Origin of the sequence: Mucilaginibacter lappiensis, assembly GCF_050433765.1 — a bacterium.
GTDB lineage: Bacteria > Bacteroidota > Bacteroidia > Sphingobacteriales > Sphingobacteriaceae > Mucilaginibacter > Mucilaginibacter lappiensis_A.
The window spans coordinates 115,344-173,014 of sequence record NZ_JBNPWP010000011.1; the positions used below are offsets into that span (position 1 = coordinate 115,344).

Annotated in this window: 55 protein-coding genes, 1 tRNA gene and 1 pseudogene (2 of these 57 cut by a window edge); 31 read left to right on the forward strand and 26 right to left on the reverse strand. The window is 41.2% G+C overall.

The window, feature by feature from the left end:
• On the reverse strand, positions 1-22 hold the start of the coding sequence (rsfS, locus tag M2273_RS25800; RefSeq protein ID WP_429400658.1) for a ribosome silencing factor. It extends 353 nt beyond the left edge of the window; the window shows 22 of its 375 coding nt (coding positions 1-22); its start codon is at positions 20-22; the stop codon falls past the left edge of the window.
• 47 nt (positions 23-69) lie between these two features.
• Between rsfS and M2273_RS25805 the strand changes: the two genes are divergently transcribed.
• The 4 genes from M2273_RS25805 (at position 70) to pfkA (ending at position 4,186) form a co-directional block, all read left to right on the forward strand.
• A complete protein-coding gene (locus tag M2273_RS25805; protein WP_429400659.1) occupies positions 70-840 on the forward strand; it encodes a biotin--[acetyl-CoA-carboxylase] ligase in 771 nt (256 codons plus the stop codon).
• A gap of 4 nt (positions 841-844) precedes the next feature.
• On the forward strand, positions 845-1,297 hold the full coding sequence (locus M2273_RS25810; RefSeq protein WP_429400660.1) for a protein-disulfide reductase DsbD domain-containing protein: 453 nt from the start codon (positions 845-847) through the stop codon (positions 1,295-1,297).
• 15 nt (positions 1,298-1,312) lie between these two features.
• Positions 1,313-3,064: a protein-disulfide reductase DsbD family protein gene (locus tag M2273_RS25815; protein ID WP_429400661.1), complete on the forward strand. Its 1,752-nt coding sequence runs from the start codon at positions 1,313-1,315 to the stop codon at positions 3,062-3,064.
• Positions 3,065-3,208: 144 nt separating this feature from the next.
• The gene (gene pfkA, locus M2273_RS25820) at positions 3,209-4,186 is read left to right on the forward strand and encodes a 6-phosphofructokinase (protein ID WP_429400662.1); all 978 of its coding nucleotides are present in this window, start codon (positions 3,209-3,211) and stop codon (positions 4,184-4,186) included.
• A 3-nt stretch (positions 4,187-4,189) separates the two neighbouring features.
• On the opposite strand, the gene M2273_RS25825 is transcribed toward pfkA, so the two are convergent.
• Complete coding sequence (locus M2273_RS25825) at positions 4,190-5,908, reverse strand: PAS domain S-box protein (protein WP_429400663.1); 1,719 nt, start codon at positions 5,906-5,908, stop codon at positions 4,190-4,192.
• 62 nt (positions 5,909-5,970) lie between these two features.
• On the reverse strand, positions 5,971-6,513 hold the full coding sequence (locus M2273_RS25830) for a 5' nucleotidase, NT5C type (protein WP_429400664.1): 543 nt from the start codon (positions 6,511-6,513) through the stop codon (positions 5,971-5,973).
• A 155-nt stretch (positions 6,514-6,668) separates the two neighbouring features.
• Between M2273_RS25830 and M2273_RS25835 the strand changes: the two genes are divergently transcribed.
• The 9 genes from M2273_RS25835 (at position 6,669) to trmD (ending at position 11,600) form a co-directional block, all read left to right on the forward strand.
• Positions 6,669-7,211 (forward strand): 30S ribosomal protein S16, encoded by a 543-nt coding sequence (locus tag M2273_RS25835; protein WP_429400665.1) that lies wholly within the window; start codon positions 6,669-6,671, stop codon positions 7,209-7,211.
• Positions 7,212-7,290: 79 nt separating this feature from the next.
• Positions 7,291-7,818 (forward strand): ribosome maturation factor RimM, encoded by a 528-nt coding sequence (gene rimM / locus M2273_RS25840; RefSeq protein WP_429400666.1) that lies wholly within the window; start codon positions 7,291-7,293, stop codon positions 7,816-7,818.
• 576 nt (positions 7,819-8,394) lie between these two features.
• Positions 8,395-8,571, forward strand: a complete 177-nt coding sequence (locus M2273_RS25845) for a hypothetical protein (protein WP_429400667.1) — start codon at positions 8,395-8,397, stop codon at positions 8,569-8,571.
• 237 nt (positions 8,572-8,808) lie between these two features.
• Complete coding sequence (locus tag M2273_RS25850) at positions 8,809-9,261, forward strand: hypothetical protein (protein WP_429400668.1); 453 nt, start codon at positions 8,809-8,811, stop codon at positions 9,259-9,261.
• Positions 9,262-9,278: 17 nt separating this feature from the next.
• Entirely contained in the window at positions 9,279-9,701 is a 423-nt protein-coding gene (locus tag M2273_RS25855; RefSeq protein ID WP_429400669.1) for a hypothetical protein, read from the forward strand.
• A gap of 8 nt (positions 9,702-9,709) precedes the next feature.
• On the forward strand, positions 9,710-9,910 hold the full coding sequence (locus tag M2273_RS25860) for a helix-turn-helix transcriptional regulator (RefSeq protein ID WP_429400670.1): 201 nt from the start codon (positions 9,710-9,712) through the stop codon (positions 9,908-9,910).
• Between the two features lie 16 nt (positions 9,911-9,926).
• Positions 9,927-10,316: a VOC family protein gene (locus M2273_RS25865; protein WP_429400671.1), complete on the forward strand. Its 390-nt coding sequence runs from the start codon at positions 9,927-9,929 to the stop codon at positions 10,314-10,316.
• 92 nt (positions 10,317-10,408) lie between these two features.
• A complete protein-coding gene (locus M2273_RS25870) occupies positions 10,409-10,780 on the forward strand; it encodes a VOC family protein (protein ID WP_429400672.1) in 372 nt (123 codons plus the stop codon).
• Positions 10,781-10,925: 145 nt separating this feature from the next.
• Complete coding sequence (gene trmD, locus M2273_RS25875) at positions 10,926-11,600, forward strand: tRNA (guanosine(37)-N1)-methyltransferase TrmD (protein WP_429400673.1); 675 nt, start codon at positions 10,926-10,928, stop codon at positions 11,598-11,600.
• Positions 11,601-11,707: 107 nt separating this feature from the next.
• Here trmD and M2273_RS25880 read toward each other — a convergent pair whose 3' ends face one another.
• Positions 11,708-12,481, reverse strand: a complete 774-nt coding sequence (locus M2273_RS25880) for a MerR family transcriptional regulator (protein ID WP_429400674.1) — start codon at positions 12,479-12,481, stop codon at positions 11,708-11,710.
• 141 nt (positions 12,482-12,622) lie between these two features.
• Here M2273_RS25880 and M2273_RS25885 point away from each other — a divergent pair, with 141 nt between their 5' ends.
• The 4 genes from M2273_RS25885 (at position 12,623) to rplS (ending at position 14,452) form a co-directional block, all read left to right on the forward strand.
• Positions 12,623-13,186, forward strand: a complete 564-nt coding sequence (locus tag M2273_RS25885; RefSeq protein WP_429400675.1) for an RNA polymerase sigma factor — start codon at positions 12,623-12,625, stop codon at positions 13,184-13,186.
• A 42-nt stretch (positions 13,187-13,228) separates the two neighbouring features.
• Positions 13,229-13,723, forward strand: coding sequence for a hypothetical protein (locus tag M2273_RS25890; protein ID WP_429400676.1), 495 nt, complete (start codon positions 13,229-13,231; stop codon positions 13,721-13,723).
• 4 nt (positions 13,724-13,727) lie between these two features.
• Positions 13,728-13,973: a hypothetical protein gene (locus M2273_RS25895; RefSeq protein WP_429400677.1), complete on the forward strand. Its 246-nt coding sequence runs from the start codon at positions 13,728-13,730 to the stop codon at positions 13,971-13,973.
• Positions 13,974-14,104: 131 nt separating this feature from the next.
• Positions 14,105-14,452: a 50S ribosomal protein L19 gene (gene rplS / locus M2273_RS25900; protein WP_429400678.1), complete on the forward strand. Its 348-nt coding sequence runs from the start codon at positions 14,105-14,107 to the stop codon at positions 14,450-14,452.
• Between the two features lie 647 nt (positions 14,453-15,099).
• Here the strand turns inward: rplS and M2273_RS25905 are convergent.
• From M2273_RS25905 to M2273_RS25920, 4 genes and pseudogenes are all read right to left on the reverse strand, one after another.
• A pseudogene (locus M2273_RS25905) lies at positions 15,100-15,753 on the reverse strand (phosphatidylserine decarboxylase family protein); the annotation flags it as partial.
• 26 nt (positions 15,754-15,779) lie between these two features.
• On the reverse strand, positions 15,780-16,616 hold the full coding sequence (locus M2273_RS25910) for a phosphatidate cytidylyltransferase (protein ID WP_429400679.1): 837 nt from the start codon (positions 16,614-16,616) through the stop codon (positions 15,780-15,782).
• A complete protein-coding gene (locus M2273_RS25915; RefSeq protein WP_321563579.1) occupies positions 16,613-16,825 on the reverse strand; it encodes a DUF2007 domain-containing protein in 213 nt (70 codons plus the stop codon). Before M2273_RS25915 ends, M2273_RS25910 begins: the two co-directional genes overlap by 4 nt.
• Positions 16,825-17,769, reverse strand: a complete 945-nt coding sequence (locus M2273_RS25920; protein ID WP_429400680.1) for a CPBP family intramembrane glutamic endopeptidase — start codon at positions 17,767-17,769, stop codon at positions 16,825-16,827. Before M2273_RS25920 ends, M2273_RS25915 begins: the two co-directional genes overlap by 1 nt.
• 40 nt (positions 17,770-17,809) lie before the next feature.
• Here M2273_RS25920 and dusB point away from each other — a divergent pair, with 40 nt between their 5' ends.
• Together dusB and apaG are read left to right on the forward strand one after the other, a co-directional pair.
• Entirely contained in the window at positions 17,810-18,802 is a 993-nt protein-coding gene (dusB, locus tag M2273_RS25925; RefSeq protein ID WP_429400681.1) for a tRNA dihydrouridine synthase DusB, read from the forward strand.
• Between the two features lie 47 nt (positions 18,803-18,849).
• The gene (apaG, locus tag M2273_RS25930; protein ID WP_429400682.1) at positions 18,850-19,236 is read left to right on the forward strand and encodes a Co2+/Mg2+ efflux protein ApaG; all 387 of its coding nucleotides are present in this window, start codon (positions 18,850-18,852) and stop codon (positions 19,234-19,236) included.
• A 102-nt stretch (positions 19,237-19,338) separates the two neighbouring features.
• Here the strand turns inward: apaG and M2273_RS25935 are convergent, their stop codons facing one another.
• Together M2273_RS25935 and M2273_RS25940 are read right to left on the reverse strand one after the other, a co-directional pair.
• Positions 19,339-20,379 carry a YXWGXW repeat-containing protein gene (locus M2273_RS25935; RefSeq protein ID WP_429400683.1) on the reverse strand — a complete coding sequence of 347 codons (1,041 nt, stop codon included), beginning with the start codon at positions 20,377-20,379 and terminating at the stop codon, positions 19,339-19,341.
• A gap of 216 nt (positions 20,380-20,595) precedes the next feature.
• Positions 20,596-21,324: a zinc metallopeptidase gene (locus M2273_RS25940; RefSeq protein ID WP_429400684.1), complete on the reverse strand. Its 729-nt coding sequence runs from the start codon at positions 21,322-21,324 to the stop codon at positions 20,596-20,598.
• 193 nt (positions 21,325-21,517) lie between these two features.
• Between M2273_RS25940 and M2273_RS25945 the strand changes: the two genes are divergently transcribed.
• Positions 21,518-22,654, forward strand: a complete 1,137-nt coding sequence (locus tag M2273_RS25945; protein ID WP_429400685.1) for an NAD(P)/FAD-dependent oxidoreductase — start codon at positions 21,518-21,520, stop codon at positions 22,652-22,654.
• A 74-nt stretch (positions 22,655-22,728) separates the two neighbouring features.
• On the opposite strand, the gene M2273_RS25950 is transcribed toward M2273_RS25945, so the two are convergent.
• From M2273_RS25950 to recQ, 4 genes are read right to left on the reverse strand one after another with little or no spacing between them, the layout of a single operon-like run.
• On the reverse strand, positions 22,729-22,941 hold the full coding sequence (locus tag M2273_RS25950; RefSeq protein ID WP_429400686.1) for a DUF2683 family protein: 213 nt from the start codon (positions 22,939-22,941) through the stop codon (positions 22,729-22,731).
• Positions 22,942-22,988: 47 nt separating this feature from the next.
• Entirely contained in the window at positions 22,989-24,344 is a 1,356-nt protein-coding gene (locus M2273_RS25955; RefSeq protein ID WP_429400687.1) for a UDP-N-acetylmuramoyl-tripeptide--D-alanyl-D-alanine ligase, read from the reverse strand.
• 45 nt (positions 24,345-24,389) lie between these two features.
• Positions 24,390-24,743 (reverse strand): four helix bundle protein, encoded by a 354-nt coding sequence (locus M2273_RS25960; RefSeq protein WP_429400688.1) that lies wholly within the window; start codon positions 24,741-24,743, stop codon positions 24,390-24,392.
• A gap of 47 nt (positions 24,744-24,790) precedes the next feature.
• Positions 24,791-26,968 (reverse strand): DNA helicase RecQ, encoded by a 2,178-nt coding sequence (gene recQ, locus M2273_RS25965; RefSeq protein WP_429400689.1) that lies wholly within the window; start codon positions 26,966-26,968, stop codon positions 24,791-24,793.
• A 234-nt stretch (positions 26,969-27,202) separates the two neighbouring features.
• Between recQ and M2273_RS25970 the strand changes: the two genes are divergently transcribed.
• Positions 27,203-29,713 carry a M14 metallopeptidase family protein gene (locus tag M2273_RS25970; protein ID WP_429400690.1) on the forward strand — a complete coding sequence of 837 codons (2,511 nt, stop codon included), beginning with the start codon at positions 27,203-27,205 and terminating at the stop codon, positions 29,711-29,713.
• Between the two features lie 139 nt (positions 29,714-29,852).
• On the opposite strand, the gene M2273_RS25975 is transcribed toward M2273_RS25970, so the two are convergent.
• The 3 genes from M2273_RS25975 to M2273_RS25985 form a co-directional block, all read right to left on the reverse strand.
• A complete protein-coding gene (locus M2273_RS25975; RefSeq protein WP_429400691.1) occupies positions 29,853-32,321 on the reverse strand; it encodes a TonB-dependent receptor domain-containing protein in 2,469 nt (822 codons plus the stop codon).
• Positions 32,322-32,901: 580 nt separating this feature from the next.
• Complete coding sequence (locus M2273_RS25980; RefSeq protein ID WP_429400692.1) at positions 32,902-34,566, reverse strand: PspC domain-containing protein; 1,665 nt, start codon at positions 34,564-34,566, stop codon at positions 32,902-32,904.
• 24 nt (positions 34,567-34,590) lie between these two features.
• A complete protein-coding gene (locus M2273_RS25985) occupies positions 34,591-34,923 on the reverse strand; it encodes a PadR family transcriptional regulator (protein WP_429400693.1) in 333 nt (110 codons plus the stop codon).
• A 184-nt stretch (positions 34,924-35,107) separates the two neighbouring features.
• On the opposite strand from M2273_RS25985, the gene M2273_RS25990 reads away from it, so the two are divergent.
• Entirely contained in the window at positions 35,108-38,449 is a 3,342-nt protein-coding gene (locus M2273_RS25990; protein ID WP_429400694.1) for a SusC/RagA family TonB-linked outer membrane protein, read from the forward strand.
• A 5-nt stretch (positions 38,450-38,454) separates the two neighbouring features.
• Positions 38,455-39,870 (forward strand): SusD/RagB family nutrient-binding outer membrane lipoprotein, encoded by a 1,416-nt coding sequence (locus M2273_RS25995; RefSeq protein WP_429400695.1) that lies wholly within the window; start codon positions 38,455-38,457, stop codon positions 39,868-39,870.
• Between the two features lie 68 nt (positions 39,871-39,938).
• On the opposite strand, the gene M2273_RS26000 is transcribed toward M2273_RS25995, so the two are convergent.
• Together M2273_RS26000 and M2273_RS26005 are read right to left on the reverse strand one after the other, a co-directional pair.
• Positions 39,939-40,346, reverse strand: a complete 408-nt coding sequence (locus M2273_RS26000) for a DoxX family protein (protein WP_429400696.1) — start codon at positions 40,344-40,346, stop codon at positions 39,939-39,941.
• Positions 40,347-40,415: 69 nt separating this feature from the next.
• The gene (locus tag M2273_RS26005) at positions 40,416-41,306 is read right to left on the reverse strand and encodes a S66 peptidase family protein (protein ID WP_429400697.1); all 891 of its coding nucleotides are present in this window, start codon (positions 41,304-41,306) and stop codon (positions 40,416-40,418) included.
• Between the two features lie 171 nt (positions 41,307-41,477).
• On the opposite strand from M2273_RS26005, the gene metG reads away from it, so the two are divergent.
• The 3 genes from metG (at position 41,478) to M2273_RS26020 (ending at position 45,274) form a co-directional block, all read left to right on the forward strand.
• Positions 41,478-43,550 carry a methionine--tRNA ligase gene (gene metG, locus M2273_RS26010; protein ID WP_429400698.1) on the forward strand — a complete coding sequence of 691 codons (2,073 nt, stop codon included), beginning with the start codon at positions 41,478-41,480 and terminating at the stop codon, positions 43,548-43,550.
• 136 nt (positions 43,551-43,686) lie between these two features.
• A tRNA-Arg gene (locus M2273_RS26015) sits at positions 43,687-43,758 on the forward strand.
• A gap of 79 nt (positions 43,759-43,837) precedes the next feature.
• Positions 43,838-45,274 carry a tetratricopeptide repeat protein gene (locus tag M2273_RS26020; protein WP_429400699.1) on the forward strand — a complete coding sequence of 479 codons (1,437 nt, stop codon included), beginning with the start codon at positions 43,838-43,840 and terminating at the stop codon, positions 45,272-45,274.
• A 503-nt stretch (positions 45,275-45,777) separates the two neighbouring features.
• Here M2273_RS26020 and M2273_RS26025 read toward each other — a convergent pair.
• Positions 45,778-48,141 carry a TonB-dependent receptor domain-containing protein gene (locus tag M2273_RS26025; RefSeq protein WP_429400700.1) on the reverse strand — a complete coding sequence of 788 codons (2,364 nt, stop codon included), beginning with the start codon at positions 48,139-48,141 and terminating at the stop codon, positions 45,778-45,780.
• 80 nt (positions 48,142-48,221) lie between these two features.
• Positions 48,222-49,316, reverse strand: a complete 1,095-nt coding sequence (locus M2273_RS26030; protein WP_429400701.1) for a helix-turn-helix domain-containing protein — start codon at positions 49,314-49,316, stop codon at positions 48,222-48,224.
• A gap of 395 nt (positions 49,317-49,711) precedes the next feature.
• On the opposite strand from M2273_RS26030, the gene M2273_RS26035 reads away from it, so the two are divergent.
• The gene (locus M2273_RS26035; RefSeq protein ID WP_429400702.1) at positions 49,712-50,305 is read left to right on the forward strand and encodes a hypothetical protein; all 594 of its coding nucleotides are present in this window, start codon (positions 49,712-49,714) and stop codon (positions 50,303-50,305) included.
• A 300-nt stretch (positions 50,306-50,605) separates the two neighbouring features.
• A complete protein-coding gene (locus tag M2273_RS26040; RefSeq protein ID WP_429400703.1) occupies positions 50,606-51,223 on the forward strand; it encodes a hypothetical protein in 618 nt (205 codons plus the stop codon).
• A 154-nt stretch (positions 51,224-51,377) separates the two neighbouring features.
• On the opposite strand, the gene M2273_RS26045 is transcribed toward M2273_RS26040, so the two are convergent.
• A complete protein-coding gene (locus M2273_RS26045; RefSeq protein ID WP_429400704.1) occupies positions 51,378-51,557 on the reverse strand; it encodes a hypothetical protein in 180 nt (59 codons plus the stop codon).
• 44 nt (positions 51,558-51,601) lie between these two features.
• On the opposite strand from M2273_RS26045, the gene M2273_RS26050 reads away from it, so the two are divergent.
• Entirely contained in the window at positions 51,602-52,303 is a 702-nt protein-coding gene (locus tag M2273_RS26050) for an alpha/beta hydrolase (protein WP_429400705.1), read from the forward strand.
• Positions 52,304-52,511: 208 nt separating this feature from the next.
• On the opposite strand, the gene M2273_RS26055 is transcribed toward M2273_RS26050, so the two are convergent.
• The 3 genes from M2273_RS26055 to M2273_RS26065 all read right to left on the reverse strand — a co-directional run bounded on the left by M2273_RS26055 (position 52,512) and on the right by M2273_RS26065 (position 55,027).
• Positions 52,512-52,958 (reverse strand): GNAT family N-acetyltransferase, encoded by a 447-nt coding sequence (locus M2273_RS26055; protein WP_429400706.1) that lies wholly within the window; start codon positions 52,956-52,958, stop codon positions 52,512-52,514.
• 4 nt (positions 52,959-52,962) lie between these two features.
• Complete coding sequence (locus tag M2273_RS26060) at positions 52,963-53,397, reverse strand: carboxymuconolactone decarboxylase family protein (protein ID WP_429400707.1); 435 nt, start codon at positions 53,395-53,397, stop codon at positions 52,963-52,965.
• A 169-nt stretch (positions 53,398-53,566) separates the two neighbouring features.
• Positions 53,567-55,027, reverse strand: coding sequence for a PLP-dependent aminotransferase family protein (locus M2273_RS26065; RefSeq protein ID WP_429400708.1), 1,461 nt, complete (start codon positions 55,025-55,027; stop codon positions 53,567-53,569).
• 77 nt (positions 55,028-55,104) lie between these two features.
• On the opposite strand from M2273_RS26065, the gene M2273_RS26070 reads away from it, so the two are divergent.
• Together M2273_RS26070 and M2273_RS26075 are read left to right on the forward strand one after the other, a co-directional pair.
• Positions 55,105-55,746 (forward strand): FMN-dependent NADH-azoreductase, encoded by a 642-nt coding sequence (locus tag M2273_RS26070; RefSeq protein ID WP_429400709.1) that lies wholly within the window; start codon positions 55,105-55,107, stop codon positions 55,744-55,746.
• Position 55,747: 1 nt separating this feature from the next.
• Positions 55,748-56,656: an EamA family transporter gene (locus M2273_RS26075; protein ID WP_429400710.1), complete on the forward strand. Its 909-nt coding sequence runs from the start codon at positions 55,748-55,750 to the stop codon at positions 56,654-56,656.
• Between the two features lie 42 nt (positions 56,657-56,698).
• Here M2273_RS26075 and M2273_RS26080 read toward each other — a convergent pair whose 3' ends face one another.
• On the reverse strand, positions 56,699-57,671 hold the 3' portion of the coding sequence (locus M2273_RS26080) for a quinone oxidoreductase family protein (RefSeq protein ID WP_429400711.1). The gene runs 20 nt beyond the window's last position; 973 of the gene's 993 nt are visible here — the last part of the coding sequence; its start codon lies off the right edge, out of view — the gene reads right to left on this strand; its stop codon occupies positions 56,699-56,701.

A 57,671-nucleotide genomic window follows, 5' to 3' on the forward strand; every position in this document is an offset into this window, starting at 1 on the left:
TTAACACTTTGTTTTTTACCATCAAAAAGAATTAGTTTTGAACGTTTTTGAGTTAAAAATTATTATACTTTGCAAAATAACATATTTTCGGCATTATTTGTTGGTCAAAATTTGGTAACAATTAAAGAACTTGATTCAACCAACAATTTCCTTAAGAATTTACTGTCAAATTCCAAGCCATTGCCCGAAGGTACGGTCATTATGGCAGAAAGCCAATACGCCGGCCGGGGTCAGCAGCAAAATAAATGGCATAGTGAGCCCGGAAAAAATCTGACTTTCAGTATTTTGTTAACACCCTCATTTTTACCGGTTATAAACCAATTTGACCTTACCCGGGTAGTTAGCCTTGGCGTTTTTGATGCTTTGGCGCCTTATTTAGGCGATAAATTAAAAATAAAATGGCCTAATGATATTTATTATGAAGACCATAAACTTGGTGGCATATTGATTGAAACCCATATACAAGGCGACCGTATAAAGGATGCTGTAATTGGCATAGGGCTTAATATAAATCAGGAAAGTTTTTTGCCCGGGGCTGCCAATGCCATATCTTTAAAGCAAATCTTACACAAGGATTATGATTTGCGAACAATATTATCGGAAATTTGCGGACATATTGAAGCATATTACCTTAATTTAAAGGCCGGTAAGTTTTTGTTTGTAAGGAATATGTATTTAACCCGACTATATTGGTTAAACCAGGTAAAGCGTTTCAGATCAAACAATCAGGTTTTTGAGGGTATTGTAAGAAATGTAAAAGACGAGGGTTTGCTTGTTGTTGAAAATAATAATGTGCAACAGGAGTTTAGCTTAAAACAAATTGAATTTTTAAATAAGTAATTAAATGAAGAAAGTATTGTTGGTTGTTATTGCGCTGGTTATTTGCGCAGGGGCTTATGCCCAGATCGAATCGCCGGTGAGATGGTCATACGCGGCTAAAAAATTGAATGATAAAGAAGCCATTGTGTTTTTAAAGGCTACTATTCAACCCAGCTGGCATATTTATTCCCTTAATGTTAAGGATGGCGGGCCAATAAAAACATCATTTGATTTTGCACCTTCAAAATTATATGCGCCAATTGGTAAAACTACCGAGCCAACCCCGGTAACCAAATTCGAGAAAGCTTTTAACATGAATGTAAGTTACTTTGAAAAAGAAGTTGTTTTTCAGCAAAAAATAAGCCTTAAATCGGCAAAAGCCACAAACGTAACAGGCAAGCTCACTTATATGACCTGTAACGATAAAAAATGCCTGCCACCCGAAGATGTTGATTTTAATATTCCTTTAGGCAAATAATTACCGGGGATAAAAATGAAACTATTCAATAAAATCAACTGGTTGCCAACGTCGCTGGCTATCGTAACCTTACTGATCATATTTGGCATAAATAGTCCCAAGGCGGTTTATGCAGCACAAAAGGGCGACAAGGATACAACGGTATCAACCAATGATATACAATTTACCGATATACCAACCGCGGCTGATAGTATTGCCATAAGGAAAAAAGCAGCCGATTCTGCCGCTAAGGCCGCCGTTGCTAAGCCGGCGGTTAAGCAAAAAGCTCCCGCCGGGGAAAAACCAAAAACGCTTTGGCAAATATTTATATTTGGACTGTTAGGCGGTTTTACCGCCGTCATATTACCTTGTATATATCCACTGCTGCCGCTAACAGTAAGCTTTTTTACAAAAAAGAGCGGTAGCCGCAGCAAAGCGATAGGCCAATCGCTTATTTACGGGGCGTCTATTATTGTTATATATGTAACCCTGGGCTTGCTGATCTCCATTATTTTTGGCTCAGATGCACTTAATCAACTGGCCACAAACGGAATATTCAATATATTTTTCTTTTTACTGCTCGTTGTTTTTGGTATATCGTTTCTTGGCGCATTTGAAATTACGCTACCCAGCTCATTAGCCAATAAGCTTGATGAAAATGCCGATAAGGGTGGCCTTGCCGGTATATTCTTTATGGCATCAACTTTAGTAGTGGTTTCATTTTCATGTACCGGCCCAATCATTGGCACATTACTGGTTGACGCGGCTTCTAAAGGCGATCGTCTGGGACCTGCAATAGGTATGTTTGGCTTTTCGCTGGCACTTGCCTTGCCGTTCACCATTTTTGCCTTATTCCCATCAGCTTTAAAAAGCTTACCCAAATCAGGCGGTTGGTTAAACAGCGTAAAGGTGGTTTTGGGATTTTTGGAACTTGCCTTTGCTTTAAAGTTTTTATCAAATGTTGATCTGGCCTACCACTGGGACTGGTTTGACAGGGAGATATTTTTATCACTTTGGATAGCAATTGGTTTGTTGATCGGGTTATATCTTATTGGCAAAATAAAGTTTTCGCATGACAGCGATGTTCCTTATCTGTCAATTCCGCGGGTGTTTTTATCCATTATTGTATTCGCGTTTGTTATTTATATGATCCCCGGGTTATGGGGAGCGCCTTTAAAATCAATCAGTGCGTTTTTACCGCCCGAAGCAACTCAGGATTTTAATCTTTCAAGCATACCCGATGGTGGTGGTGCTTCAACATCTTCCGCTACAGTGACGGTGCCAGCCAGTATTGGCAAAAGAAAGTATGCAGAAAGTTATGCACGCATAAAAACCAGGGGGCTTGATGCCTGGTATGATTATGACCAGGCCTTACAGGTATCTAAAGCAATACATAAGCCCATATTGATTGATTTTACTGGCTTTAATTGTGTTAACTGCCGTAAAATGGAAGCCAATGTTTGGTCGGACCCGGAAGTGTTTAAGCGACTTAAAAATGATTTTGTTTTGCTTCAGCTTGTTGTGGATGACAAGGCCTCCCTGTTACCCGAGGAGCAGTTCGTGTCTGATTACAGCGGGAAAAAGATAACCACATTAGGTGGCAAATGGAGTGACCTGGAGGCTAAAAGATTCAATTCCAATTCTCAGCCATTGTACGTAATGCTGGATAGCGACGGTAATTTTTTAAAAGATGCCAGTGGCAACGATATTCCTACTTCCCCGGCTGATTATGATATAGCCAGTTATATCAGATTTTTAGATAGTGGTATCGCTGCTTTTAAAAAGTAACTACACCCTAAAAAAATAAAGTGTAAATTCGCGGCAAGTTTTAAAGCTTAGCCGCGTTTCTTATATAATGGCACTTTAAAAGCACTTAATTTAAAATTATTCAATTTTTTAGGGTAGGGTCCCTAATGCCCGTATCAGAATAAAATGACGCAGATTAAAAATATCGGACTTTTTACCTCAGGTGGCGACGCGCCGGGAATGAATGCTGCCATAAGGGCGGTTGTACGTACTGCCATATACTACGATATTGAAGTTACAGGCATACGCCGTGGATACGATGGCATGACCAGGGGCGATTTTATACCCATGAACCGCAAGTCGGTTTCAAATATCATTCAACGTGGCGGTACCATTTTAAAAACCGCTCGCTGTGATAACTTCAGAACTGCCGAAGGGCGTAAACAAGCTTACGATCAGCTAAAAAAACATAATATTGATGCCCTGATTGCCATTGGCGGCGATGGTACTTTTACCGGTGCTAAGGTATTTGGCACCGAGTATGATATACCTGTAATTGGTTTGCCGGGTACTATTGATAACGATTTGCTGGGTACCGATTTTACTATTGGTTATGATACGGCCATAAATACGGTTGTTGAGGCTGTGGATAAAATACGGGATACTGCCGAATCGCACGACAGGTTATTTATTATAGAAGTAATGGGGCGCGACTCCGGCCTGATCGCTCTGCGTACAGGTATTGCTGCCGGTGCCGAAGCGATATTGATCCCGGAAAGCAAGGGGGGTATGGAAGGTTTATTTAACCGCCTCGAACATGGCCGTAAAGATAAAACCTCAAGAATTGTAATAGTTGCCGAAGGCGAAGAGGCCGGGGGAGCTTTTGAAGTTGGTCGTATGGTTCAGGAAAAATTCCCTAACTATGATACGCGAATCTCTATACTGGGCCACATCCAAAGGGGCGGTGCTCCAAGTTGTATGGACAGGGTTTTGGCAAGCCGCGTAGGAGCAGCTGCCGTTGAGGCATTAAGAGACGGCCACCGTAATGAAATGATCGGTATTATACACAACGAAATTGCATATACCCCATTTGAACATGCCATTAAGCATCATGTGGAGATCAATCCAAACCTGTTAAAGCTGGTTGAAATATTATCAATGTAAGCTTTAACCACCTGTAAAGGTATGATCAACAATTAAACGTATCGTATTGTCAATTTCGGTGCTTACAATTTGCAGGTAATCAATGATCTTTTTGTTTTCGGGGTTGTGAAGATCTTCCCTGTCAATTATATTTATTAATCCCAACATGCTGGCAACCGGTCTCCTTAGCTCATGCGAGCTTAACGAGGCAATGTTGTTAAGCCGTTTGTTTTGACTAAGCAGCTCCTGCTCGGTTTTAAGCCTGGCAGTTATGTCATGCGCAAAACAGCCAACACCCATGATCTCGTTGTTTGCCGAGTAAATAGGATTAAAGCTTATTTCATAAAATAAGGCTTCTTTTGTTTGTCCACAGGTACATTCCTCAATAATAGTATACTGTTCGCCATTTAACGCACGCTGATAGTATGATTTCCAATCGTCAATTATTTGATCGGAGCAGCCCAATTGCATATAGGAATGATCACCTTTTTGGGGAACTACCCCGGTTAGGTCGGTTATTAGCTTTACATAAGCATCGTTCAGGTAAACATAGCGCGTTGCAGTATCAACAGACCATATCTGATCGGTTGTATTATTAATAAGGGCTTCCAGGCTGTTTTGTATGCTCACCGTTTCTTCCTGGGCGCGTTTTTCGTCGGTTATATCTTTTACAAAAACAGTGAGCCCCCCGGCCGATGGGTAAACCGCTACATTGTACCACCCGTTTATGCTGGTAAAATCCTCAATAAATTTAATACTTGTCTGCTTTGTTTTTGCTTCATAAAAAGCACGTTCAAAACCAGTACCCATAATTGTTGGAAAAATATCCCATATTACTTTACCAAGTACATGCTCACGGCTTCTTTTGGTTATTTTTTCAAAGGCACAATTTACCCTAACAAACCTCCAGTTATTATCAAGAATAAAAAAGGAATCGGTAATACTCTCAATAAAGGTATCCAGTTTTTGAGCGGTATCTATTATCTCTGCTTCAATTTTACGGCGGTTAGTTATATCATGACCTATACCCTGTATTTCGCAAACCTTGCCGTTTTCATTAACTATTGATATAAACTCCCATTCGGTATCATGCAAGTTGCCTTGTATATCGGGTTTTTTGTGCAGCAGCGGAATTATCTTACCAGGATTATTTAAACAGTTCATGAATACATCCTCGCACAGACGGGCTTCCCCGGGTATTGTAGTTGTTGAAAAATGTTTTCCTAATAGTTCTTCGGCTTTGTAACCAAATGTTTTAAGATACTGGCTGTTAATAAAGCTATAGTTCCCGTTGGTGTCAATCCGTATTAAAAAGCTGGTTTGTGAGTCAATAAGCGAATTTAAAAATTGCTTGCTTAACCCGGCATCCGCGTGCTGTTGTGGTTTTTCGGGTTTATCTATTGGGGCCACTTTAATTATGCTTAGTAAAATTTTGTGCCCGGTATCTTCATCAATAATAAGGTTTTTTTTGTCACTTATGTTTTTTATGATATGCTGTGGTGTGCTAATGGAATAGCTTAGTTCAACCGGACTGTTTTCGGAAAGGTTTTTAACAACATCCTTTACGCAGGCAAGCTGCTGCTTATTGATCAGCCCCTCCCACAGGTAATTGTTTTCATAAAGCTGTTTGGCGGTTATGCCTAAAACAGAATAAACGCCAGGGCTTATGAATAAGTACTTTTGCTCATGAAGGTCATAAGCAAGTATACAATCATCAAATGCAATAGTTGTATGGCTAAACATACCTTAAATAAGAGTAGGATGCTACTTTATAAATATAAAGCATTCGGTTACAAGTGACAAGGTTATGATCGTAACAATTTTGCTGCCACATCATCCCAGTTATTAACTCTTTCATAATCATTGATCAACATGTTGTGCGGCGATGTATATAACAGTTTGCGGCCATCAAAGGTTACAAAGTTTTTTATACGGTCATCAATCATAATATCCACATCCACTATTTTATGTCCGCAGAAAATAATATTGGTCCAGGAGATAAAGGGAAAGTGCTCATTAAGCCATTCCAGTTTATCTTCCAGTGAGTTTTTAAATTCCATTGCGGCCGAGGCTATGTATACATCGTATTTTTCCATAAGGGCTTTCACCACCTCCTGGCTGCCGGGCATCACCGGCAAATCGCGAAAAAAGCCCTTCTCATTAATGTACTGTCTTAATGAACTGCTTAAGTGCGGTGGCAATATTTCGTTAAACTCCTTGCCATGCATATCTCCCAGGGATATTTTAGTTTGATGCCTGATCTCGTACAGATCAATAAATTTGGCGATGGTATCGGCCAATACCTCATCCATATCAATAGCTATGCGCGGTTTTCTGTTTATGCTCATGCGGATGAAATTGCAATTTTTTTCAAAGAAAGCCTAACCACAGACGCTTTAATAAATAATTAATTATAAGGACTTTAAATTATTACAAATAATTTATACCTTTGCATCCCCGCAGAAAGAACTCCGGGGACATGTTGAATACATAAAAATAAAAAATGGCAACTAAGATCAGACTGCAAAGACACGGTAAAAAAGGTAAACCTTTTTACTACATCGTAGTAGCAGATGCCCGCGCTCCACGCGACGGTCGTTTTATTGAGCGTTTAGGTTCATACAACCCAAACACCAATCCTGCAACTATCGACATTAATTTCGACAAAACTTTGGAATGGGTTAACACGGGTGCCCAACCTACTGATACTTGTCGTGCTATCCTTTCATACAAAGGTGTGCTGTACAAAAAACACTTAGAAGGTGGTGTTAAAAAAGGTGCTTTAACCGAAGAGCAGGCTGCAGCAAAATTTGCTGAGTGGACTGATCAGAAAGAAGGCAAGATCACCGGTAAAAAAACAAGTTTAGTTTCTGCAAAAGACGAAGCGCGTAAAGCTGCTTTGGCTGCTGAAGCTAAAAAGAAAGAAGAAAAAGCTGCTGCAATTGCTGCTAAAAATGCACCTGTTGCAGAAGAAGTTGCTGAAGAAGAAGCTCCGGCCGAAGAAGAAGCTGCTACTGAAACGGATGCTGCTGAAAACGCAGAATAATTTTATTATTAAAGCTTACGTAATGGCGAAGCAACCTGCATTCAGGTTCTTCGCCATTATTTTTTAACCATATTTTTTTATGAAGACCGAAGATTGTTTCAGGATAGGCAGTATATTAAAAACAAAGGGATTGAAAGGCGAAATGCAGATCTATGTAGATTTTGACGGCCTGGATACCATGAAATTTGACGCTGTTTTTATTGATATGGCCGGCAAGATGATCCCTTATTTTGTGGCCTCCATCAAATACCTGCAAAAAAGCAATGCCTATTTGTACCTGGAAGATGTAGATACCATTGAAAAAGCCGCCTTGTTGGTAAAAAGAGACGTCTACCTGCCTAATAAACTAAAACCCAAAAAGAAAAAAAGCGAGTTTACCCTGAACGATGTTAAAGGCTTTATTGCCATTGACGAAACGCATGGCGAACTGGGCGAGATACTGGAAGTGCAGGAATACCCGCAGCAATTAATAGCAACTGTTCAATACCAAAGCAAGGAAGTACTTTTCCCGCTCAATGTAGATATCATTAAAGGCATTGATGTTGAAGCCGGCGAGATCTATGTAGCCCTGCCCGAAGGGTTGTTGGATGTTTATTTGTCTGAATAATTTTTGGACGAAGGACTTTTGGAATAAGGATAAAGGACTATTCAATAGTCCAGACTAAAAAAATAGTCCTGCCGAACTTGTTTCGGCATCCCACATGACAATTAAAATACCATGCTATATACCATAGCATTTGAGATGCTGAAACAAGTTCAGCATGACGTTTTTCAGAACAACAATTAACAAATATATCATTGCGAGCGTAGCGCGGTAATCTCATAGGATAAGTAACGAGCTTTGCTTATGCAATCAGCATGATGAGATTGCCACGCTGCGCTCAGCAGTGACAGCATTATTAGTTTTTTAACCAATGCCTGTGTCCTCGCAGGCATTTTGCGTTTGCAGGCAAAAATAATTTTATCAAATATCCCCCGCTATCTGAAGTCAGAGACTTCAGACGCTTATGTAAGTAGTCTCTGACTACATAAAGCGGGTGTAGTTAAAAACTACAGGCATAGTATTTCGAAGTCAGAGACTTCGAACAGGGCTTATATAATCAACTGTCATTTTTTGAAGTTTTTTTATCTAAACACATCCATTTCCCGCCAAAATCGTATACGTCATGAAATAGTTTAAAACATGACCGAACCTACAGAATATCAAATGTTGCTACAAGATGAAAAGCTTTTAGTAGAAAAGATTGCAGAGGCGCAAGAACTATTACACACACTACAATATGATTTATGTATTATAAGGGATGCTTTACGGAAATATGAACACTTAACCGTTATCCATAAAAAAACTAATCAGAAATAGTTAGTACCCTCGAAAGTTAATTGGAGATTTATTTGTCATTGTTAAGCTGTTTTAACAGCAATCTTAATCATTTGTTCAAGCGTACCGTCAAACTTTACCTTTTTCCTCGTATTTGGCTTACTCAGTTGTATCCTTAATTTAGATAACTCTTCTCAGGCTTAGCCTTAATTTTTTTTGTCAAATATATTTGACATTTGTAAAGTTTGTTTTACATTTGGTAAGCTAAACTTGACAATTATGAAATCACGATTCTTATTTCCTTACAAAAGTCGCTTTATTGGTTACGTATTGATCTTTGCATATATACCTGTAATGGTTGCAAAAAAGATGTTTTATCATGGTTATATGGATCACGGGGTTCATATAAAGCTCCCAGACAATCCCAGCTTGTTTAGTCCCGACCATGTTTTTAATGTGATAGCCACATTAGTGGTGACAATCGGTTTACTGCTTTTGGCCTTTTCCAAAGAGAAATTTGAAGATGAGCAAATCATACAATTGCGTTTAGATTCGCTGCAGTGGACAATGTATTTTACTTACATCCTGTTTATAATGGTCATAATTTTTACAAATAGTATTGACCTGGTACACATCGTGGGGATTAACTTATGGCTGCTACTGGTGTTTTTTATTATTCGTTTCAGGTGGGTCATCTTTCGCCTCAATCGTTCATTAAGAGAAGTAGTTTAGCTTTAAATTTGACAATTATGAAACCGCTGTTTTTATTTCCTTACTGGTGCCGGTATTTAGGGTATATACTGGTTGTAGTGCATATTCCTATTGTGTTGTATAAAAATGAGATCGGTTTTGATCTTCACGGAGCTCATGCCGATACCGGGATCTTTAACAGCCGGCACGTGTTTTTTATCTCAACAACTTTATTAATGGCTGTGGGCTTATTTATTGCGGCTTTTTCAAAAGAGAAAATTGAAGATGAGCAAATAGTACAGCTACGTCTTGATTCGTTACAATGGGCTGTTTATGTAAATTATTTGTTTTTGATCATCAGTCTGGTTTTTTCTACAGACACCGAGCATATATTGTTTTTAAATTTACTGGTTCCCCTTGTATTCTTTATTATCCGTTTCAGGTGGAAGATATTCCGGAATAACCGTTTAATTAAGGAGTAAACAGCAACATGAAAAATAATATAAGGGTTGAACGGGCCATTAAAAATATAACACAGGCCGAGCTGGCCGAAATTATAGGTGTATCGCGCCAAACTATTAATACTATTGAAAGTAACCGGTATGTGCCTTCAACGGTACTTGCGTTGAAAATTGCCCGCGTGTTTAGTAAACCGGTTGAAGAAATTTTTACATTGGATGATGAGGATTAATTAAACCAATATAATTATGCAAACCAAGCCAACTTTTGCGCCGCAATTGGTTATCCCTAATGGTGTGACTGATATTAGTTTTTACATCAACGCCTTCGGCGCTACCGAGCTACGGCGTTTTAGTAATGATGATGGCACTATTCATGTGTCGGAATTAAGTATAAATGGAGCTTTGTTTCATTTACATGAGCAAACGCTGCATTCGGCTGCTGTTAGTCCAGACAGGCATAATGCCACTACGGTAACAATCGGTCTTTTTGTTGAAGATGTACACGCAGTAGTTCAGCAGGCAGTACTGAGTGGCGCACGTTTACTATCTGCGGTGCAGGATTATGATTATGGCTACCGGCAGGGCGAAGTGGTTGACCCCTTTGGGCATCAGTGGCTTATTGAGAAAGCCATTTGAGGAGAGAAGCAATAGGATAGAATCAAGAAATAAGACGAGGATTGATTTTTGACAAAGGATAAAAGACTTTTTTGTAGTGTAATTTTATAATCATGGCAAACGAACCAACTTACGGTAACGGCAAGATCTGTTATGTTGAGATCCCGGCAAATGATGTTGTTGCATCTGCTGCATTTTTTAAAAAAGTTTTTGGCTGGCACATCCGTGCGGATAATAGTGGACATACCTCTTTTGATGATGGTGTTGGTCAGGTGAGCGGCATGTGGGTAACGGGCCGTAAACCCATGACTGAAGCCGGTTTTATAATATCCATCATGGTTGATAACGCCGAAGCCACGCTTAAAGTAATATCTGCCCATGGAGGTATTATAACACAGCCCATTGGTAAGGATTTCCCGGAGATCACCGCACACTTTACTGATCCCGCCGGAAATTTGTGGGGGATCTATCAGCATAGAGGGTGATGAAATCAGATGTGCAGATTTCAGATGTGCAAATGTCAAGCATATCTCCTTAATTATGAGATTCTGTAAACTCTGATTCAGACCAGCATCTGCACATCTGAAATTTGCATATCCGCACATCAATCAATAATCTGCATATTTGCACATGCGTTTTGATATCATATCCGTTTTGCCAGGCTTGCTGGAAAGCCCCTTTGCTCATTCTATTTTACAGCGTGCGCAAAAAAAAGGGATAGCCGAGATCCATGTGCATAATCTGCGGGATTACTCAACCAGCAAACAAAAGAGCGTAGATGATTATCCCTATGGCGGCGGCAGCGGTATGGTGATGACGATACCACCTTTTGCGGCCTGTATTGAAAAACTAAAAGCCGAAAGGGAATATGACGAGGTGATCTTCATGTCGCCCGATGGCGAGCGGTTAAACCAGGCCATAGCCAATCAGCTTTCCATCAAACACAACGTAATTATTTTATGCGGACATTATAAAGGCATCGATCAGCGGATCCGTGATATTTATGTAACCCGTGAAATCTCTATTGGTGATTATGTGCTATCGGGTGGTGAGCTGCCTGCAGCCGTTCTGGTGGATGCAGTGGTCAGGTTGATACCAGGTGTGCTAAGCGACGAAACATCGGCTCTGTCCGACTCATTCCAGGATGATATGCTTGATGCGCCGGTGTATACCCGCCCGGCCGACTGGAACGGACACAAAGTCCCCGATATATTATTAAGCGGCAATACTCCCGAAATTGAAAAGTGGCGCTTTGAGCAAGCCCTTGAGCGCACTAAAACGCGCCGGCCCGACCTGTTGGAATAAAAAATATGAGCCGCTTTAATTGTCATTCTGAGCGTAGCGAAGAATCTAATCGTACAACAGATTCTTCGCTACGCTCAGAATGACAAACGTTTCTGAATAATTACTCCTTACCTCAAATTATGCTCAGCAAAGTAAAGCATCCCTTTACGCATAAATGATGCAAACTCCATATCTGTTTTTCCATCACTGGCAGTATAGCGCTCATCGGCAACATATAGTTCAGCAAGGCCTTTGTAGGTTTCAGCTTTAAGGTCGGTCGGGTCACTCACTCCCCAAAAGCTGCGGATATTGGCATAATGCCTGGCTATTTGCTCCTGCACCTCATCACTTTCCGGGGCTTTGTTATTTAATAGCAGAAGCTGGTGGACAATATCTTTTTGGTCTGCTTTTAGCTGGTCAAGATCAAGCTTATCCATTTCGAGCAAAGCTTTTTCCGATCTTAGCACGGTGTCTTCGCCCCATTTATCTATGGCTTCCCGGCGCCAGGATGCAGCCTGTTCTTTGGGCATACCTTCATATAGTTCTTCGGCATTGTTCATGGTTTTATTTTTTAGGTTCATAATAGTTTTATCAATAGTTTTAAGCAAGGTGCTTAAACGGTCGCGCCGTACCCGCAGGGCGGTTTTATGGCCTGCTAATGCCTTAGTCAGGTCAAAATTCGGATCATTTAAAATTTCAGCTATCGCTTTAAGTGGTATATCAAGCTCCCGGTAAAAGAGTATTTGCTGCAGTCTTAATAACTCTGCTTCGCCATATTGCCGGTAACCGGCACGTGTACGTACAGCTGGTTTTAGTAAACCTACCTGGTCATATAAGTGAAGCGTGCGCACACTCACCCCGGCCAGTTGGGCAATTTGTTTAACAGAATAATTGACTTTCATACACCTAAACTATTTGTTAATTACAAAGCTATGGTATGACGCAGGGTAAGAGTCAAGAACTTTTTGAAAAAAGTTTCCGGCCAAATAAATTGTAATTTTAGGTTGCAACGTAATTGCCCTTAGTGCATTACATAAGCAACCATGAACCCTCAACAAGAAAAACAGCTGATACAGCAATGCCACCATGACCCAATGGCTTTCGGTGTTGTGTTTGATAATTGGTACCCATCTGTTTTTGGTTATGTATTTCGCCGTACGGCAGATTATGATCTTTCAAAAGATATTGCTGCCGAAACTTTTTTAAAGGCGTATTTAAACATCCATCGGTTTAGCTGGCGGGGTATCAGCCTGTCGGCCTGGTTGTACCGCATTGCTACCAACGAGCTTAACCAGTATTATCGTAAGCAAAAATATCAACCCCAATCATTGCAGCAATTACTCGAAAACCCACATATGGAAAAACTATTGCATCAGCAGCAGGATAATGAACGGGAGATGATTGAACGTGAATTGCAGCAACATGAAGATTACAACCAAATCCGCGTAAACCTGCTTAAACTTGATATTAAATACCAGGAGGTAATAGCGCTGAGGTACTTTGAGCAAAAAACTAATGTCGAGATCAGTCTGATATTAGGTAAAAACGAAGGCACGGTAAAATCTTTATTGTCAAGAGGGTTAGAAAAATTAAGAAATATGCTTTAACACTGCAACCAAAACAAATCTGCGCATTATAAGGATATTAACATGGAAAACGAGGACGAATTTTTAAAGAAAATGGAAAATTTACAAGTACCCGATGCCAACCCATCATCGCACCAAAAAGCGGTGAAAATGGCCATCATGAATGCTGAGCGCTCGGCTGCGCTGGGCGTATGGCTGGTGATAGTGCCTTGTTATTTTTTGATATGTGTTTTTATGTACTATTACTTTCATGTAAACATGGGCTGGTTTGTAGCTATGTTTACGCTGTTGAGCAGTTTGGAAAAAGTGCCGTATGTTGATTTTATAGGGCCGCTGGTGCTATTTATACTGCCAATAGTGTGTATTGTTATTAATGCCTTATCCATTATACATGTGCAGGTTCAAAAGCTTGGCCCCAACCAAAGTAAATTCCGCGAATTTAATATCACCATAAAAATAAGGCTATGGAACATTGTGCTAATACTGCTTAGCCTTATCATAGTATGTATTTTTATTAGTTATGTAATGACCGAAAACATATCATCCATTAAAAACTAAGCTCATGAAATTAAACTGGTTTACACGCAAGGGGATTTTTTACCTGCCGGTATCGGCTATTGGCTGGGTAATATTGGTAATTGCTTTTTTGTATGCAATATATACCTTTGCAGATATCGACAGCCGCTCGCACTCGGTAAGTGATACGTTGATCAATTTTGTATTCAATTTATTGGTAATAGGATTGGTTTATACACTGATTGCTTTTTTTACAGAGAAACGGCCTGCCACGATGCAGCCCGAAGAATAAAACCGCCGGTATTTTGTTAGTAAAATACAAAATGTGGAAATTTTTAAAATACACTTTCATTTATTAAAAATTTTCCCTATAATTGCAATCCGATTTTTACGGGCTAAAAATCGCTTTAAGAGCTAAAAATCATGGATTTAGTAAAATTTGTTGAAGAGCAATCAGTAGAAAAAAAGCAGTTTCCTTCCTTTAAGGCTGGTGATACTGTAAGTGTACATTATAAAATCAGAGAAGGAAATAAAGAACGTGTGCAAGTTTACCAAGGTGTTGTTATACAACGTAACAGTACTGGTAATAACGAAACATTCACCGTTCGTAAAGTTTCAAACGGAATAGGTGTTGAGCGTATCTTCCCTATTAACTCTCCAAACATTGATAAGATTGATGTGAACAGCCACGGTAAAGTGCGTCGTTCTAAATTATACTATCTGCGCGCCCTTACCGGTAAAGCAGCTCGTATCAAATCAAAAAGAGTTTAATTATCCGTATCCGCTTATAGCGGATAAGTACTTGATATTTAAAAAGGCCTTTCTGGATTTTTCCTGGGAAGGCCTTTTTTATGGCCGATTTTTTATATAGGCTGTCATGCTGAGCTTGTCGAAGCATGGTGGGCGGGGCCTCTTCGCACAGTCGTTTGTCTGAACCTTGATTTTTAGGATTAAAAGATTACCCTGATTAAAATATTGCTGTCATGCTGAATTTGTTTCAGCACCCCACACGCAATGCCGTACCACGCAGATGAGATCCCGAGATAAATTCGGGATGACTTCAGTTTTTTCCGCTGCCTGTGTCCTCACAGGCAACTATGCCATAACGCAAAAAGCCGGATCATAAATCCGGCTCTTCATATGATATGCAATTAAAGTAATTACTCTTTTTTGTCTTTGGAGGTTTTTGCTGCACCTGTTTTTGTTGATTTAGCTGGTGCGGCTTTCTTTGCTGGTTTTTCGGCCTCATCGGCCTTAGGGTGATCAATTACCAGCGGCAAGTCCTCCTGGTTTTCTGCGTTCTCTATAATGGTTGGTTCGGCATCAGCAATAGGAGCTTCTGTAAGGGTGCTCAGGCTTTCCATAGGTACAGCTTCAGTGGCAGGCTCTTCTTTGGTAACATCGGTTAGTGCACTGGGCAATTCGGCCAATATGGTACGGCCACCTTTTACTACATCGCCAATGTTTACCAACACGTTTGATCCTAACGGCAAAAACACATCAACCCTCGACCCAAATTTGATAAAGCCAAATTGCTGTCCCTGCTCAACAATATCACCTTCTTTCACAAACCATACAATACGGCGGGCCAATGCACCGGCAATTTGCCTGAACAGTACAGATACACCCTCGCTGTTTTGAACAACAACAGTAGTACGCTCGTTTTCGGTTGATGATTTGGGGTGCCAGGCCACCAGGTATTTGCCTTTATGGTATTTAAAATAGCTTACCACGCCCGATATGGGATTACGGTTTACGTGCACATTAACTGGCGACATGAAAACCGACAATTGGATACGTTTATCTTTCAGGTATTCGGTTTCTTCTGTTTCTTCAATCACTACAACCTTGCCGTCGGCAGGGCAAAGTACTGTTGTTTCGTCAGTACTGATATCAAGGAAGGGGCTGCGGAAAAACTGCAGTATCACCAAAAAGAACAGTGCCGAAAAAATGTAGATGATCCATTTTAAAGTATGTGCCTCCGGATAATAAAACTGGATGAGCGCATTTAAAACAAAAATGAACAGTATGCTCAGCGCAAGTGAGGTATAGCCTTCTTTATGAATGGTCATAGTATGGATGATTTATTACAAAATTACTAATTTGAAATGAAGTACAGGTATGTATAAACTATAGGAGCTGCCATTAATAATCCGTCAAACCTATCCAGCAAACCTCCGTGCCCTGGTAATATGCCCCCGCTGTCTTTTACATTGATGCTGCGTTTAAACATAGATTCCACCAGATCGCCCAGGGTTCCAAAACAGGATATGAGTATAGCTATGGTAACCCATTGTTTCCAGCTAAGTTCGTTATAATAATGGCCCAGTATTAATGCTGCAACGGCGCTAATGATAATACCGCCTATCAGGCCTTCATATGTTTTTTTGGGCGAATGCCGCTCAAATAACTTTGTACGGCCCATTTTGCTGCCCACCAGGTAGGCTCCGGTATCGTTACTCCAAAGCATGATTAAAAATGCCATGGGGATATGAAAATTAAAACCACCATTGATAAAAGCCAGTGCATGAAAAAACGTAAATGGTATTACCGCAAATAAGATCCCCAAAAAGGTAAATGCGATATTGCTGAATGGGGCAGCTGTTTTTTTATAAAGTTCCTGTATAAATATTGCGGCAGCAGCTAAAGGGAGCAAAAGCAGCATCTTTATAGCCGTATGGCTGTCGTTTAAAACGGGCAAAGCAAATTGTGCCGAATAAATGCACATGGCCGCCCCGGTAAAGAGGAGTGCACCATAAATTAGTCCTGTAACAACATTGGGCTTTGCTGTATTTTGTTTTATCAGCTTATAAAACTCAAACAGGCTAAATGAAGCAAGTAAAAGATAAAATATACTAAAAACATATGGCCCCAATAAATTGGAGGCAATCATTACTATAACAAAAAAAAAGCCGGTGATGGCGCGTACTTTCATAAATTAATTTGATTGAGGATCATGATCTCAATGGCCTTGCTAAAATCCTCCTGGTGAATGTAAACTTCAATATCGCCAAAGGCCTTGTGCGATGAGTCTTGTTTGTTTAATAAAACGGTGTCAATATGATGCCTGGTAAGCACTTGCTTAACAATTTCTGATTGATAAAAATTGGATGATGTAAAAATTTTGATCCAGCCTTTTTCCATTAATAATCAAACATGGGCCTTTTGAGTGCGATATTCCTGTATATGTAAAGCAAAATTAAAATAATTATCAAGCTAAAAGCATAGCTGCTATAATTAAATACGTGTTGATCATCGGGATTTAAGTTTATTGTTTTATGCTGATACAGGTAAGTTATCACTACTGCCGAACCATTGTTTAAAAAATGCGCCCAAACGCCCGTCCAGATGCTACCGCTCCAAGCTACAAAATAGCCAAAGAAAACACCCAGGGCCACACGCGGCAAAAACGTGAAAAACTCCATGTGAAAAGCGCTGAATAAAATAGCGGTTATCCAGATGGCGGCATGGGTGTTTTTTGTCCACTTAACAAAAATGGTCTGTACGCATCCCCTAAATAGAAATTCTTCGGCAAGCGCGGTTAATAAGCCAACAACAAAAACAGCAAAAAGCATGGAGCCTACCGAGTTCATGGTTAACATGGCATCTGTGGCTTTTTGGGCCTGCTGCTCCATCGCACGCATAATATCTTCTACTGCTTTAAGCGGAGCCGGGAGGGTTAGCTTTTGATTAATGTTAACCAATACTTCCATAACCGGTGATGAAAACAACATGATGGAAAATACCAGCAGCAATAAAATAGATGGGAACTTGAAGGTTGGTTTTAAATAATTTGACGTATCGTTAACAATAAATTTGGCAAAAAGTACCGGAACAACAAATAAAGGAATGGTAGTGCTCACTATTTGTAATATCCAAAGGCCGTTTATGGTATTTTTATTGCTAAGGTTAAAGCTTCCAACATCGGTGAGTGTTTTGGAGCCATACATAACCCAAATGATCCCGAATGCCAGCGCTCCGAATATGATCAATGAAAGGATAGTACCGGCTATTAAAATTATCAATTGCACCGATGGATGTGTTTGTGTTTGCCGGGGCGTAAGCTCCTTTATGGGTTCTTGTATCATTTGAAGTAAAATTCGTATTTTTGCACCGCTAAAGATAAGCATGTCTGTACAAATAGGAAATATTGATTTAGGAGAGTTCCCGCTGTTGCTGGCGCCGATGGAAGATGTGAGTGATCCTCCCTTCCGTTATGTGTGCAAGCAAAATGGCGCGGATATGATGTACACTGAGTTTATCTCGTCAGAAGGATTGATTCGTGATGCTGCCAAAAGCCGCCAAAAGCTGGATATTTTTGAGTATGAACGCCCTATAGGCATTCAGATATTTGGCAGCGACATTGACCACATGCGCGAGGCTACAGAAATTGCCTCATTAGCGGGTCCCGACCTGATGGATATTAATTATGGCTGTCCTGTAAAACAGGTGGCTTGTCGTGGCGCTGGCGCCAGCCTGCTGCAGGATATTGACAGAATGGTGGCCATGACCAAAGCTGTAGTTAATGCAACGCACCTGCCTGTAACCGTAAAAACGCGTTTAGGCTGGGATGATAATACTAAAAATGTGTACGAGGTTGCCGAACGTTTGCAGGATGTGGGGATAAAAGCCCTCACTATTCATGGTCGCACACGTGCGCAAATGTATAAAGGCGAGGCCGATTGGGCACTTATACGAGATATTAAAAAAAATCCACGCATTCAAATACCCATTTTTGGTAATGGTGATATTGATTCGCCCGAAAAGGCTGCCAACTGGCGTATGGAATTTGGTGTTGATGGTATGATGATAGGCCGGGCTGCTATTGGTTATCCCTGGATATTCAGGGAGATCAAGCATTTCTTTAAAACAGGCGAACATTTAGATAAACCAACCATAAGTGAGCGTATTGCAGCATGTACCACACATCTGCAAAAATCAGTAGAGTGGAAAGGTCCTAAAACCGGTGTTTTTGAAATGCGCAGACATTACTCCAACTACTTTAAAGGCATTGATCACTTTAAAGAATACCGCATGAAACTGGTAACAGCCGGTACCATCGAGGAATTACACGAAATTTTAGCAGAAATTGATGAAAAATATGCCATTGAAATGGCGTAATATTTGTTTAGATACTTTATATTTGAATTTAAACAGAGACGATTCACATGGTTACCACTATAACTGAAGGTGTTAAGGTTTCCATCGAAACCATATATCAGCCAGAATATTCTAATCCGGCTAATGACCACTTTATGTTTGCCTACAAAGTGAACATTGAAAACATGAGCAACTATGCCATACAACTGATCAGCAGGCATTGGTATATTTTTGATTCGAACGGCGCAAAACGCGAAGTAGAAGGCGAAGGGGTGGTAGGCCAGCAACCGGTTATTGAACCCGGTCATGCGCATGAATATGTATCAGGCTGCAACCTAAAAACAGATATGGGTAGTATGAAAGGCGAGTACCAGATGACCCGCTTAATGGACAATGCCTCTTTTAATGTACAGATCCCGGAGTTTTATCTGATAGCTCCATACAGAATGAATTAACCCCCACCCCTGAAAGGGAATTAATAAAATATATTTAAAAGCCTGGTTGAATTATCAACCAGGCTTTTGCATTTATATATATGGTAGTTTGGGGAGAGGGAATTACCTGTGCTTTTCGTGTTCTTCAGGTTTTGCATTTTCATGTTGCCTTGCAGGGGCTGCATGTTGTTCGTGCTGCCTTGCTGCATTAGTGTTGCTGTGATGGTTTTGTGCCGGCTGCCTGTTACTGCCCTCATTCGGCCTGTTGCCCGCAGCATTACCTGCGTTGGGGTGGTGAGGCTTTTCTGCAGTATTATTAGCTGTTTCGTGTGATCCTGTTTTATCCGCTCCATCTTGTTTTGCGGCAGTGCGATCATTGTTGTTATCAGCTTGTTTATGTTGATTTCTGTCGGCATTGTCATTAGCTCCGTTTGCCGCAGAAACCCTGGCGGTGTGCCCTTCCGGATTAAAACGTTTCCCGTTTACCTTATTCATAGCTGCCGTAGCCGGCCGGCCATTGTTAACACTCGCAAACTGGCTGCGGTCTTTACCGGCAACCTGGCGGTGGGTGAGCTGTTCGTTAGTTGGTTGAACGTGCTGTTCACGTGCTGCAGCCTGCTCTTCCGGGCGCGGTTTAGCGGCGACGCCACCTGGGCCGTTAAAGCTGGTATGGTTATTTACCGTTACATTATTAATAACAGTTTTGTTTACATAGGTATTATGCACCACGGTAGTATTTACATTTACTACGGCTGTATTATAATGGAACGAGTTGCCCGACCACCTGCCGCCAACATAGCCGGTACCAATATAGCCACCACCGTAATTTACACCGCCGTAAAAACCAATATGCCTGCCCCAGTAACCTTCATGGTAAACATATATGGCGCCATCATAGCCCCAGTAGCCGGGTGTCCATAAATAACCATGTCTTGGCGGGGCTACCCAAACACCCGGAACCCAATAGTATCCGCCATCTTCATTATATGCCCAATAGCCGGGAGTCCATAAATAGCCATCAACAGGGCATGGGGGTTGGGTATAGGTAGGTAAAGCCGGAGGTGCGAGCCTTACTGATATGCCTATACTTATCTGCGCATAGGTTTTAATTGCTGTTAAGGATACTATTAAAAGTATCATTAACATTTTTACTATTTTTTTCATGTCCGATAAATTTTAGATCAAACCTAAACCCGTAACATGAATATTACATTAAGATTCGTATTGCGCCTTACAGTGCTTCATGAAAGCTTCATCAAAATAATTTGTTGATATACAATAGCATATAAATAAACAAAGCTTGGTTAATAAATCAACCAGGCTTTGTTTATAGTATTAAATAAGATTTTAAAAACTCCCCCTTTAGGGGGTCGGGGGGCTTTAGTTTCGTCTGTTGAAAAGAAACGAAGCATAATAAACCAGTGTAGCCAACGCGCTTAACGCGGCAACAACATAGGTCATAGCCGCCCACCAAAGTGCGTCTTTGGCCTGCTCGTGTTCTTCGGTGGTTTGCATAATGCTGTAATTATTATTGAGCCATGCCAGTGCCCTGCGGCTTGCATCAAACTCAACAGGCAGCGTTATAAAACTAAAGAAAGTTACCAGCGCCAGTGCTGCAACCCCGATAGCCAATACATAAGGGCTATTGGCAAAAAACAGCAGCATGATACCAATAAATAAAGTCCACTGAGTTAAAGTGGAGGCAATATTGATAACCGGTACCATGGTTGAGCGGAAGGTTAACCAGGCATACGCTTGTGCATGCTGTACGGCGTGTCCGCACTCGTGGGCGGCAACAGCAGCAGCGGCTATACTGCGGCTGTGATAAACATCGGGGCTTAAATTAACCGTTTTTGTTTCGGGGTTGTAATGGTCGGTAAGCTGCCCTTCAACAGTTACTACCTGTACATCAAATATGCCATGGGCACGCAGCATTTTTACCGCTACCTCCTGGCCCGAAAGTCCTGACAGTAAGGCCACCTCCGAGTATTGTTTAAATTTACTTCTGAATCGCCACTGTACTATAAAGCTTACAAGGGCGATCGCAATCATCAGGAACCAGGCCGAATTGTAGCCAATGTATCCCATAATTAATGATAGGTGATTCATATGTTGTAAGTCAAAAGTTAAATGTAAAAAGTCAAAATGATCATCAATATATTTTATCTATTCAAAAAGTATTCCGATTTTAAGTTTAAAAGTTAAAATGTGCGTAATGCCAAGGCTTTTGAATTTTAAATTTTTCACGTATTGTTATTTTTATGTGTTCAAGAGTGCAATGCAATTTCTACTTTTGATTTAAATGGAACCTTCATTTTCATACTGGGAGCGCACCGCGTTTATTGATCACGCCGATGTAATTATTATCGGCAGTGGCCTGGTTGGCTTAAGCGCCGCCCTGCATTTAAAAAAGCGGCAGCCCACTTTAAAGGTTTTGGTTTTGGAGCGCGGCTTTTTACCATCAGGTGCCAGTACTAAAAACGCTGGTTTTGCCTGTTTTGGTACAGTTTCCGAGCAAATTTCTACTATAAATCAATCATCCGAAGATGAAGCCATGCGTTTGGTAGCTTATAAATGGCGTGGCCTGCAACGTTTAAGAGAAAACCTGGGCGATGCTAACATTGATTACCGGCAACACGGCGGGCACGAGTTATTTATGGAGGATGAAACGGAAGCCGCAAAAAACAGTATTGACCAAATTGATCACCTCAATAAATTATTAAAACAAGCCATTGACCAACCTGACATTTATGCAGTGGCTGATGCTAAAATTGCAGATTTTGGCTTTAATAAAGTTAGCCATATGATATACAACCCCTATGAGGGACAGCTGCATACCGGTAAAATGATGCGAACCTTATTATATAAGGTATATAATTTAGAGGTGCTGGTTTTAAATAACTGCTCCATATCAGGAATGGAACAAGAGGGCAACCATATTAGCCTCACTACATCGCAGGGGAATTTTAAATCGGGTAAAGTGATCCTGGCCACCAATGCTTTTGCCAGCCAGCTTTTCCCTGAGCTAAAGGTAATTCCGGGCAGGGGACAAGTGCTGGTTACCAAGCCTGTACCAGGCTTAAAACTAAAAGGCACCTATCATTTTAACGAGGGCTATTACTACTTCCGCAATATTGATGGGCGTGTACTGTTTGGCGGCGGCCGTAACCTGGATTATAAAGCTGAAGAAACATGGGATTTTGGGCACACCGACACCGTTAAGAAAAAATTAATCGCCTATCTGAACGAGGTGATCCTTCCTGGTCAGCAAACGGAAATTGACTGCTGGTGGAGTGGCATCATGGGGTTTGGTGAAGAAATTACGCCGATAGTAAAACAAGTGCAACCTAACATATTTTGCGCTGTACGTTGCAATGGCATGGGGGTGGCCATGGGGAGTTTGGTAGGGGAAGAGGTGGCAGAACTGGCATTGCAGTGATTTGGAGATTGCAGTTCTATATCAGGACTGTCTGATTTTTCAAACAATCTGAATTGCTAATAGTCTTCAGAAAATTATAATTTCCAGATGTTGTTTATATCAGCCGCGGGCTTTCTGCTCGGTTTTGTTTCCTCTTTGCTTTGTTCAGTTTTGTAAACTACTGCAGGCGACAGAATGTACGCTGCTTCATCTGCCATCTGTTCAAAGTTAATTTGCAGGGCTTCAAGTACAGCTTTAACTGCCTTTTCCTGCGCATCCGTTTGGGGGTATACTACTAATGTGCTCATAATCAAATTTAAAGAAAAATTAAATTATAAAAACAAGAAATTTCGCATTAAAACAATTCCACTAACCGTTCCAAAGCCATGCCTCTTGATCCTTTGATCAGTATGGTGGAGTTTTTTATAGGATTAGTCCTTAAGCCAAAAATGGCGTCCTCGGCAGTAGGGTAAAATGTAACATTCAAATTTTGACTTTTGACTTTTGATTGTTGACTTAAAAAATCTTTCCCAATAAATATACGTTCATCAACCGGCGTATCCAGGGCTTTTTGAATCACGGCAGCATGTTCAGCTGGTGATTCCTGGCCCATCTCAAACATATCACCCAAAATAAGCACTTTGCGTTTCGCATCTATCTTGCCAATGTTTTCAATAGCTACAAACATGCTGCTGGGGTTGGCATTGTAATAATCACAAATGAGGGTATTAGTAGCGGTCTGCACAATCTGTGAGCGGTTGTTTTTGGGCTGATAACCTTCAATGCCGCTATTGATCTCATCGGCACTAAGTTTAAAATAAGTGCCTATGCTGATACCCGTCAGTATATTACTCAGGTTATAAGCGCCGGTAAGCTGTGTTTTTACGGTATGGTTTTCACCGCTTATATTATTGGTCCATTGCAGGGTAAGTAATGGCGCGTTTTCCACTATTTGACCGCTGATGAGGTTGTTGCTACCATTGCTGCCGTAATAAATCACGTTACTCAATCCCCGCGCATTAGCCATTTCCATTAACACAGCATCATTACTATTAATAAAAACGGTACCACCATGCAATTCAAGAGCTCCCCCTTTGGGGGGCTGGGGGGCCAAATAATCATACAATTCCCCCTTGCCTTTTTTAACACCCTCTATTCCGCCAAAGCCTTCCAGGTGGGCTTTGCCCACGTTGGTAATGAGCCCGTGCGATGGTTGCGCTATGCTGCAAAGCAGTTCAATTTCTTTCTGGTGATTGGCGCCCATTTCAATTACGGCCGCTTCATGCGTGGCATCAATAGTTAATATGGTGAGTGGCACACCTATATGGTTATTTAAATTGCCTTGTGTGGCCTGGGTTTTAAAGTGCTGTGATAATACCGCGTTGATCAGCTCTTTGGTGGTGGTTTTACCATTGGTACCGGTAAGCCCTATAACAGGGATCTGCAATTGGCGGCGGTGATATCGGGCCAGATCCTGTAGCGTAGTTAATACATCATCAACCAACAGGTATTGTTCGCCTAATTGGTATTCCGGGTTATCAATTACAGCATAGGCTGCGCCTGTTTCAATGGCCTTTTGGGCAAAAGTATTGGCATCAAACTTATCGCCTTTTAAGGCGAAAAAAATACTGCCGGCGTCAATTTTCCGGGTATCGGTACTAATAACGGGGTGTTGCAGGTATAGTTGGTAAAGTTGTTGGGTAGTGGTCATGTTTGGAAGTATCAAGTAGTTAGTATCAAGTATCAAGATTTTTTCTTAAGTGTTGAGACTTTTTTGAAGGCCGTATAACATTTTCTGTATATCTGTAATTACTGTGCAGGCATCTTCAAGTTTTTCCTGGTTTATATAATTAAATTCTTTAGCAATAATAAGCTGTGTTTCCAATTCAAAGGAAGAACCTAATGCGATACTTAAAAAGTGATGTAACTCTTTATTAGATTTTCTTCCGCAGCCTTCTGCAATATTAGATGGTATTGAAATAGCAGAACGTATCATTTGGGAAATTAATCCATATTTTTCTTCAGGTGGCAAAGTTTTGCATAATTGAAATACAACTTTGGATATTTCAATTCCGGCTTTCCATACCTTTAATTCTTTAAAATTATGCATTTCTGTCTTGATACCTGATACTAACTACTTGATACTATTAACCTGCGCTATCCATTTTTATTCATCCAGCTTATAACGGCTTTAATTTCGCCGTAACTGTAATCATCGCCCAAAACTTGCTTTAATGGCGATAGCATTTCGCGACCATAGCTCTCCACTGCATCTTTAATAACAGGGATCTTTTCCTGAGGCACGATCTCCAATATATCTATTTCGCCCGATTCAATAAAATGGCTCAAATGACCTTCAATGGTCATGGGCGATAATCCGCGTTCTGCAGCTATTTCAGTCACGCTTTTGCCATGGCGGTACATGGTAAAAGTTTCGGTACGGGTATCATTAGTTTTGCGTGTTTTTGCGGTTCGCGCCGCGCGTTCAACCTTGTCTGTTTTGGTTTTACGTTCCCTTTTTGGCGATTTATAAGCTATTTTGGATTCCAGGCCTTTGTTTTTGCAATAGTCTTTAACCGGCTGCAATAGTTCGCGGCCATAACGGGCCAGTTTAATATCGCCAAAACCCGAGATCAAACGCAACTCATCCAAACTTTGGGGCAGGAAGGTGGCCATTTCTAAAAGGGTAGCATCAGATACTATAACATAAGCCGGCACGTTTTCGCCCTCGGCAATATCTTTACGGACATTTTTCAGCCGGCTTAGCAGTTCTGCCTCGTGCGGTGGTGCCAGTTCATTAACATGAGTATCTTCCGTAACCTCGCTTTCAATAAACTCCACCTTTTGTATACCTTTTAGTACCGCGGCGCTTTTGTTGGTTAGTTTTACTACGGGGTAGCCATCATCGGTTACCAGTAAGTATTCCATCGTGATCAGCTCGCGCAGGTAACGTTGCCAGTCGGTTTTGCTGATATCAGCACCAATGCCGTAGGTTTTAAGCTGTTTATGCTCTTCGCGAATCTTTTCGTTTTTTGATCCGCGTAAAAAATCTATTACGTAATTAACTCCAAACCGTTCATTTAGTCGGGATACTGCGGACAATGCCTTTTGGGCGATGAGCGTACCATCAAAGCGTTTAAACTCGGTAAGGCAAACATCACATGAACCACAGTTTGGCGGAAAAGCCTCATCAAAATAATTCATGAGGTATTGCCTGCGACAAGCCTGCAACTGGCAATATTTCACCATATCGTTCAGCTTGTTAAGCATGATCCGGCTTTGCTCTTCATTGCCTTCAATGCGCGCAAAATGCTGCAGCTTACCCGCATCGCCCGGCGAATACAGGAGCAGGGCTTCGGAGGCTAAACCATCGCGCCCGGCACGACCGGTTTCCTGGTAATAGCCCTCAATGTTTTTAGGCAGATCCATATGCACCACATAGCGCACGTTTGATTTATTGATCCCCATACCAAAAGCGATGGTGGCTACAATGATCTTTACATCGTCGCGCAAAAAAGCTTCCTGGTTGCGGGCTTTTACTTCATTGTTCAGGCCCGCGTGATAGGCTTCTGCCTCAAAACCCTCATCTTTAAGATCGGCTGCCAGATCCTCTGTTGATTTGCGGGAAAGGCAATATATAATGCCCGATTCATCCGGGCGCTCATTTAAAAAAGCGATAAGCTGTTTAAAGCTGTTCTTTTTGGGGATTACCCTATACATGATATTGGCCCGGTTAAATGACGATACAAATACGGCAGGCCTGTTAAGGTTCAGTTTTTCGAGGATATCTTTTTGAGTGAGCTTATCGGCAGTGGCGGTAAGTGCGATGACGGGTACGTTGGGGAACTCCTTTTTTAACTGAGCCAGCATCAGGTATTCCGGGCGGAAATCATGTCCCCATTGAGAGATGCAATGCGCCTCATCAATAGCGATCTGTACAACGTTTAACGTTTTCAGAAAAGGAACCAACCTGTTTTCGGCACCGAATAAACGTTCGGGCGCCAGGTAAAGCAGTTTTATGTGGTTGTGCTTCAATTTTTCAACCAATCGCCGCTGCTCATCAGGCGTTTGGGCCGAATTTAAAAATGCTGCTGGTATACCGCTCACATTCAGGCTATCTACCTGGTCTTTCATTAAAGCAATAAGCGGTGATATCACGATGGTAAGTCCATTAAGCAACACCGCGGGCAGCTGATAGCATAATGATTTTCCGCCACCGGTAGGCATCAGGGCCATTACATCCTGCTTGTTTAAAACATGGTGAATAATAGCCTCCTGGTGATGCCTGAAATTGCTGTAACCGAAATATTTTTGAAGGGCATCTTGTGGAGTCATGTTTTGCTGAGCGGATTATAGATGTGCAGATATGCAAATGTGCGGATTTCAAATTGATGTCCGAATCAGAATTTATAGAATTTTAGAATTAGCACATATTTATGTGAGTTCATCTACACATCTATTGTTCGCAACATTGTATCTTTTAATTTACAATGAGTGGGTTGCATTATGCAATATCACACAAATAATTTCGGATATTAGCGTAACTCTAATCCGCATCCTTAATATATCATGATAAAAAAGCTACTCCTTATTTTAATAGCTGTTGTTTCCGTTTCAGCTGGTTTTGCGCAAAAAATACAATCGCCCGATGAATTTTTGGGCTACAAACTGGGGGATCAGTTTACCCCCCACTATCGTATTGTTGATTATTTTAAATACGTTGCCCAGGCATCAAAAAATGTAAAGCTGCAGCAGTTTGGCACCACCAATGAGGGTAGGCCGTTGCTGGCCATGTTCATTGCATCGGACGAGAACATCGGTCGCCTGGAAGAAATAAGACATAATAATTTACGTTTGGCCGGTATAGAAAAGGGTACTGCTATTACTAACATGCCGGTTATTACCTGGCTAAGCTATAATGTGCATGGTAATGAGCCTGCATCAAGCGAGGCCGCCATGTGGACCTTGTTTGATATGGTTGATCCGGCTAACGCCACTACCAAAGCATGGCTTAAAAACTCCGTAGTAGTTATTGACCCTTGTTTAAATCCAGATGGGCGCGACCGTTATGTTCATTTCTATAATTCGGTACGTGGCGAAGCTCCTGATGCCAACCCAACGTCGCGCGAGCATGTGGAGCCCTGGCCAGGTGGACGCATAAATCATTTTTATTTTGACCTGAACCGCGACTGGGCCTGGCAAACTCAAAAAGAAACACAGGCACGTGTCGGTTTATTTAACCAATGGCTGCCCGAGGTTCATGTTGATTATCATGAGCAGGGATATAATTCACCTTACTATTTTGCCCCGGCAGCCGAACCTTACCATAAAGATATTACACAGTGGCAGCGCGATTTTCAGGTTACTATTGGTAAAAACAATGCTAAATATTTTGATCAGAACGGTTGGATGTATTTTACCAAACAAGAGTTTGACCTGCTTTATCCATCCTACGGCGATACCTATCCTTTATATAATGGCTCCATTGGCATGACCTATGAGCAGGGAGGCATTAGTGCAGGGTTGGCGGTGCTTACCCGCAGCGGCGATACACTTACCTTTGCCCAGCGCATATCCCATCACCACACTACCGGTTTAAGCACTGTTGAAATAGCATCGGCAAATGCCCAAAAGCTGCTGGATGAGTTTAAAAAGTTTTATGATAACAGCCGTACCAACCCACCGGGCGATTACAAAACCTATGTGATTAAGAACGATAACAATAACAACGTAAATGCACTTGCCCAAATGCTTGGCCGCAACGGCATACAATATGGTTTTGGCCTGGCCAATAAATCCATTACAGGCTATGATTATTTTACAGGTAAAACAGAACAATATAATGTAGGTCCTAATGACCTGGTCATTAACGCCTATCAGCCAAAGGCGGTGTTGCTGCATGTGTTGCTGGAGCCTAAAACCTTCATTGCCGATTCAAACACCTATGATATTACTGCATGGGCGCTGCCGTATGCTTATGGCTTAAAGGCTTATGGCGTAAAAGAATCATTTAAACCAGCCAACCCCACCTGGAGTATAGCCAAACCGCAACAGCAGGTTAGCAGTCACGCTTATGCTTATGTAGCCACGTGGCAATCAATTAATGATGTGAAATTTTTGACCGCATTACTTAAAAAACAGATTAAGGTTCGTTACTCCGAAAAACCTTTTGAGGCAGCCGGTAAAAAATTTGCGCCGGGTTCATTGCTGATCACGAGGGCAAGTAATGACCGTGCTGATTTTGACCAGGTAGTTACCCAAACAGCCGCCGCACTTAATGAGGGACTTGTTCCGTTGTCATCGGGCTTTGTTGATAAGGGGTCAGATCTGGGATCGGACGCCATACGATATATACGCCAGCCGCGGGTTATGTTAATGGCCGGCGAAGGCGTAAACGCCGAAGCAATGGGCGAAGTATGGCACCTGTTTGAGCAGCAATTGGGTTATCCAGTTACTTTGGTAAAATATCGTGACCTGGGCCGTACACGGCTGTCAGATTTTGATGTGGTTATTTTCCCTGATGGTAATTATGAGGACTTTCCTTCGGATAAACTGCAAAATTGGATCCGGGAAGGCGGTAAGCTTATCGCGATAGAGAATGCCGTTGCGCTGCTTGCTGATAAAAAAGGATTCGCCCTTAAAAAGAAAGAAGAGAAAAAAGAAGATAAGGATAAGGCCGAAGCAAAGGAAAAAGAAACTATAAAAATATATGCCGACCGCGACCGTGATGCCATCCGTTCCATGATCCCCGGCGCGATATTTAAATTGAACCTTGATAATACCCACCCCCTTGGTTTTGGCATGCCCAACTACTATTATTCGCTTAAATTGAATGATGATATTTATGATCTTTTAAGCAATGAAGATGGCTGGAATGTAGGTACTATTAAAAAGAACAGCTATGTATCGGGCTTTGCCGGTGTACAATCAAAATTGAAGATCAATAATGGGTTACTGCTGGGTGTTCAATCCATGGGCCGTGGCTCAGTGATCTATATGGTTGATGATCCGTTGTTCCGCAGTTTTTGGGAAAATGGCAAACTCCTGTTCAGCAACGCGGTATTTATGGTAGGGCAGTAGAGCCCAGCCCAAGCCCCCCGGCCCCCTAAAGGGGGAGCTCTTGATTAGCAAATTTGAAATAAACACGAAACGGCCTGCATTTTTTTGTAATGCAGGCCGTTTCGTGTTTAAAAAGCTCCCCCTTTAGGGGGCTGGGGGGCTAATTATTCCCTTTCACCCTGCCTTTTTCATCATCGGCACCGCTGCGGTGTTCGCGTGATTTTATTTTGCTGTTACCAAAATTATAGGTAAAGGTTATGCGACCAACGCGCGAATCGCCCTTTTGCCTTACTTGAAAATCATTGTTTAGTACCTGGCTGCTTACATTATTGCGGCGCAGATAAAAAATATCGTCCAGAGCCAGCTTAATGTTAGCTTTTTTATCGGCAAATGAATGGCTTACTCCGGCATCAACACCATAACGTGGTTTTATTTTGAATATACTATAGGTAAGTGCCGACTGGTAATCGCCCATGATCTCAAACCTGTAGCTTCCAAAGGTTAGGGTTTGGGTACTCTTAACCTGGAAAGCAGCCTGGCCGTTGTTTAAATTTCCTTGATTATTAACCCCATTAGATTTAAAACCCAGGTAAAAACCATTCACGTTTACATTTCCTGTCCACCATTTGGTAATGGTATAAGGGGTGTTGACGTTAATATTGTATGAGTCCTGAGTTTGCAGGTTTTGATGCGTTTCAAATGTTTTTTGTCCCTGGGTTAATACCAGCTCGGCAATTACATCTGTGGTACGGCTATAGCCTAAGCTTACATTTACACTTTTGTTATAGGTATAATTGAACTCGAAGTTATTGGTGTACTGTGGCCTAAGGAACGCGTTGCCTTGTGAGAAGGTATAAGGGTCAAGATAATATACGAAGGGGTTAAGATCATCATATCCGGGACGGTCAATACGACGGCTGTATGAAAAACTGATCTCATTTTTATCATTAAGTGTTTGATTGATAAAAACGCTCGGGAAAAAGTTAAGGTAGCTGCGTTTTACTGCTGACTGACCCATCAGATCACCGTTTGATTGCGTGTATTCTGATCGTAAACCCAATTGTACTGATGTTTTTTTGAACTGTTTGTTCAGGTTTAAATAACCGGCAGTTATTTTTTCGGTGTAAATAAAGCGATTTGTACGGGTAGTATCATTAATATAACCATTACCCTCATCTATTTGGGCCTGCAGGTCATTATCAGTTTTAACACTGCTGAATTTTGCTCCGAGTTCCAGTTTTATGGTTTTTGTAAGCGGCTTAGCATAATCAACTTTGCCGGTATATATGGTAATGTTTGATGGCGTTTGGTTGCGCAGTAATTGAGGGGCCTTGGCCGATTGGCCATTGGCTAAAAAATAATAGGTATCGTATCTGGCATTAGAATTATTTTTAAACTTTGAATAATCCAGGTCAATACTTAACTCCTGGCCGCTGGTATCTATCTTAAGCCTGTCGTTCAGGTTTAGTGCAAAGTTTTTGTATGATTGATCAATTACTGATGTGGTATTCAGAGAAGTATCAACTGTATTTGGTTGGGCACCAATGGTTGTTTTTCCATCGTTGTTGTCTTTTTCGGTATTCGAATAGCCGCTTACTACAAAGCCAATGGTGTTTTTGCTGGTAACATCATAATCAGCACCAATACGGTAGTTATTATAATGGTTTGTGCTTTGCATAGCCGTAAACTGTTTAAAATAAGTAGGTATTAAATACGGAGGCGTGTCGATACTATCCTTAGTAGTGCGGTCAATTGCGATATCTCGTAAACGCTTATTATCGCCCCGGCTAAAAGTACCAAACACGTTCAGATTACCTTGTTTATGGTTTAAATTTAAGCTGGAGTTGTCTCTCCAGAAATTACCTTTGGCGGCTCCAACGGTTATACTGCCATTGGTGCCCGACTGGCTATTTTTCTTTAGCTTGATATTGATGATGCCTGAGTTACCGGCAGCATCATACTTTGCTGACGGGTTGGTAATGATCTCAATAGATTTTATGGTATTACCATCTGTAGACTTTAATAATGTTGCTAACTGCGTGGCTGTGAGGTAAGTTAACTTGTCATTGATCATAACAGTTACACCCTGTTTGCCTTTCAGGCTAATGTTATCATCCTTATCAATAGTAACTCCCGGAGCTTTAGCCAGTATTTCCATTGCTGTATTTCCCGCAGCAAGTACACTGTTTTCAACGTTCATTACGGTGCGGTCAATTTTACGTTCAATCAATGGTTTATTTGCAGTAATGTTAACGGTTTTTAAGGTGGTGTTACCGGCTTTCATGCTTAAGGCAGGCGCTGCTACGGCTGGTGTATTTTCTGATACAGTGAAAGGGGTGGTTACAGCTTTTTCATATCCTACAACAGTTGCTTTAACTATATACTTGCCTGCATTGATATGGTCAAATGTGTATACGCCATTATCATTACTTAAAGCACCTTTAACAACGGTTGAATCTGTAGCCCTAAGGAGGCTTACGGTTGCATAGTCCATTGGCTTGCCTTGTTCGTTTGAGAGGGAGCCTGATACTTTAGCTCCCCCTGACTTACCGCCCTGGGCAAAGGATACCCCCCAGCTGATAACTACAAGCAGGAGAGTATAAAATATGTTGTGTATAAGAGTTTTCATGTTTGTGGTGTTAAAAAGTAAAGGCAATACGATGCCATTAAAGAATATGCTTCTTTTTAAAAATTTGATAAATAAGTTTTAGTTGATCCGGCGCGTTAACCGGCGGTTTGTTTAGTAAAATTTATGATATACAGGCGATTTTTTTCATGGCTTTGTGTTTTTATACTTCAAATGTGCAAACAGAATAAGTTTTTGAGTAATGCTTTTAGGCGAAAACGGCTAAACTTCCGGTAAACGCCCTGAAAACACCGATGAACGGGCACGACTCTTTTTTAAATTATCCGGTTAAATCCCGATTGTGTTTCTTTTACATTAAGATGCCAGAATAGTGTAGAAGGTTACAGTTAATTTAAACTTTTTAGTACGGGGAAGATGCTTTTAACAGCATTATTAATAAATAAGAAACCCGGTGGTAGTGTTTTAAATGGAATAGCAGGGGCAGCTATTAATTGTTTTGGTTTGAATGGGACTGTAATATTTACAGTACGATGATTGTAAAAAGGAACAATAAGCCCGCTAAATAATAGCAGGCTTATATATTTTATCAGCGTTCTCATGGTATGATTGGCTTATGTTGATTTTACTGTGCAGGGACTTTTGCAGTATCAGCCGGCAGCTTATTGTTTAAGGTGTCAACTTTTGTAGCAGGTATTGTATCTATTTTGCACTGTAACCCATCTGGGGTCATGATAAATACAGAACCCGCCGGATTTTGGGGTTTATTATTTTGCAGGCAATCATATAGGTTAAAGTTCATGTTGCGGTCCAGTTTGCCGTCAATAATCAGTTTTGAATTTAATGGTACCTTTAAAGTCATATGCAATTCCTGCCCGCGCCACAAAGTGCCTGCAACCCTCTCTAAATGACGGTTAAATTTCAATACGGAGTCTTTTTGCAAAAAGCGATAGCTGATGTTGCGGGCATTTATTAAAGCATCCTCATCATTGCGACCGCGTGCGGTGAACGATTCGATGAGTACAGGTTGCGGCACGTCGCTTTTTTCTACATCAATGGTTACCCGATCAGGCGAATCCATATCATTTCCATTGAAATCATCATCCAAAATGACCATGCCGTTAAAACGTTCTTTTATTCTAAGGCGGGTACTATCCTCGTTAGTTAAATACTTGGTGTCATTAAGCTGCAGGTAATAAGTATTGTTTGCAGTGGGCTTTATCATAATGGTCTTGCTCAGTTTAGCACCTTCCCTAAAATCGGCTGTTGCCCTTACACCGTAATAAATAACAGCGCCCAGGGAGGCCAGCCATATACATAATAAGGTAGTACCAATTGACCGGTTAAATGTGGCGTTTTTAAACAGGAAGCCAATTGTTAACAGTATAATAGTTAATAAAGGGATGGCTAATAATAAAAATCCGCCGGTTAGGAATATCATGTTGGTATCCCGGTTAACTATATTAAAAGGGAATATGTGGTATATATCTGTTTTACCAAAACCTACCAATGCCACCAGGCTCACAATAAGGGCAATAGCAAGGCCAAAGCAGGTGAGCAAAATGACTAAACCCAATAGCTTGATCAGTAAGCCACCAGCCCCTCTCAAAAACACGCCCAGGTGATCAAAAAAATCGCCTACAAAATCGCGGGCCTTGTAAACAAAAGGCTTTGCTTCATGACGAAAGTTAGAAAGGTTTTCTTTTACCGAGCTCATTTCTTCCTCAAAGCTCTTTTTAAATCCTTTCAGATCCTGCTTTTCGCCTTTCATAGCCATACGGTCGGCCCGACTAACGGCTTTGGGAATTACTATCCATAATATAATGTATAATATAAAGCCGCTCCCTGCAAAAGCGAAGGATAAGGCAAAGGCCAGCCTGATCCATACGGCCTGTATATCAAAATAGTTGGCAATACCAGCTGCAACCCCGCCAACCAAATGGTCATCAGGATCACGGAAAAGCCTGCGGCGCTCTGTATTGTATGAATAGGCGCCTGCAGCAGAAGCCTTGGCATCATTTTCGGCAAACTCAAAATCCTCAACGGTGCCCATCTGCTCAATAATCTGTTTAACATCAGCCTCAACAATAACCTGTGTGTTTTGGTTTGCCAGCGTTTCGTTAAACATTTCGGCAATACGGTTTTCAATGTCGGTGGTTATCTCCAAACTGTCGGCCGAGGTCGAAAAATGACGCTTTACGTCGGTCATGTAAAGTTTAAGTACGTCATAAGCATCCTCTTCTATGTGAAATACGATGCCGTTTATATTTATAATGATGGTTTTGTTCATGATCTGTAATAGTTATAGGTTTTTTTATTTTCTGTCTCCAATGGCTGTTTGAACAGCATAAACCAGCTCCTGCCAGGTTTTATCCAGCTGTTCCAATACCGTTTTTCCCTCGTCTGATAGTACATAATACTTTCGCGGAGGGCCCGAAATCGACTCCACCCAATTGTAAGTGAGCAGACCATTGTTTTTTAACCGGGTTAATAATGGGTACAGAGTACCCTCAACTACAAGCAGTTGGGCTTTCTTAAGTTCAGCAATTATGTCTGATGCATATGTTTCGCCCTTGGCTATGATGGAAAGAATGCAGTACTCCAGTATGCCTTTCCTCATTTGGGTTTGTGTGTTTTCGACAATCATAATACAAAGATATATGTTTTAAATTGTATTATGCAATACATAGTACTATAATTATTATTTTTAATACTAAAAACTGCCTTTTTTAAAATAAAATCATGGTTTTGTAAGATTTTACTTGACTTTTTAATAATGTAACATTACTTTTATGATTAATTAACTATTAACTGATCTTATTATTAACAAAATGAAAAAACTTCTACTAGTAAGTTTGAGCATTCTGTTGTTATGCGTAACGCAGGTGTTTGCACAAAACCGTACAGTTACTGGTACGGTTACGGCCCAAGAAGACGGCCTACCCATCCCGGGAGTAACAGTAAGGGTAAAAGGAACAACTATTGGTACCCAAACAGGTACTAATGGAAGGTACTCACTAAGTGTTCCAAATAATGCAGTGCTGGTTGTAAGCTTTATTGGCTACGCACAGCAGGAAATTCCGGCCACTGGTTCTGTAATAAACGCAAGGCTTGTAGTATCAAGCAGGCAACTTGGTGAAGTTGTGGTAACTGGCGCGTTAGGCTTAACCAGAACACGTAACCAACAGGCTTATGCTGCCCAGCAGGTTAACGGCGATGAGGTTAGCAAGCAACGTGGTTCAAACTTTGTAACTGGCTTGTCAGGTAAGGTAGCAGGTTTAGAGATCAGGCAAAACAACGCGTTAGGTGGTTCAACCAACGTTGTTTTAAGGGGTACTAAATCTTTATTGGGTAATAACCAGGCACTATTTGTTATTGACGGGGTTCCGATGAATAATGGTGGTGCTGGGTCAGGCAACACCGGAAGCAACAACGCTAACGCTGGTGGAACGGGTAATAGTACCGGCGGCAACGCAGGTAGTGTAGAAACTGGCCGTGGCGGTTATGACTACGGTTCTCCTATCTCTGATATAAACCCTGATGATATCGAATCTGTTACAGTATTAAAAGGAGCTGCAGGTAGCGCATTGTACGGTTCAATTGGTGCCAACGGTGTAATTTTGATTACCACCAAAAAAGCAGGCAGGGGCTTGGGTATTACCTTTAACAGCAGTGTTGGTTATGGTTCTGTTGATAAATCAACTTTGCCAACTTACCAGAAAGAATACGGTGCGGGTTATGGTCCTTTTTATAATGATCAAACAGGCATTGATCCAAGTGGTTATTTCCTTATAAGAGACATTAAAGGTGATGGTACTGCCAATGATCTTGTTACCCCATTACAAGAAGATGCATCCTACGGCCATCGCTTTGATCCAAACTTATTAGTTTACCAGTGGGATGCTTTTAGCCCGTACTCTCCAAACTTCGGAAAAGCAACGCCATGGGTTGCAGGAGCAAATGATCCTACTACATTTTTTACACATCCTGTAACTAATAATCAAAGTTTATTTATTACAAATGGTACCGATAATGGCTCGTTTAAACTGGGTTATACCCGTAACAACCAAACCGGTTTTATGCCAAACAGTAATGAACTGCGCAACAATATTGATTTTGGAAGCACTTACAAGATCACCGATAAGTTAACTGCTGGTGCAAACATCAACTATACCAGAACAGATGGGATAGGCCGTTATGGTAGCGGTTATCAGGCTGAAAATATCCTGAACTCTTTCAGGCAGTGGTACCAGATGAATACTGATATTAAAGAGCAAAAAGATCAGTATTTTGCTTCGGGTGGTAAAAACATTACCTGGAACTGGGCAAGCCCAACCAACCTTGTTCCTATTTATTGGGATAACCCATATTTTGTGCGTTATCAAAACTATGAAACAGATTCACGCAACCACTACTTTGGAAATGTAAATTTAAACTACAAGGTTAACGATTGGTTGAATTTACTGGGACGTGTTACTGTAGATAATTCAAGCATGCTGCAGGAAGAAAGAAGAGCTATCGGTACAACTGGTGTGCCATCATATACCAGGAGAAATATTAATTTCAACGAAACCAACTTAGACTTCCTTGCTACTGTTGATAAAAATATAAGCAGCGATTTAAATTTTAAAGGTTTAGCAGGTGTTAACATCAGGAAAAATCGTTACCAGTTAATTTCTGGAACGTCCAATGGTGGTTTGATAGTTCCGGGTATTTACAGTTTATCAAACTCTAAAAATGCGCCGGCTGCTCCTATTGAAAATGATATCAGACAAGAAGTAGACGGTCTATTTGCTGGTACAACCTTTACCTGGAAAAAAATGGTGGTTTTAGACGGAACAATACGTCGTGACGTTTCCTCTTCGCTGCCATCTTACAGCAATAAATACTATTACCCATCTATTAATTTAGGCTTTACTTTTTCTGAATTGCTTAAACAATACAACTGGTTATCTTATGGTAAAGTAAGGGTTAACTATGCTGAAGTAGGTAATGGTGGTGACCCATACAAAACATTAAACTTTTATTCTTTTGGCACTCCGTTCGGCTCAAATCCTCAAGCTGCAATTGGAACAACCCAAAACAACGCTTCTTTGAAACCAGAACGTTCAAAATCAAAAGAAGGTGGTTTAGAAATGCAGTTTTTTAATAGCCGCTTAGGTTTTGATTTCACTTATTATGAAAATAAAACCAACAATCAATTGCTACCTGTAGCTTTATCAACCGCTACCGGTTATAATGCGGCATATATTAACTCTGGTTCCTTACAAAATAAAGGTATCGAGCTTACCTTAAATGGTACTCCTGTACAAAGCAAGCTTATAACCTGGAAAATAGGTGTTAACTTCACCAAGAACAAAAATAAGGTGGTAGATCTTTATACCGATGCATCTGGCCAGCCAGCGCAAAACCTTTTGATTCAATCATTCCAGGGTGGTGTATCTTTAAACGCGACATTGGGTCATGCTTATGGCGATATCCGTGGTACAGCCTATACCGATGTAAACGGCAATCCATATATCAAGAAAGACGGTGGCAGGGTTGTTGATCAGGAAGGCGACAATGCCGGATACTACAAACAATCAGGTGCTACTACTACAATTGGTAATATTAATCCTGACTGGATTGGTGGAGTAACCAACTCTGTACGTGTTCAAAACTTTACTTTATCTTTCTTAATTGATGTACGTAAAGGAGGTGATGTATTCTCATTAGATACCTATTATGGTATGGATACTGGTTTATATCCCGAAACTGCAGGTAACAATGACCTGGGTAAACCTTCAAGGAATCTTATTTCAGATGGCGGTGGTGTAATTGTACAAGGTATTACTCCAACCGGCGCTAAAAATGCAATACGGGTAGAAAATAATGCTACTGGTTTATATGGTTATGAGCACAATCCAGCAGCGGGTTTTGTTTATGACGCAAGCTATGTAAAACTGCGTGAGGCTTCAATCGCTTATGCATTTCCTCAAAGCGTAGTATCAAAATGGGGTCCTGTTAAAGGTGTTGATCTGGCATTAAGTGGTAGAAACTTATGGATCATTCACAAAAATGTTCCTTATTCAGATCCGGAAGAAACCTTAAGTGCTGGTAACCTTCAAGGTTATCAAAGTGGTGCTTTCCCAACTGCCAGAATGTTTACCTTAAACTTAAAAGTTAGATTTTAACAATTATGAAAAAATATATAATAGCACTGCTTCCGCTGGTTATGCTGGGGGCGTGCAAAAAGGATTTTGATAAATTAAACACAAATCCTAAGCTTTTCCCTACAGTTCCTGCCTCAACCTTATTTACGCAGGCTGAGCGGGTGCTTTCCAATACTGTAACTACATCAAGTGTAAACAATAACGTTTTCAGATTGGTAGAACAGCAATGGCAGGAAACCACTTATAATGATGAAAGTCTTTATAATTTTGACACCCGTAACATAAACAGGCAAATGTGGAATGGCTTTTACCGCGATGTGCTAAACAATTTACAATTAGCCAAGGGCATAGTACCTACAGATATTACTGTTGTAGGGGATGCCGTGAAAAAGAATGATATTGCTATTGCAGATATTTTGCAGGTATATTCTTTTTATTATTTGGTTACTACTTTTGGTGATATTCCTTATAGCCAAACATTCGATGCAAAAAACAATTTCCCTAAGTATGATGACGCAGCAACGGTTTATAAAGATCTGTTAAAGCGTTTGGATACTGATATTGCCGCATTAACTGGTACAGCGAGCTATGGCAGTGCTGATATTATTTATGGAGGAAGTATTCCTAAATGGAAAGCGTTTGCCAACTCATTAAAATTGAAAATGGGTATGACCATTGCCGATTACGATGCAGCCCTTGCAAAAACAACAGTAGCTGCTGCGGTAGCAGGTGGAGTTTTTGCAGCTAATTCAGATAATGCTACGTTTGTTTACCTGGCAGCAACACCAAATACTAACCCTGTTTGGGTTGATATTATCCAAAGCGGCAGGTTTGACTATGTAGCATGTAGTACTATAGCTACCACATTAAATACTTTAAAAGATCCCCGTGCATCAAGGTATTTTAAGGCCCTCGCTACTAACGGAGATGTTTTGGGTGCTGATCCGGGATCAAAAGCAAATTATGACAGCTTTTCGCACGTAAGCGATATCGTTACAGCGCCTACTGCGCCTGGTTTATTGCTTGACAATGCCGAAGTTCAGTTTTATTTAGCTGAAGCAGTGGCTAAGGGCTTCATAACTACCGGTACAGCTCCCGAATACTATGCAAAAGGTGTTCAGGCTTCTTTCTCCTATTGGGGTGCTGGTGATGCTACAGCTTATTTAGTCCTTAATCCATACACAGCAGCTAATTTGGCGAACCAAAAATGGCTGGCTAATTATAACAGAGGCTGGGATGCCTGGATTGAAACCAGAAGGTTAGATCTTCCTGTACTTAAGAAACCAGCAACAGGTGCGTTCAGTGATTTTCCTGTTCGTTTCAAATATCCTGTTGATGAGGCTAACGTGAACGGTACAAACTACAAGGCAGCTTCTGCTGCTATTGGTGGTGATGTTGTTACAACCAAATTATTTTTTGATAAAAATGTTATGCCTAAATAATTAGGATAGCATTCCATAAAAAAAGGGAGTTGCCATAGCGGCAACTCCCTTTTTTTATGGAATAAAAATTATTTCTTATCTACGCTATACTTTCCGGGCCCAACAAATAAAAGACCGGCAAATATAAGGGCATCTTCAATGGCGTGTACTGCTCCTGAAAATCCTTCGCCCTTGCCTAAATGGGTAAATGCGGCAATAACCAGGGTGATGCAGAGTAATATACATACCGGGCGAAAAGCCAACCCTATAATTAACAGGAAACCACCAAAAGTTTCGGTTACAGCAGCCAGAAAGCCCCAAACCACTGGCAAAAAATGAATACCTATATATTTTGTAGAGTGGCCGAGGTCTCTCCAGCCATTTACGCCACCCATAAGCATAGGATAGCCATAGTTAATAAATGTAATACCTAAGCCAATGCGGATAATTAAAAGGCCAAAGTTTTTGTAATTGCTTAAATTGCTGAGTATTGCCATATGTTTTTGATTGTAATGATTAAAAGGGGTGCTGAATTCTGTTAATTCTTTAATTCAGAAAATCCCGATTCAGACAAATTTAACAGTTACTTGCTGCTCATGTACAGACAAGTCTATCGATTTGCCTAATATTAAACTGCAATTATCAGGAATGTGGCCGGCCGGGAAATCAAAACATACCGGGTAATTATATTCTTTTACAATTTCCATAATAATTTCGGGTACGGTTTGGCCAAAGGGTATGTCATTATCTTTTACATCGGTAAAACCGCCAACAATTAGGCCTGCAAGATTAGCAAGTTTACTGGCCCGTTTCAAATTGCGCAGCATACGGTCAATGGCATACAGGTATTCGCCTACATCTTCAATAAATAATACTTTGCCGGCATAGTCAATGTCTGATACAGAACCCGATACAACCACCAATAATGATAAATTACCTCCAATTAGTATGCCATTGCCGTTGCCACTGCGGTTTAAGGTATGTGATTTAAACTCATAGCTCAGGCTTTCGCCAAATAAAGCTTTTCGTAAAGTATCTAACGAGCGTGCCGAAGCATCTGGAATGTTTATGGGCATTTGCCCGTGTATGCTTTGTAACTGGTAATTACCAAATAGATGGGTGTGTAAAACAGTAATATCGCTAAAGCCAATAAGCCACTTGGGGTTTTGAGTAAAACGGCTAAAATCAACTTTGTCTATCATCCTGATAACACCATAGCCGCCACGGGCTGCTATAATAGCTTTTATGCTGCCGTCATCAATAAAACGTTGCAGGTCATGGGCCCTCAGGTCGTCATCGCCGGCAAACTGGTGGTAGGATGCGTTCACAGTATCGCCTAAAACCACTTCCAGACCCCATGACTGCAATAAAGCTATAGCATCTGTCATTGGGTTGGGGAGTTTTTTAGCGGGGCAGGTAATGGCTATTTTATCGCCTTTTTTAAGGTATGGAATCATTTTATGTTTTTGAGTCCGGAGGTATGGCAAGTCCGGAGTGAAAATTTAATCAATGTTAAGGTTTTTATAAAGGGAAAGCTTTCTGTCAGCCCGACTTTACTGACTTTCGGACTTCACAACTTCCCGCCTAAAAAGTTATCTTTGCAGCTTATTTATAATGCCGCTTATTTAATGTCACAACTCAACAAATATAAAAGATATACCGTTACCTCGGCTTTGCCTTATGCCAACGGACCGTTGCATATCGGTCACCTTGCCGGAGCATACATTCCTGCCGATATTTTTGTGCGCTATTTAAGGCTCAAAAAAAAGGATGTAGTTTATGTTTGCGGCTCTGACGAGCATGGCGCTGCCATCACCATCAAGGCAAAAAAAGAGGGGACTACACCACAGGCTATTATTGATAAATACCATAAACAAATAAAAGACAGCTTTGAGGAGTTTGGGATAGCTTTTGATATTTATCATCGTACCTCATCAGCTATTCATCATGACCTGTCGCAGGCATTTTTTTTGAATTTGTATGAAAAGGACGAGTTTATTGAAAAATACTCTGAACAATATTATGATGAGGATTTCCAGCAGTTTTTGGCCGATAGATATATTGTTGGTACCTGCCCTAATTGTCACAATGAGAATGCCTATGGCGATCAGTGCGAAAAATGCGGTACTTCGTTAAGCGCGACTGACCTGATCAACCCGGTATCAACCCTAAGTGGCAAAACGCCCACTTTAAAGCCTACCAAGCACTGGTACCTGCCGCTTGATAAATACCAGCCCTGGCTGGAACAATGGATTGATGCTAAAGAGGGTAGCTGGAAGGTTAACGTATTAGGGCAGTGCAAATCATGGCTTAAACAAGGCCTGCAGCCACGCTCCATGACCCGCGATTTGGATTGGGGTATTGATGTTCCGTTAGAAGATGCCAAAGGCAAAAAGCTGTACGTTTGGATGGATGCACCTATTGGTTATATATCAGCCACCAAACAATGGGCCCTTGACAATAATAAGGACTGGAAGCTGTACTGGAAAAAACAAGCCGATGAGCAGGATAATGCCTGTCTGATCCATTTTATAGGTAAGGATAATATTGTATTCCATTGCATTACCTTTCCGTCTATCCTGCATGCGCATGGCGAATATATTTTACCACAGAATGTACCTGCCAATGAGTTTTTGAATTTGGAGGGCGATAAATTATCGACCTCAAGAAACCATGCGGTTTGGCTGCATGAATACCTGAAAGAGTTTCCGGGTAAGCAGGATGAGCTGCGTTATGTGCTTACCTCCATACTCCCTGAAACCAGCGACAGCGAATTTACCTGGAAAGATTTCCAGGCCCGTATCAATAATGAGCTGGTAGCCATATTGGGTAACTTTGTGAATCGTGTAATGATATTGATGCATAAGTTTTACGATGGTAAAATTGAAGGCGAAGGTGACAGGATTGAACTGACCGACGATTACCTGAATAAGGAGCTGGGTGGTTTTTATGATGAAATAGAAAAGAACCTGGAAGCTTATCGCTATAGACAGGCTTTGCAGGGGCTAATGGATATTGCCCGCCTGGGTAACCGTTACCTTACCGAAAAAGAGCCCTGGAAAACCATCAAAACTAATCCGGAGGATGCTAAGCAAACGCTGCATAACTGCCTGGTTTTGATTGGTCATCTGGCAACCTGCGCCCAGCCATTTTTACCGGCTACCGCTAAAAAGATCATTGGTATGTTGAACTTGCCCAATGAACCCATTACCTATGATCAGGAGATGTTTTTTAATAACGGTCATCAGTTAAACCCATCGGCCTTATTGTTTGAAAAAATTGAAGACGAGGTGATCGAGTACCAGGTTAATAAACTGCTGGCAAAAAAGCAGGCCGCCTCACCTCCAAAATCTATAGATGTACAGCCGGCAAAAGAGAATATCAACTACGAAACCTTTGCCACCATGGACATACGCACGGGTATCATTTTGGCGGCCGAAAAGGTAGCTAAAACCAAGAAGCTGCTTAGGCTTACCATTGATACCGGTATTGATGAACGCACCGTGGTATCGGGCATTGCAGAATATTTTGAGCCTGAAGCTATAATAGGGCAGAAGGTAAGCATACTGGTAAACCTGGAGCCCCGTGAGATCAAAGGTATCCTTTCGCAAGGGATGATCCTGATGGCCGAGAACAGCGAAGGTAAACTAAGCTTTGTATCGCCGGTAGATGATTTCCATAACGGATCAGTGATCAGATAATTAGATGTGCAGATTTCAAATATGCAGATACGTAAATAAGCCATCAACAAATTTTGTGTATAGGGGTGTGATTTTTCATTGAAAAATTGCACCTTTGCAAGCTAATAAAGAACCGGCCTCCAGGCCGTCTGTAAAAGGTCCCGTAGTTCAACGGATAGAATAGGAGTTTCCTAAACTCTAGATATGAGTTCGATTCTCGTCGGGACCACATAGAACGCTCTTTTCATACACGGAAAGGGCGTTTTTCCGTAAATGAGTAAAAAAATCTAAACCTTTAATATAATAGAATGAATTCAATATTTTATAAATACCGCTCTGATTGCCCGTTTACGGAACAAATTATTACTTCAAGACAAGTTTACTTGTCCACGGCCGAAGGATTAAATGACCCTTTTGAATGCTCCTTACAAGACATTGGTAAAGAATGGATCCAAGAACAAGTATTACAAATGAAACAAGCCGCTCTCTCAGGATTTGTAGTAGAGGCTAGTCGGTCATTAAAAGCCGGCGAGCATTTTTTTGGCTTAACGACTTCTGAGACAACCCAGATGCTGGAAAAAATTCGAAACATGAAAGATATTAACGAAATTTTTTCTTATCGTGAACAAATTGTAAAAGATCAAACAGGATATCCACCCTCGAACCCGGATAAGATTTTCGCAAAAATTGACGAGCAATTATTAGCGGTTGGGATTTTTAGCCTGTCAGTTAATCCTGATCATCAAGCGATGTGGGCACATTACGGAGGTGAAGATAAGGGGATATGTTTAGGGTTCAAAAATACACCAGGGTCGAAATTTTCTAACCCGGATCATTTTTTACCAGTAGCCTATTCTGATACTCTTCCGGAAATGGGTAAGGGCTTCAATGCCGAAATGACATTCAGCATGGGTGAGAACGGGGTTCCATATGCTTCAAACTATAAAATCGCTTTCTCTGATAAAACATTTCAAAAAGCTATCTCAACTAAGCCAACCTGTTGGATGCAGGAAGAAGAATGGAGGTATGTTGAATCATATCCGGGGTTGTTTGATTGGCCCGGCCCGTTGACAGAGATAATTTTCGGACTTAAATGTAACAAAGAACGACGCAATTATTACATCGATTTGGTGGAAGCAAATATCCCTTATCCCGTTGACTTTTATGAGATCCGGAAAATACACGGAACAAATAAAGTTGAAAAAGTCGAATATGAAGTTAAACGCAGCAATCCTAAAATCTCTTCTTTTCCGGCAGAAAGCTTAACAGATGGTAAGCGGGAAACCCCAGCAGCTGATTTTGTTGCAAGAATGGATGGGCTTTTACATCAGGGTAATTATGGCGAAGTATTATTTCAAGTCGAAAAAAATTTAGAGAACCATCCTGATGATACAATTCTGCAAAGTTTAAAAGGGACCGCATTTGGCATGTCGCAAAAACATGATAAAGCGTTAGAATGCTTTAAGAAGATTATAGATATTGATCCTGATATAGCACAAGCTTGGTATCAGGCTGGATGCGCACTAATTGCTTTAAACAGAAATGAAGAAGCAGTTGACGCTTTTAGAAAAGCTTACGAACTTGATTCGAACGATTCGAGTACAGCTTACAATTTAGGGGTAATGTTGCACGCAACTGAACAATTGAGCGAAGCGCTTAAATATTTAAGGATCGCTGTACAATTGGGGCATCGGCGAGCGCACCGGGCTATATTGGATGTTGAAAGTGATATTAGTTCCCAATAAAATAGCAGAAGTGTCGACGAATAGAAATAGATTAAAATATTGCATATAAATCGTTGTTTATAGCCTCTAAGCACGGGAATTCATCGACCTGAAGTAGTCTTGAGAACCGTATGTTCACTTATCCGGCTTTGACAAAAAGGTTAAAACGCTTCCCGTCACCATATTTAAAATCGGCCTATAGTAGTCCGTCAGATCAATTAACAGTTGTAAATCCTCAATAAAATTATTGAAAATCAGAGCCTTTGAGACCACTTCACGGGAAAGGGGCGATAATTTCGCATCTTTCCCGTGAAGTGGTCTCACGCAAGTTTCTGTTAATCTGATATATTAAACCTGCTGCTTCATTCAGTCTTGTAGTTCGATAGTTTTTACGTCAAATTTCGGTTTTTCCGAAAAATACAACCCAGCACCTCTTTTTTCATCATTACATCACTATTATTATATAGTGTTTTCAGCCTTAAAAACCGAAGTTAAAGATAATTACTCAGGTCTAAAATGCCTTGCTAATTGGCTCTGCTATTTTCCGGTTGCGCCTGCCTTTGTGGTTGCGCCGCCCCTTCGGTACCACCAAACCTGTAGGTGGCGGTGAGCTTGAAATGATTGTTACCGTAGCGCCGGTTATAGTATACCTGTGTCTTACCCACATTATAGTCGCCTTCTGAAATTAACCGGTTAAAAATATCGTTGGCGGTCAGCCCGAGTTTCAAATTGCCATTCAACATGGACTTCTCGAACCCGGCAGTTACGATCGATCGTTTGTTATCATGCCGGATACCGTAGTGACGGTCACCAAGGTACCAGGCAAGCAACTGCAACTTAATACCGTGCTTCAAACTAAAGGTATTGCTGGAATACACATAGGCCTGTGGCTTTGCTTTTCCGGTAGCGTAACCATATTTGTCATCAAAGGCCTTTCCGTAGGTGATACTTGCGGTATTGATCGATTGCCACCAGTCGCCAATAGAAAAGGGCCTTGTAATCGATGCAAGAAAAGTATGGTCACGGCTGATATTGATCGACTTGAGCACATAGCTTTCCGGGGTGTTTCCTCTTAGCGCAGCTCCCGACAGCGGGTCTATGGTATAGGTGTAACCCATTTTGACCTCCGTTTTTTTAAAGTTGGCAGAAAGTTCAAATGCATGTGCTTTTTCCGGTACAAGGTTGGGATTGCCTTCAATTGTGGTGAAGGCATCCTGATACATGACAAACGGATTGAGTGCCTGGTACCTGGGGCGGGTGATCCTTGCGTTGTAGGATGCCCTGAACTTATTCCCATTTTCCAGCGGAAGTTCAAGCTGCAGATTTGGGAAGATATTCAGATATTCTTTGCCAAAATCCTGTCCCTCGCCGGCTGAAGTGCTCAATTTGTAAGTAGTCCACTCGCTACGAACCCCGAGGACGATGCCCAGTTTCCCGGCATTGGCAGATAAACTGGCATAGGCGGCCGCGATCGTTTCGTTATAATCGAATATGCTGGATAGAGCTGCATCAGGCTGGTATGGCCCGTCCAGACTGTCTGCGATAAGGAAACGGGTATCCGAATTGTTGCCAACATTGCTGAACCTGAGTCCGGTCTCCAGTTTTAAATCCTTCCTGAAGAATTTGGTGCGGTCGGCTTGTAGGCTGGTGATGTTCAGGCGCTGTGAAAAAGCGTTTTGCAAGTAGCGGGGCGCAGTGGCCCCGAATTCGTCGATCTGGTCATTATTTCCGGTTCGGTATCCTGAGTACTGGGCGCTAAAGAAAACACCGGAACCAAGGGTATCGGTGCTTTTGGTGAAGTCGGCTATCATTGTATTGTTTTTCCTGAGCTCGTCCCTCGCAATGCTGCTGCCGTAGGTATTCTCGGTTGTTAGTGTGGTGATCCGGTTCCGGCTGTCCACTGTTCCGTCGAGATGGTCCCTGTTGCCGCTATAGGAAAGTGACAGCACTGACCCGGACGAAAATCGGTAGCGGGCGCCCAAACCGTATGTCGCGTAAACGTTAAAGTCCCTGTTCCAATCTGTGGTAAGCGCAGAATTGAGATAGTCTGATGAGTCTGGCCTGTTCCTTACGGTGTAGAGCAATTCCCGGCCGCTACCTTTGAGCAGCGCAATGTTTGCCGAAAGGGACAACTTATTTTTTGAATAACCCAGATCAACAAAGGTGTTGGCATTGGTCCCGGCAAAATCGGAGGCTGTCAGATGCTGGCTGACCCTGCCGCTTAATCCGTTTCCGCCCGGTGCTTTTGTGGTGATATTGATCACGGCCCGTCCTCCGGCATCATATCTTGCCGAAGGGTTAGCAATGATCTCGATCTTAGTGATCTGTGAGGTGGGTATGCTGGCCAGGCGTTCGCCCGGTACAAGGGTGCCGTTAAGATAGATGATCGCCTCGCCCTTTCCCTGAAGGGAAATGACGCCTTCATTTACCGTAAGCCCGGGAGTCCTGGAAAGGATTTCGTTAACCGAACTGCTGCTGGCCAGGATGGTTCCGGCAACGTTCACTTCCAAATTGCCGTTATTACCGTAGCGCATCAGCGGTGCGGAAGAGGTGATAGTGACCTGCCCGAGCGTAGTAGTGTTTTCCTCTGGCACGATCGTACCCAGATCAACCTCGGTTTTTCCGGCATAGCGGATATTAAAGGTAGTATCTGTAAACAATATTGAGCTAAGTTTCAACCTGAGTAGGGTGTTATTAAGGCCGGTAATGGCAATGTTTCCGTTGAAGCCGTTGCTTTTGATGATCTTCCCTACAGTATCGGTCAACAGGAAGTTACCCGCTAGTGGGGTCCCCATTGCATCGGTTATCTTTGCGGAAATGCTTTTAACCTGCGCGTGAAGCGAGATGCCGGTTAACAGGCAAAGAAATAATAAGCAAGTAGATTTCATATACTTCGGACTTTGAATGTCCAAAGCTATTTGGCAGGGTTAGCAAAGTAGTTTTGAATTTGAGATTCGGGAGTTCGGAATTATAATTCCGAACCTATTACAGGAAATGCGGCAGACGACGATCCTTCTTTATAAAGGGTTGGGGTAGTACCTTTGTGTTTTTTAAAAGCGGTATAGAAAGTGGATTTCGAGTTAAAGCCGACCTCGTATCCGATCTCCTCCAGTTTGATCCCCTTGTCGTTTGTAATCAATTCACAGGCACAGTTAACACGATATTCGTTAATATACACTGCGAAACTCTTGCCCAGGTTATCGTTAAGCAGTTGGGAAAGCTGGTGCCCTGTGATATTGATTTTTTTGGCCAGATCGTTGAGCTTGAGGTCGGGGTTCTTATAGAGTTCCTGATCAATAATGATTTTCCGGAGTTTATCCGTCAGGCTGATGGCATGATCTTCAGTGATCTTCTTTCGGGCATAACGCCCGGGTTCCCCGTTACCAAGGAAGGCCGTATCTGACTTTTTCCGGTTAACGAACAATGGAATATTCAGGTAGAGCAGCAACGAGAAGAAAAGCGCACCACTGATATATACACTACTAAAGGACCAGAAAAAAACGATCAGATAGGCGATCAGTATTACCGTGTTGCCAAGAAAGATCGACAGTATCGGTTTTTCTCCGGGAGAGAGCTTTTCTGTCTTCGTGAATACTTTGGCTAATACTTCCCTAAGCAGCCAACCTGTCAGGATAAAATAGACCACCCATTGCGCATAGATGATATGTACAATATAATGGTTCCAGTCCCATGGATGGGTCTGGTAGGGAACGATCGTCCCTAAAATTACAATCCCGGCAATCCAGGCCCAATAGGTATACTTCCACCGGGTCGGTGTTTTTTGAATATTTTCCAGTGCAGCCCTTGTGAAATAATAAAGGGAGGGCCCGATCAGAAAACAGCCGGACAGCCCTATTTGCAGATAGATTCGTGGAAGGTCGTGGTAAAAATAACCAAAGATGGCTTTGGTTATCCTGATGCTGAGTGCCAGCAGCAATAGTCCCAAAAAGTAAGAGGCCGGAGACTTTGGCCTTTTAAAGAACAACAGATAGCCGCTGATTACGAAGCCGTTGAAGGCTCCTAAAGCGCTAAAAAAGAATAGTATCTGTTGTCCGGGATTCACGTATCAAAAATAGTAAACTAAAATCAATGGCGAGCTCATCAACAAATCGATTTTTTCGGGTTATCTAACTTCCGCTTTATTGATGCTGAAAACCATTGAGAATCGGATAGGAATCCTGAAAACCTGCAAAAGCGTTCGATAAACTTCCCGTCAAGTTCAAAAAAATCATTCTTCACGGTCCAGAATGTAAATAATCAGTTGTAAACCGCTCATAAATAAGTTTGAAATCGGAGCTTTTGAGATCACTTTAAACCCACCCATGGGAACGGCATGGGAAAGAATTGTTTTGAAAGCCTTTAGATGTAAATCTGAAAGCTTTTGAATTTAGATATGCTTTACTTTACATTTGAGATGAAGTAATGATGATACACTTATGAGTAGAATAAGAATTACCTATGATAGAATTTAGAAAAAGCTTTAAAAAGGCACTTCCCTATGATAGAGAAGAGTACATAGATTTTTTAGGCAATCATTTTTATTCATACACAGAATGGTATGGGGTTTCATTTCAACTACCTGGTGGTTACGAAGGCAGAGATATAAGTTTAACAGAATATCTTGAAGCTTATGAAGAGTGGTTTAAAAATACAATATTGCAACTTGATAATGCTTCGTCCTGGATTGTAAATCATGATAGAGATTCAAAATGGTTTCCTAATGACGAGGATAATTTAACCTCTTTACGAACCTTATTCAAACAAAACGATATTCCAAATAAATTTAAAGGCGCTTTAATTTTCACCACGGAGGATTTATTAAAATTTTCCAGAGATTTAATTACATATCCAATTGCTGTATTTGATAAACATGGTTTGTTATATCATGATTTAGATATTTCACATGGTGAATTGCCATTTATTATAAAAATATCAGGCCATAGTAATATAGATCTCCTGTGTACAGATAAAGAGCTTTTGAAAAAAGTTGTATGTGAAAATCGCTCAAGTTTATTTGTTGTAAGAGAATATCGAGGCATTTCATTAGAATAATGTAGCTAAATTTTTGGTAACCTTTGTTGTTAATTCACTCAATTTTAGAACCACAACAAATTATCCTCCAAACCCACCGCACAATATAAATCAGCCATAAAAGAGTTCGGGTTTTGTAGTTTAGGACCACAGATAAACCCATTCATGGGAACGGTATGGGAAAGATTATTGGGAAGCCTTTAGATGAGAATCTGAAGGCTTTAAATTTTAGATTTCTTTATTAACTTGGTGATAAAGCCTAATGCGATAATGAAATGCTTTTGCGCAAAAGGCTTTAATGTTTTCTAAATCAAATATTGTATGCTAAAAAAACATTCAATTCTACTGGGAATAATTATTTCAATGTTATTACTACTGATAGCCACATTGTACTATCCTGGCGGATCACAATTTGACAAAAATGCCATTGGGTACGACTGGGAAAATAACTATATAAGTAATCTTTTCAGTAAAAATGCAGTTAATGGGTCAGCCAATGCATCTCGTTTTTGGGCTATTGGAGGAATGATTTTCCTTTCTGCGAGTTTTGCCCTATTCTTTATTGAGTTTTCAAAGAAAATACCGGCAAAGGGTGCTGCTAAAATAATAAAATACGTTGGGGCCAGCGGTATGCTTTTTACGGCTTTAATAGCAACCCCATTGCATGATACAATGATCACTATTTCAAGTACCATGTTTCTTATAGGTATATTTTACATTACAATTTTCGTTTTCAAGTCAAAGCTACATTTATTTAAATTCCTCTGCATTATTTGTCTTCTTGTTTTTTATTCTACACTATACCTTTATGGCTTTGGTTATGTTAAGTTTTTACCGGTAATGCAGAAAATTACGTTTGCCATTACAATAATTTTAGTTTTAGTGTTGGAATATTTTACCCAAAAAGAAGATTTTCAACATATCAAAACAGGCAAATAAAATAATACGTACTGTATAACGCGTATGCTTAACCTCAACTCAAAATGAATCTTATTTTCACCGGGGTCATCATTATTTGTGTTGTTATTTGGCTTATAATAGTTTAAACAGTCAACCGCCAAAGGCTTCACCGCTGCGTCTGAATTTAGCTTTATCAGGAATTGTTGCCATGAATAGAGATAAAATGTTTGCCTTTACGGTGATCCTTGATGAGGTAAAAGCCGCCAGGCTCATGGATCTTATTTAGTATTGGCGGCAAAAAAAGAACATCAGGGGAAATAATTACAATTCTTCGGGAAATTCCTGCATTCCCTATCATTGGTTTAAGCAGCATCTTTGTATTGTTAAATCATTCAAACAACATTAACTCATAAAACAATGAAAAACTCAAATGTAAAGAATGTAGTGCTTGTTCACGGTGCATTCGCTGATGGTTCTGGCTTTAAAGCGCTTTATAACGAATTAACTAAAAAAGGGTATAACGTATCCGTTGTACAGAACCCTTTAACCTCGCTTGAAGATGATGTTCTTGCTACACACGTTGCTTTAGACAGGATTGGCGGTCCTGCAATTCTTGCCGGTCACTCATGGGGCGGTGCCGTGATTACCGAAGCCGGTAACCACCCAAATGTTGCTGCCCTGGTATATATAGCGGCATTCCAACCCGACAACGGCGAATCGGCCCTGCAATGGCTGCAAACAGCGCCACCAGCACCAGAGAACGGCGTACTTCCTCCGGATGAGAAAGGTATTGTATACTATGATAAAGATAAATACCATGCAGGTTTTTGTGCTGATATTGATGCCGACGAGGCAGCATTTATGTATGCCTCACAGGGTGCATTTTATGCCAAAGGATTTGTAAGCCCGATCACCGACGCTGCCTGGAGGCACAAACCGGCCTATGGCCTGATCGCTACTGAAGATAAAAGCATTAACCCGGAGATACAAAGAAATATGTACAGCCGGTCGAACACGCAGGTAACCGAAGTTAAAGGCAGTCACGTGATCTTCATGTCGCAGCCTGAGATTGTTGCAGGTGTCATTATAGAAGCAGCTGAAAAAGCATCAGAAGTTTAATCTTCATCGTGTTACTTTATTTGGTCCGTATGCTGTTACCGGCATACGGCTTTTTTGTTAAGCGGGTAGGTATATGATTCATCAAAGACAAAAAATCTCATTGAAAATAAAACTCAGAATCTTATAGAAAATCATAATCCATAAAAAAACAAAAGAGGATGCTTTTTAGACACCCTCTTTTAGAATCAGCACTTTTATATTTCCAATATTAATTCTGCTTTCTTAAATCACAGGAGAGATGAAGCGCTGCGAGTTGAAACCCGTTGCTCAGATACAACTTTTGTGCTGTATTATTATTAAAATTTGTATCAAGCACCACTGCATCCTTATTATTTGATATGGCGGTAGCTTTCACATGCCTTAATAATTGAGACGCCAGACCCTTCCCTCTGTAAAATTCCAGCGTGCAGAGATCATCAATATAAATTATATTACCGCTGTGCAACGAAGTCATGATGCGGTATCCTGCAAATGCAACAAATTTGTCGTTATCCATAATTCCGGCAATGCAGTATTTTTCATTTTGCATCATCTCTGAAATCATGGAAGACCAGTTATTTTTATTAAGATGCGGCCTCAACAAAAAAGCTACTTCCCAGCATTGTTGAATTTCAAGATCTGTCTTGATTATTTTAACCTGATATGTGTTGTCCATTCAATTATGCTGGTATTAGCTTTGTTGTGATGCCAATTCTGTTCCATACATTAATGGTAATAATTGCTAAGATCACTTGTGCCAGATAGGTCTCTTCCAGTACTTTAGCTGCTTGCTCATAGGTTTCATCTGTTACATGATTACTAATTAAAGTAACCTCCTCGGTCAGGGCCAGTATGGCTCGTTCTTCTTCTGAAAAAAAAGAAGTGTCACGCCAGGCATTGAGGGCATAAATACGCTGTTCTGTTTCGCCGGCTTTACGGGCATCTTTAGTGTGCATATCAATACAAAAAGCGCATCCGTTTATTTGCGACGATCTGATTTTAATCAGGTCTTTATGCTTTTTTGTAAGCGGTGTGCTTTCAATGAATTTTTCCAGTCCAAGAACAGCTCTGTATCCTGCAGGCTCTATTTCGTTAATTTTAATTCGTGTTTTCATTTCTTAAAAATTTACAAGATTTATTTCTTGCCACAAAATTAACCCAATGACATGGCTGCTAAATAGACCAGTTATCAGATAAAGGGTAGCCCAGTTTCAAGTCGGGAGTCTTAAGCAGGAAGTCGGTTTTCTTTACTTAAGACTTTCGACTTAGGGCTTAACCTCAGCTTTACACTATCTTTTTGAGGATCGCGAACGCTTCTGCCATTTCATTTTCCTGGAGTGAAGCAAAGCCCATTCTTAGCGCATTGGTAGAAAAGGATTCGTTCTTATAAAAATTTCCATTAGCGATATGAAGTCCTTTTTTTGACGCGTCTTCAGCCATTTTGATCAAGTCGATCTTTTTATCAAAATTCGCCCATACTGCAAGTCCGCCTTCCGGTACCCTGAATTTAATTACTTCATTAAAGTCTGATTTGAGGATCTGACAAAACAAGTTCCTGCGCTGCTTATAAATTTTTAACGACTTCCGAAAATGCCTTTCCATTTCACCATCGTTAAACATTACCGAAAATGCCTCTTCCAACAGAGTATCCCCCTGCTTGTCTATCAGCTCTCGTAAGGAAGCCGCGGCTTCAACAAATGCCGAAGGTCCTGTCATAAACCCAATGCGCAAGGCAGGGGCAAAAGTTTTCGAAATCGAACCAATATAGATCACATTCTGATTGTGATCTATACTTGCCAATGGCAGGTAGGGTTTATTATCATAATGAAAATCAAAATCATAATCGTCTTCAATAATCGCGAAACGGTATTCTTTGGCTAGATTTAATAGTTTTAACCTCCGTTCCGTACTCATGGTTACCGCTGTTGGAAAGTGATGATGCGGTATAATGTATACCGCTTTTATTTTCTTGTGCTGTAATATCTCTTCGAGATAATCAATATCCATTCCTTTGCTATCAACAGGGATCCGCAGCAGGTTAGCACCGGAATATCTGAAAGTATCATCTGCCAAACCATAATTTGAAATCCCAACTGCTATATAATCAGCAGGATTAAGCAGCAGTTGAGCTGCTAAGTAGATGCCCATTTGGCTGCCTTTAGTAATAAGTATATTTTCAGCAGAAACAATTAAGCCCCTGGTATTGGAAAGGTAGTTGCAAATAGCAACGCGAAGATGTTCTGATCCCTTGGAGCTACCATACTTCAGGATGTTTTTCCCATGAAATCTTCTGGAAAGACTTCGATATTCACGCATAAGCAGGTCTACAGGTGCCAGACGCACATCAGGGAAGCCATCATCAATCGCGAGTGTGGTTTTCTGGAGATTCTTGCCGGGTATCGCGTTTTTAAAATTATTAGTCCATATGAAAGCTTCCTGTGGGCTGCTGTTTTTACCCATTTCAGGTAGTCCCCTTTTGGAACGTACCGGCAGTTTGGAAAGTACAAACACGCCCTTGCGCTCAATAGATTCGGCCCAACCCTGACTAATCAATTCTTCATAGGCCAATTTTACCGTGTTTCTGTTAATACCAATCAATTCTGCAAGTACACGGGAACTTGGCAACAGATCAGATGGCTGTAGCGTGCCACTTGTGATCAATGATATAAAGCTATTGCACACCTGTATATATAGTGTTACAGCAGCAGTTCGATCAACCTGAATTAATGATTTGTAGGGTAACATCTGGGCTGTGGTTTTTATTAAAACTGGTATGTAAATGTAGTCCAATATACCTATACTTTTGAATAAAAATTATCAAAATGAAAAAGGTATTAGTTATTAATTCAAGCGCAAGAACGCTTAGATCTCATAGCAGAAAACTTACTGAAGTATTTATCGATCACTGGAAAAGTATCCATACCGATGCGATTATTAGTTTCCGTGAATTAGGAAATACGGATGTGCCCCACGTCAACGAAAATTGGATTGCTGCGGCTTTTAAACCTGAAGCAGCAAGGTCTGAAGAAGAAATTGAAGCTTTAAAAACAAGCGATGCTTATATTGCTGAACTACGGGAAGCTGATGTTATTGTTCTTGGTGCTCCAATGTACAACTGGTCAATTCCCAGTGTTCTTAAAGCCTACATCGACCAGATTGTTAGGGTTAATGAAACTTTTAAGTTTAACCGGGTTAATGCGCAGGATCCATATACCGGACTACTTGAAAATAAAACATTATTTCTTTTGCTTTCAAGAGGAGAACCGGGGTATGAAAAGGGAGATTATAACGAACATATGAACTTCCAGAGTACCTATTTAAAGACCGTGTTTAATATTATGGGTATCAGCAATATTCATGTGGTTGCAATTAATGGATTATCATACGGGCCGGAGAAACTTAAAAAGTCTATTGACATATCGCACCAGGATGTCAGAGACCTTATTGAAAGGGAATTGGTGTAACATGAAAAACAATGTATTCAAAGGTAGCATTTTTATTGCGCTGGGAGCCTCCAGTTATGGGATGCTGGCAACCTTTGTAAAAATGGCATATCATGAAGGATTCAGTACGGCAGAAGTAACGCTTTCGCAGTTCAGTCTGGGATTTGCAGGACTCTTTATATTAACCTTGTTCCGTAAATGGGAGTCTGTGCCAGAAACAAAAACATCAGGCATTAAAAGCATATTTAAGTTAATAATTGCGGGAACATCTATGGGGCTGACCAGCATTTTCTATTATATGGCGGTTCAGTACATTCCGGTAAGCGTTGCAATTGTATTGTTAATGCAAACGGTGTGGATGGGCGTCATCCTGGAGATGGTCTTGCATAAAAAGGCACCCGGATTACGTAAGATAGTGTCCGTTTTTATCATTCTGGGCGGGACAATACTGGCCACCAGTTTGCTTAAACAATCCGTTAGTATCAACTGGACAGGATTTGGCTGGGGAATGATGGCCGCGCTTACCTACACGGCAACTATGTACACGTCAAACAACATGGAACTTCATTTTCCTCCGCTAAAAAGAAGCCTTTTCATGATTCTGGGCGGATTGATCATAATTTCTTTTATTTTTCATTCCTCTCTGAATCACGGGTTTTCATATGCAATATTCCTGCGCTGGGGCCTCGTCCTTTCTTTGTTTGGAACAATCCTTCCGCCATTACTGTTTACGAGAGGGATGCCGCTAACAGGCATGGGGCTGGGGGCCATTATCGCATCTGTAGAAATACCGGTTTCGGTATTAATGGCACACCTACTGCTAAAAGAACCAGTAAGCTTTCTTCAATGGGTGGGCGTTATACTTATCCTGTTTGCAGTAGTGTTGATGAATATTAAAAAGTTATTTGGTTTAGCACCATCCATGGTTTAAATTAAAACCCCTAATAGGGGTTTTTTAAGTGATTGTTAATTGTTAAAATTTAAGCAGCACTTTTCCAAAAGGCTTCTCCTCAATCAAAAAACGCTGTGCTTCAGCTGCCCCGGCAGCATCAAATATTTTGGCTACAGGTGGTTTTATAGCACCATTGGCAAGTAATGGTAAAATCTGGTTCCATACGTATTGCTGTTGTTCGGCTGTAAACCAACCAGAAAGGCTTTGGCCACGCATCTGGATGCCCTTCCACACAAAATCAGTAATATTGGCGGTAAACTGTGTGCCGGCGGAGTAGCCAATGTTTACAATAATACCACCCCTTGCCAACGACTTAATAGCTTCACCGGTTAAATTACCGCCAATACTGTCAATCACAATGTCCACGCCTTTGCCGCCGGTAATACGCATAACCCCTTCGCTGATGCTTTCATTTTCAAGGTTGATCACATTTTCAAAACCCGCCAGTTCTGCTGCCTTTGCTTTTGAAGCCGATCCGGCTGTTGTAATAACCAACGATGCTCCATGAGCCTTAGCCAGTTGAACTCCGGCGTTCCCTACCGCGCCACCTGCAGCTAAAGAAAGTACGCTTTTGCCCGGTGTAAAGTCGGCCTTGTTTAAGCAGGCCTGGGCCGAAAAGAAACCCACGTTTGCTGCCGCGGCTTCTTCGTCGGATATATTTAAAGGAGTTTTAATCAATTCTTCAGGATATAAAGCCACGTATTCCTGCCATAGGCCATCGGTAGCAATGCCCCTGATATGGCCTTGCGGCGTAAAAGCTGATATAAGAACTCTTGTTCCTTCCGGAAACTCATTATTGCCTTTGATAACAACACCGGCGCCTTCGTTACCCAATATCATAGGTGGTTTTTTGGCCAGAGGCAGAAGCCCTGCCCTGATGGTGTTGTCCACGGGGTTAATAGCTGCGAATTCAACTTTGACTAATAGTTGGTTATTCAGCAGTACAGGCATGGGTAAGTCAACAAGTGTTAACTTTTCATAGGATCCGTATTCG

Coding starts and splice junctions, on each gene's coding strand:
- M2273_RS25810 (WP_429400660.1), top strand. CDS start 845: ATGAAGAAAGTATTGTTGGTTGTTATTGCGCTGGTTATTTGCGCAGGG.
- M2273_RS25815 (WP_429400661.1), top strand. CDS start 1,313: ATGAAACTATTCAATAAAATCAACTGGTTGCCAACGTCGCTGGCTATC.
- pfkA (WP_429400662.1), top strand. CDS start 3,209: ATGACGCAGATTAAAAATATCGGACTTTTTACCTCAGGTGGCGACGCG.
- M2273_RS25825 (WP_429400663.1), bottom strand. CDS start 5,908: ATGTTTAGCCATACAACTATTGCATTTGATGATTGTATACTTGCTTAT.
- M2273_RS25830 (WP_429400664.1), bottom strand. CDS start 6,513: ATGAGCATAAACAGAAAACCGCGCATAGCTATTGATATGGATGAGGTA.
- M2273_RS25835 (WP_429400665.1), top strand. CDS start 6,669: ATGGCAACTAAGATCAGACTGCAAAGACACGGTAAAAAAGGTAAACCT.
- rimM (WP_429400666.1), top strand. CDS start 7,291: ATGAAGACCGAAGATTGTTTCAGGATAGGCAGTATATTAAAAACAAAG.
- M2273_RS25845 (WP_429400667.1), top strand. CDS start 8,395: ATGACCGAACCTACAGAATATCAAATGTTGCTACAAGATGAAAAGCTT.
- M2273_RS25850 (WP_429400668.1), top strand. CDS start 8,809: ATGAAATCACGATTCTTATTTCCTTACAAAAGTCGCTTTATTGGTTAC.
- M2273_RS25855 (WP_429400669.1), top strand. CDS start 9,279: ATGAAACCGCTGTTTTTATTTCCTTACTGGTGCCGGTATTTAGGGTAT.
- M2273_RS25860 (WP_429400670.1), top strand. CDS start 9,710: ATGAAAAATAATATAAGGGTTGAACGGGCCATTAAAAATATAACACAG.
- M2273_RS25865 (WP_429400671.1), top strand. CDS start 9,927: ATGCAAACCAAGCCAACTTTTGCGCCGCAATTGGTTATCCCTAATGGT.
- M2273_RS25870 (WP_429400672.1), top strand. CDS start 10,409: ATGGCAAACGAACCAACTTACGGTAACGGCAAGATCTGTTATGTTGAG.
- trmD (WP_429400673.1), top strand. CDS start 10,926: ATGCGTTTTGATATCATATCCGTTTTGCCAGGCTTGCTGGAAAGCCCC.
- M2273_RS25880 (WP_429400674.1), bottom strand. CDS start 12,481: ATGAAAGTCAATTATTCTGTTAAACAAATTGCCCAACTGGCCGGGGTG.
- M2273_RS25885 (WP_429400675.1), top strand. CDS start 12,623: ATGAACCCTCAACAAGAAAAACAGCTGATACAGCAATGCCACCATGAC.
- M2273_RS25890 (WP_429400676.1), top strand. CDS start 13,229: ATGGAAAACGAGGACGAATTTTTAAAGAAAATGGAAAATTTACAAGTA.
- M2273_RS25895 (WP_429400677.1), top strand. CDS start 13,728: ATGAAATTAAACTGGTTTACACGCAAGGGGATTTTTTACCTGCCGGTA.
- rplS (WP_429400678.1), top strand. CDS start 14,105: ATGGATTTAGTAAAATTTGTTGAAGAGCAATCAGTAGAAAAAAAGCAG.
- M2273_RS25910 (WP_429400679.1), bottom strand. CDS start 16,616: ATGAAAGTACGCGCCATCACCGGCTTTTTTTTTGTTATAGTAATGATT.
- M2273_RS25915 (WP_321563579.1), bottom strand. CDS start 16,825: ATGGAAAAAGGCTGGATCAAAATTTTTACATCATCCAATTTTTATCAA.
- M2273_RS25920 (WP_429400680.1), bottom strand. CDS start 17,769: ATGATACAAGAACCCATAAAGGAGCTTACGCCCCGGCAAACACAAACA.
- dusB (WP_429400681.1), top strand. CDS start 17,810: ATGTCTGTACAAATAGGAAATATTGATTTAGGAGAGTTCCCGCTGTTG.
- apaG (WP_429400682.1), top strand. CDS start 18,850: ATGGTTACCACTATAACTGAAGGTGTTAAGGTTTCCATCGAAACCATA.
- M2273_RS25935 (WP_429400683.1), bottom strand. CDS start 20,379: ATGAAAAAAATAGTAAAAATGTTAATGATACTTTTAATAGTATCCTTA.
- M2273_RS25940 (WP_429400684.1), bottom strand. CDS start 21,324: ATGAATCACCTATCATTAATTATGGGATACATTGGCTACAATTCGGCC.
- M2273_RS25945 (WP_429400685.1), top strand. CDS start 21,518: ATGGAACCTTCATTTTCATACTGGGAGCGCACCGCGTTTATTGATCAC.
- M2273_RS25950 (WP_429400686.1), bottom strand. CDS start 22,941: ATGAGCACATTAGTAGTATACCCCCAAACGGATGCGCAGGAAAAGGCA.
- M2273_RS25955 (WP_429400687.1), bottom strand. CDS start 24,344: ATGACCACTACCCAACAACTTTACCAACTATACCTGCAACACCCCGTT.
- M2273_RS25960 (WP_429400688.1), bottom strand. CDS start 24,743: ATGCATAATTTTAAAGAATTAAAGGTATGGAAAGCCGGAATTGAAATA.
- recQ (WP_429400689.1), bottom strand. CDS start 26,968: ATGACTCCACAAGATGCCCTTCAAAAATATTTCGGTTACAGCAATTTC.
- M2273_RS25970 (WP_429400690.1), top strand. CDS start 27,203: ATGATAAAAAAGCTACTCCTTATTTTAATAGCTGTTGTTTCCGTTTCA.
- M2273_RS25975 (WP_429400691.1), bottom strand. CDS start 32,321: ATGAAAACTCTTATACACAACATATTTTATACTCTCCTGCTTGTAGTT.
- M2273_RS25980 (WP_429400692.1), bottom strand. CDS start 34,566: ATGAACAAAACCATCATTATAAATATAAACGGCATCGTATTTCACATA.
- M2273_RS25985 (WP_429400693.1), bottom strand. CDS start 34,923: ATGATTGTCGAAAACACACAAACCCAAATGAGGAAAGGCATACTGGAG.
- M2273_RS25990 (WP_429400694.1), top strand. CDS start 35,108: ATGAAAAAACTTCTACTAGTAAGTTTGAGCATTCTGTTGTTATGCGTA.
- M2273_RS25995 (WP_429400695.1), top strand. CDS start 38,455: ATGAAAAAATATATAATAGCACTGCTTCCGCTGGTTATGCTGGGGGCG.
- M2273_RS26000 (WP_429400696.1), bottom strand. CDS start 40,346: ATGGCAATACTCAGCAATTTAAGCAATTACAAAAACTTTGGCCTTTTA.
- M2273_RS26005 (WP_429400697.1), bottom strand. CDS start 41,306: ATGATTCCATACCTTAAAAAAGGCGATAAAATAGCCATTACCTGCCCC.
- metG (WP_429400698.1), top strand. CDS start 41,478: ATGTCACAACTCAACAAATATAAAAGATATACCGTTACCTCGGCTTTG.
- M2273_RS26020 (WP_429400699.1), top strand. CDS start 43,838: ATGAATTCAATATTTTATAAATACCGCTCTGATTGCCCGTTTACGGAA.
- M2273_RS26025 (WP_429400700.1), bottom strand. CDS start 48,141: ATGAAATCTACTTGCTTATTATTTCTTTGCCTGTTAACCGGCATCTCG.
- M2273_RS26035 (WP_429400702.1), top strand. CDS start 49,712: ATGATAGAATTTAGAAAAAGCTTTAAAAAGGCACTTCCCTATGATAGA.
- M2273_RS26040 (WP_429400703.1), top strand. CDS start 50,606: ATGCTAAAAAAACATTCAATTCTACTGGGAATAATTATTTCAATGTTA.
- M2273_RS26045 (WP_429400704.1), bottom strand. CDS start 51,557: ATGCTGCTTAAACCAATGATAGGGAATGCAGGAATTTCCCGAAGAATT.
- M2273_RS26050 (WP_429400705.1), top strand. CDS start 51,602: ATGAAAAACTCAAATGTAAAGAATGTAGTGCTTGTTCACGGTGCATTC.
- M2273_RS26055 (WP_429400706.1), bottom strand. CDS start 52,958: ATGGACAACACATATCAGGTTAAAATAATCAAGACAGATCTTGAAATT.
- M2273_RS26060 (WP_429400707.1), bottom strand. CDS start 53,397: ATGAAAACACGAATTAAAATTAACGAAATAGAGCCTGCAGGATACAGA.
- M2273_RS26065 (WP_429400708.1), bottom strand. CDS start 55,027: ATGTTACCCTACAAATCATTAATTCAGGTTGATCGAACTGCTGCTGTA.
- M2273_RS26070 (WP_429400709.1), top strand. CDS start 55,105: ATGAAAAAGGTATTAGTTATTAATTCAAGCGCAAGAACGCTTAGATCT.
- M2273_RS26075 (WP_429400710.1), top strand. CDS start 55,748: ATGAAAAACAATGTATTCAAAGGTAGCATTTTTATTGCGCTGGGAGCC.